Here is a 44604-nt window from a genome sequence, read left to right on the forward strand (position 1 = left end):
ACCGAGCAGGGCCGCCGGCGGTAACCGAAGTCCATCGAGGACGATGTCGGAGGCTCGCCGGTCGTCGATGGTCCGGTAGTGGTGCAGTTCGATAGCCGCAGTCGCCGAGCTGAGTTCGACCACGAACAGCGAGATGCCGTCGTCGTCGTCTTGTTCGCCGGACGTCCTTGCCGTGACCAGCACATGACTGGCCAGCGGCGTGCTGGCCGAGACGATCTTGGTGCCCGTCAGCACCCACTGTTCCCCGTCGCGCTCGGCGCGGGTGGTGACGTTGCGCCAGTGCTCACCCGACGTCGCTTCGGTGGCGGCCAGTGTGACGATGGTGTGCCCGGAGACCACCGCCTCCAACAGGTCGGTGGCTCCGGCCCGGCGCAACAGACCCGCCGCGACGACCGCGGTATCGACGTAGGGCTCGACCACCAGAGCATGCCCCAGAGACTCGGCGATCAACATCAACTCGACCGGCCCGCCGCCGATTCCGCCGTGTTCTTCGGGCAGCGTCGCACCGAGAATGCCGAGTTCATCGGCGAACGCGCGCCAGATGTCGGGCTGCCAGCCTGCGCCGGTCTTGGCTGCGGACCGGCTCTTCTCCAGGTCGTAGCGCGTCGCGAGGAATCTGCTGAGCCCGTTGCGCAGCAGTTCCTGTTCGTCGTTGAGTGTGAAGTCCATCTACAGCCCCAATGCAGCCTTGGCCAGAATGTTGCGCTGAATTTCGTTGCTACCGGCATAGATCGAGCCGGCGCGATCATTGAAGTACCGCAGCGGAGCCACGGCCTGCCAGGCCTCACCGCTGACGTAGCCACCGACGGGCGCCTCAAAATCGGCGATGGGTCCACCGGGACACGTCGCATGCGGTTGATACACCCGACCCCGCGGCCCTGCGGCCTCCATCGCCAGCTCGGTGATCGACTGACTCAGCTCGGTGCTGAGCACCTTGAGCATCGATGATTTCGCCCCCGGGTTCCCGCCCGCAGACACCACGGCAAGCACCTGGTATTCGAGGATCTCGAGAACCTCGGTGCGGATCCGGGCATCGGCGAGCTTGCGGGCGAAGGCGGGGTCGTCGAGAAGTCGCCCCCCGCCGGGTCCGGGCTGCCCGCCGGCGACGGTGGCGATCTCCTCGGCCATCACCTGTAGCGCCGGCGCGGCCGCGCCCCCTCCGCGTTCGAACTCCAGCAGGTACTTGGCAACCGTCCAACCGTCGTCGATCTCGCCGATGACATTGGTCTTGGGCACCCGCACCTCGTCGAAGAACACCTGGTTCTGCACTTCTTCGCCCGAGGTCATCACCAGCGGGCGGATCTCGACTCCGGGCGTGGACATGTCGAACAGCACGAACGTGATGCCCCGTTGCTTCTTGTCGCCGCGGGTGGTGCGCACCAAGGCGAACATCCAGTTCGCTTCTCGCGCGTGGGTGGTCCAGATCTTGCTACCGGTGCAGACCAGGTGATCGCCGTCGTCGCGGGCGGCCATCGACAGAGCCGCCAGGTCCGAACCCGCCTCCGGCTCGGAGTAGCCCTGGCAGAAGAACACCTCGCCGGTCAGGATGCGCGGCAGGAAGTAGATCTTCTGCTCGTCGGTACCGAACTTGATGATCGCGTGCGCGACCATCCTGATGCCCATCGGCGACAACGACGGCGCACCTGCCAGCGTCGACTCTCTGCTGAAGACGTAGTGCTGGGTCAGGCTCCAGTCGCATCCGCCGTGGGCCACTGGCCATGCCGGCGCTGCCCAACCCCGGTCATGGAGGATCTGCTGCCACTCCATGCTGGCGTCGTGGTCGGCATACACACTTGTCATCAGCCGACCTGCCCGACGCAACTCAGGCGTGAGCTTCTCGTCGAGAAAGGTGCGAACTTCATCGCGGAACGCGAGGTCGGTCGACGACCAGTCCAGGTCCATCGAGATGCCCCTCTCTGTGGCGTGCAGGAAACAGAGTAAACCTAGTTAGTTAGGTGGCCACACACCGGGCAAGGCCGGCCACTCGACGGGCACACGATCGGAGTTCCGGCGCGCAGATTCGTTCGCTCGTCATGAGTAGTCCGGATATCGCGCAGAATGGATAGATGAGCGCACCGGGCTGGAACTCGACGAGCGGCCTTTCAGAAGTGAGCGGCGTAGGCGATCGTCCTTTAGCCATAGTCGTTCATGGCAAATTTTCGGCAATACATAAACCGGTGACGCCCAGCGATTCTGTCACGAGCATTCTGCGAGATCCACGGCCGACTAGGGGCATTATGAGACCAGGTCGTGAATCTCGGCAATGGCAAATACGGGACACATAACTATGGTGTGGGATCAGCAGTGGCACGACGAGGTGGATGTCGTATGCGCCGATGCCGGTATGGCGGGGTTGGCCTGTGCGATCTCTGCGGTTGACGGTGGCGCCGAGGTGCTCGTCGCGGGTTCGCCGGACCCCAGAGCGACCGGCGCCGCGGGTGACCGCCCGAAATGGTTCAGCCTCGACGGCGACGATGGCGACACCCTGGCCTACCTCGCCGACCTGACGGAAGGGCTGGACCCCGCGAGAATCCCCGAGTCGGCGCATGCTCTACCGATCAGGCTCACCGCGGAACCACCCGCGCAGGCGGGGCGCCGAATTCCTGCGTTCGTCGGTTCGCGGCTGCGGGATTGGACCGCTCGCTGCATCGCCTCACCATCGGGTTACCTGTACACCCGCGTCTCCGAATGGACCACGACCTCGATGGAGTCCGAAGACGGTGACGTCGTCGAGGTCGCCGAGATCGGTTCGATGACCCCCGACCCGGGTGACGTGGTGGGCTCGGTGCACGACTGGCTCGACGAAGAAGCGCACGTCCGCGGTGTGAGGGTGCACCCGGTGACCCGATTGGACCGCCTGGTCTTCGAGCAGGGTGCGGTGATCGGCGCAGTCTTCGCAACGCCCGATGGCCACTTCGCCGTTCGTGCACGCCACGGCATCCTGCTCAGCAGGGCCGGATCACCCACCGGTCGCGCTCCATTGCTGCCCAGGGGAGGTGGGGCGGAAGTGCAGATCGCGTTGGTGAGCAAGGCGGCCAGTCGGTTCGGCCGCGTCGAGTTGTTGACGTCGGACCCAGTCGTCGCCCACGCTGCCGCAGCGTCCGCAGGGGAGTCGTCGGAGGCGCTCGAACCTGCCTGACGCCCCGGGGCTACGTGCGCGGCGAGGACGCCGAGAAGTGCAGCGGGATCCGCCCCTTGGCCAACAGTGATTCCATCGCCGCCGCGGCAATGGGTCGAGACAGCAGGAAGCCCTGCGCCCGGTGACAGCCGTGGCGGAGCAACGTGAGCGCGGCTGCTTCGGTTTCCACGCCCTCGGCGACCAGTTCCAGACCGAACGCTTCGGCGAGCGCGATGATGGCCCGCACGATCGCGAGGTCACCCGGATCCGAGCCGAGGTCCTGCACGAATCCCTTGTCGATCTTGAGGGTGTCGACCGGCAGTGACTTCAGATGGGACAGCGCACTGTAGCCGGTCCCGAAGTCGTCGATGGCTACCAGAACACCGGCTTCTTTCAACCCCGCCAGGGTGATTCGGGTGGTCTCGATGTCCTGGACGACGACGCTCTCGGTGATCTCCAGGCAGACCGACCACCGGTCGAGCTCGAACTCGGTGAGTATGCCCGCGACGGATTCCACAAACCCGTCGGTGACCAATTGGACCGGGGAGACGTTGATCCGCAGCACGGTGTTCGTGCCGACGCCGCGTGCCCGCCAACCGGCGAATTCGGCGCACGCCGTCCGCATCACCCAGCGCCCCAATTCACCGGCGAGGTTTATCGATTCGGCGACGCCGATGAACGCATCGGGGGAGAGCAGGCCCCGGGTCGGGTGTTGCCAGCGGACCAGGGCCTCGGCGGCCAGGATCTCGCCGGTCCGCATGTCGACTTCGGGGAGGTAGTGCAAGAGCAGTGCGCCGTTTTCGATGACACTCTGCAGGTGCAGTTCGATGTCGTTGCGGAACTCGCTCTCCATCGACATGTCGTCGGTGAACACCGCGACCTTGTTGCCGCCCGAACCCTTTGCGGTCAGCACCGCCTGGTCGGCTCGGCGCAGGAGATCCGAGGTGGTGTCCCTACCCGGAATGCCCAGTGCGACGCCGATACTCACCGTCCGGGTGAGCATCTCACCGTCGATGGAGACGCGTTCGCGCAGCGACGACTGAAGTCGATACGCGAGTGCCTCGGCGGTGTCGGCATCCATCGGGTTCGACGGCACCACGACGAATTCGTCGCCGCCGAGTCGGGCGATCAGGTTGGGACCCTCGGCGCCCCTGCGAAGGCGTTCGGCGAGCACCCGGATGAACCAGTCGCCGGCGGTGTGGCCGAGGTAGTCGTTGATCGCCTTGAGTCGGTCGAGGTCGAAGAACAGCGCCGAGACCGGGCCAGGCCGGCCTTCGGCCAACCGCTCATCGAGGTGCGCCAACAAGGCCCGTCTGTTGTTCAGTCCGGTGAGGTCGTCATGGTCTGCCAGGAAACGCAGTTGCGCCTCGGCCTGGACTCGCGCCTGCACCTGGGCGAACAGCGACGCGATGGCCTCGAGAGCGTTGAGTTCTTCCGGACTCCACTCCCGGTCGCCGAACTTGACGAAACCGAGAACGCCGGTGGTGTCCTCGCCGGATACCAGCGGCGCGGCTGCCATCGACGTGGCGGGCACGGCGCGGCCTTCCTCGATTCGGCGCTGATAGTCGTCGGTGGCGGGTTCGGGACGGAACACCATCGGCTTCTTGCCGTATTCGGACTCGGCGAACACCGGGTCCGCATCGGCGAAATAGACCAGCCCGAGAGGATCGGGATCGGGAACATCCGTCCGGACCGGCCATTCGGCGACCAGTCGGGACGCCCGAATCGAATGGTCGTTGTACCGCAGGAAACTGACGTCGACGCCGAGGTAGGACGTGAGGTCGGCCATCACCTGCTGGCTGACCTCGACCGACGTGGCCGCATTCGCTGCCATCAAGCGGGTGGCCACCGAAGTGACCACCAGGTCGAGGCTGCGGAGCGGGGGGTTGTCAGGCATCGTGCAGTCAGAATACGGCGGGTGCAGCGTGGTTGAGGTCCCGCTGTGCAGTCTGGTCGGAGACGGCGACCCTGCTGTCGCCGTGCGTCGTCACGGCATCGCGACGACGTCGGCCGTGCCGGCCGAGACCTGGTCCATGCCGAGGATCTCGTTGAAGATCTTGGAGACCTGGGTAGGTTCGGCGTGCTGGATGAATGTTCTGCGGTCCCACCACATCATCTTGGTCCGGTACCGCGGGTCGGGGTACGGCGTTGCCGGGATCGACGCCACCACGCCACCCGAGGAACGCCACTTGTCGAGCACATGCGGTGCCGAAGTGGCCATGCAGAATTGCAGATCCATCGCCGCCATCCCGTGGAATCCGCTACGCGCCAGTGCTCGCGTGACCCCCTTGTTGCGGGCTGGATCATCGGTCACGAAGGCGGATTTCATCTCGAGAATGCCGAAAGGCGCACGATCGTCGATCATTTTGCGCACCGCCGACAGGCCCGGTTGGCCTTCCCATTCGACGACTGCATGCGAATCGTCGGCGCCGGTCAAGGGTCCCTTGGCCCGGACGCCGCCGATGACCCGATCAGCCGAGTCGAGAGCTACCCAGAACAGGGCAGTGTCGTGCCCATCGCAGATCTCGGCGATGTCGAGCGCGCTCTCCACGCCGTGTTTGCGGTAGCTGCGCTCCGCTCCGCTCAGATACTCCCGCCACAGGACGGGGTCGAGTCCCGGTTGCGACATGACCAAGGTGCATTCTGCGTCGTCATCCCACCAACTGTGGCGCCGGGCAAGCCGGAAATCGAACTCATGGATGGATTCGAGTGAGGAGATTGTCATTGTCATTCCCATCGTTGGGCAGCGGGCGAGACAACGTCGTACCGCTCGGCTGCCGACTATCCCTAACCGGCTTAGGTGTAAAAGCGACGAGATCAGTATGTCGCCGCAGGTGGTACTAATTCCAGCTAGCCACCCGACCTTTTCTGTTTTTCGGATTTCTGGTCAGAATCGTCGGACCGATGGCAAACAGGGGCCCTAGTTTGGCGTCCGGAATTGCTCGGACCGATCGGTGTGGTGGCAGAAGAATTGATTACTCGTGAAACCCGGCAGCATGGTGATTAGTCTTTTGACGCCGTGCTCTGGATATTACGACTGCATTGCCTTACTGCGCTCAGTTGCCGTCGGCATTCGCTCTCCGGACGTTCGCTGCCCAGCGGTCTTCGGCAGCGCCCGGCGGCGAGCCGGAGATGGTTCGTTCAGCTGACGGGTTCGCTGCGTGAAGGTGTCGCAACGTCTGAAACACGAAAAATTCGGCAGCGGGTGCCACATTCGAGCTTCGGGTCACGGGATCGGTTGAGGTCGATTCACGGCGATCCGAAGGGGCATGGTGCCGCGAATTACGCCGTGGTGCTGTGGCACTGTGAGGAACGCGCATCATTCCCGGTGTATCGAGAGGCCGTTCTGCGGGCGGTCCGGGTCAAAGGAGACATCAATGAAGAAGTTCAATGGGTTGGCGGAATTCATTGCCGCCGAGGGCGCCGAACTCGGCCCTACCGAGTGGCTTCAGATCACCCAGGATCGGGTCGATTTGTTCGCTGAGGCCACCGATGACCATCAGTGGATCCACGTCGATCCGGAACGGGCCGCCGGCGGGCCATTCGGTGGCACGATCGCCCACGGACTGCTGACACTGTCGCTGCTGCCGCACTTCACCCATCAGCTCTACAGCGTCGACAACGTGGCCATGGCAATTAACTACGGATACAACAAGGTCCGCTTCATCACGCCGGTCCGCGTGGGCACGAAGCTGCGGGCACGCGCTCAGATCGCCTCGGTGACCCAACTCGACGGCGCGGTCCAGGCTGTCCTTAGTACGACCGTGGAGATCGAGGGATCGGACAAGCCCGCCGCCGTGGCCGAGTCGATCGTGCGCTTCATCGGCTGAGCCGCGGCTACCCACCGACCGAATTCACGAGCGTCAGTGACTGTTGACGTACGTCAAAAACCCTCGTAAATTGCGTTTCGGCGTGAGGAGTGACGGTGAATCGAGAAGACCCGCATGTCGCGGTGATCGGGGCCGGCATCAGCGGTCTGACGGCAGGCAAGATGCTCAGGGATTACGGCGTCCGCTACACGACGTTCGAGACGTCCGACCGCATCGGCGGCAATTGGGCGTTCGGCAATCCGAACGGGCACAGCAGCGCCTATCGCTCGCTGCACATCGACACGTCCAAGCATCGGCTGTCCTTCAAGGACTTCCCGATGCCCGAGCACTATCCGTCGTTTCCGCACCACTCCGAGATCAAGGTGTACCTCGACGACTATGCCGAGGCGTTCGGGCTGCTCGAGCACATCGAGTTCGGCAACGGCGTGGTGCACGCAACCCGGGAGGGGCCCGGTGGCTGGCGGATCCTCGACCAGGCCGGCGCCGAGCGTCGATTCGATCTGCTGGTGGTCGCCAACGGGCACCATTGGGACCCTCGCCTGCCCGAGTTCCCGGGATCCTTCGCGGGCGAATCGATCCACTCCCATCACTACGTCGATCCGTCGACGCCTCTGGAACTGAGCGGAAAGCGCATCCTCGTGGTCGGCATCGGCAACAGCGCCGCCGACATCACCGTGGAGTTGTCCTCGCGGGCACTGGGTAATCACGTCACCCTGTCGACACGATCCAGCGCGTGGATCGTGCCCAAGTACATCGCCGGCCGTCCCGGGGACATGTTCTGGCGGACCTCGCCCCACCTTCCGCTGTCGTGGCAGCGCAAGGCGGTCCAGCTGGTCGCACCGATGCTGGGAACCGACCCGACGATGTACGGTCTGCCGCCGGCGAATCACAAACTGTTCGAGGCCCATCCGACCCAGTCCGTCGAACTGCCGCTGCGGCTGGGGTCCGGAGACGTGGCGCCCAAGCCGAACGTGGCCCGTCTGGACGGGGACACCGTCCACTTCGACGACGGCACCAGTGACGACTTCGACGTCATCATCTACGCCACCGGATACAACATCACGTTCCCGTTCTTCGACCCCGAGTTCATGAGCGCCCCGGACAATCAGATCCGGCTCTACAAGCGGATGTTCAAGCCCGGTATCGACGACCTGGCCTTCATCGGCTTCGCCCAGTCGGTGCCGACGCTGTTCCCCTTCGTGGAGTGTCAGTCGCGGCTTCTGGCGGCCTACGCCGTGGGTCGGTACGCACTTCCTCCGGTAGCCGAGATGGAGCGGGTCATCGACGCCGATCAGCAGCTGCACGCCGGGCACTGCACCGACCGCCCCCGGCATACCCAGCAGGTTGACTTCTTTGTGTACGAACACGACATGCGCACCCGCGAGATGCCCGCAGGCATCACACGTGCCCAGCGTGCCCATCTGGTGGTGCGATGACGCCGCACGACGTGTCCTTCGTCAGCGGCGGTGTCACCTGCAGCGGATGGCATTTCGCCGCCGCGTCCGGATCCTCGAGCAGGCCCCTGGTCGTGATGGCGCATGGCTTCGGCGGCACCAAGGACTCCGGTCTGGAACCGTTCGCGCAACGGTTCGGGGCAGCCGGAATCGACGTGCTGGCCTTCGACTATCGGGGCTTCGGTGCCTCGGAAGGCGAACCACGGCAATCGCTTTCGGTACGTCGTCAGATCGACGACTATCACGCCGCTGTCGAGGCGGCCAAGCGACTGGACGGTGTTGATGCCTCTCGGATCGCACTGTGGGGGGCGTCGTTCTCGGGCGGCCACGTGCTCAGGGTGGCCGCCGAGCGCGATGACATCGGAGCGGTGATCGCGCTGACCCCGCTGACGAGCGGGGTCGCCGTGAGCCGCGCGGCGATGAGATCGCGCAGCATCGTCTCGTCGCTGCGCTGGACGCTCTCCGGTGTCAGGAGCCGGGTCGCCGTGGGCAGGGGAGGCGTCCCCACTCTGATGCCACTGGTCGCTCCGGTCGGCGAAGCGGGTGCACTGGCGCTCGACGGCGCCTACGAAAGCTATCTGTCGCTGGCAGGACCGACCTGGCGAAACGAGATCGACTGTTCGATCGGCCTGGAAGTGGTCGGAGTGCGCACCACCGCGGCGGCCAGGAAGTTGCGCTGCCCGCTGTTGGTGCAGATCGCCGACTTCGACCAGTACGTGCCCGCAGCAGCGGTGGCGGCCACCGCGGCGCACGGCAGGGCTCAGGTGCATCACTACCCGTGTGACCACTTCGATGTCTGGCCCGGGCATGACTGGTTCGACAAGACCGCCCAGGACCAGACTGCGTTCCTGGATCGGACCTTCGCGCTCAGTAGTGCGTAGACCCCTGATCGATCGAGATGGCGCTGGCCGTGATGTATTTCGAGTCGTCACACGCCAACCAACTCACGGTGTCGGCGACATCCTCGGGTTCGACCGCCCAGGTCGGCAGGAACGGCGTCATCATGTGGGAAAGCTGCGGGTTGGTCTCCATCGCCTTCGACAGCGCCGTGCCCATCTCGCCGGTGCCCATGTCCGTCATGACGGGTCCCGGGTGGACGCTGTTCACCCGGATGGAGTGCTTGCCGAGTTCAGCGGCGAAGGCACGCGCCATTCCGGTCACCGCGTGTTTGCTTGCCGTGTAGTGGATCATGAAGGGCTGCAACTTGATTCCCGCTGCTGAGCTGATCAGGATGATGGAGCCACCCCGGCCGCCCTCGATGATCTTGTGTGCCCCCGCCATGACGGTGTTCCACGTGCCGGTCACGTTGATGTCCATGACGTCGCGGAAGTCCTCGGGACGGATGTCGTCCCATGCCTGCGGTGCGGACACCCCGGCGTTGGCGACGATGACGTCCAGTCGGCCGAGTTCGGCCACCCCCTGTGTGACCGCGGCGTTGAGCGCCTCGCTGTCGCGGGTATCGACCACCGAAGCAACGATGCGCCGCCCGGCTTTCTCTACCAGTGTCACTGTCTCGGTGAGGTTCTCAGGTGTCGCCGGATCGTAGGGGACGCACTGCGGAAGTGGGCCCGCGATGTCGACGGCGATGATGTCCGCACCTTCTCGGGCCATCCGCACGGCGTGCGCGCGGCCCTGACCGCGGGCCGCTCCGGTGATGAATGCAACTCGGCCGTCGAGCCGACCGGTCATCGGGACGCGCCTTTGACCAGTCCGCCGCCGATGATCAGCCGCTGGATCTCACTGGTGCCCTCGTAGAGTCGGAGCAATCGCACGTCGCGGTAGATCCGCTCTACCGGCACGTCGCGCATGTAGCCGCTGCCGCCGTGTATCTGCACCGCGAGATCGGCGACCTTGCCTGCCATTTCGGTACAGAAGAGTTTCGCTGCCGACGGCGCGATGCGCCGGTCCTCCTCGGTGAGCCACTTCTGCGCGGTGTCGCGGACCAGTGCGCGGCCCGCGAGCACCCCGGTCTGCTGATCGGCGAGCATCGCCTGCACCAATTGGAATTCGCCGATCGGGGTGCCGCCCTGTGTCGCCGAGGCGGCATAGGCCACTGACTCGTCGAGTGCTCGCTGAGCCGTGCCCACCGCCAACGCGGCGATGTGCACACGGCCACGGGCCAGCGACGTCATCGCCGCGCGGTAGCCGATGTCCTCGCTGCCCCCGACCAGTGCGGTGGCGGGAACGCGGACATCGGTGAACGTGACATCCGCTGTCCACGCGCCTTCCTGGCCCATCTTGCTGTCCTTGGGGCCCACCGTCACACCCGGCGCATCGGCGGGCACGAGGAACACGGCGATGCCGGCGCCCTTGTCGTCCGCCGGCCTGCTCCTGGCGAAGGTCACGAAGAGGTCGGCGGTGGGTGCGTTGGTGATGTACTGCTTCTGGCCGTTGATGATCCAGCTGTCGCCGTCGGCCACCGCCTTGGTCCGCAAACCTGAGGGGTTCGAGCCGGCGCCGGGTTCGGTCAGCGCGAACGATGCGACCACGTCGCCGGAGGCGATGCCCTCCAGCCATCTCGACTTCTGTTCGTCGGTGCCATACCCGACCAGCACCTGGCCGGCGATCCCGTTGTTGGTGCCGAACATCGACCGCAGCGCCAACGACGTGTAGCCCAGTTCCAGGGCGAGTTCGACGTCCTGCGCGAGATTCAGGCCCAGACCACCCCACTGCTGGGGGATTGCGTAGCCGAACAGCCCCATCTTCTTGGTCTGCTCGCGCAGATCGTCGGGAACCTGATCGCCGGCGAGGATCTCCTGCTCCCGGGGGACGACGGCGGTGCGGACGAAGTGGCGGGTCTGAGCCAGTATCTCCCGGAAATCGTTGTCGCTGACTTCGGATGTGGTCATCGGCTGAGCTCCTCGGGGCGCTATGCTTTTCGAATATCGTATATCAGATATGAGCACAGTCGGCCTTCCGGGCGGACGTGAGGATTGGTGGACAGGTGTTGTTGCTGACTGGTCGAACGGCTGTGGTCACCGGAGGAGCGCAAGGTCTGGGTTATGCGATCGCGCAGCGGTTCATCGCCGAGGGCGCGCGTGTGGTCCTGGGTGATGTGAACCTGGACGCGACCCGGGCCGCCGCCGAGAAACTCGGAGGTGACGACGTCGCCCGTGCCGTCCGCTGTGACGTCACCCATTCGGACGAGGTCGACGCGCTGGTGGCCGCTGCGGTCGACGGGTTCGGCGCCCTGGACATCATGGTCAACAACGCAGGCATCACCCGCGATGCGACGATGCGCAAGATGACCGAGGAGCAGTTCGATCAGGTGATCGCAGTGCACCTGAAGGGAACCTGGAACGGCCTCAGAGCCGCTGCCGCGGTGATGCGGGAGGCGAAGAGCGGCGCGATCATCAACATGTCCTCGATCTCCGGCAAGGTCGGCATGCTCGGACAGACCAACTACTCGGCCGCCAAGGCAGGCATCGTGGGGATGACCAAAGCTGCCTCCAAGGAGTTGGCCTACCTCGGGGTGAGGGTCAACGCCATCCAGCCCGGTCTCATCCGTTCAGCCATGACAGAGGCCATGCCACAACACATCTGGGATTCCAAGGTGGCGGAGGTCCCCATGGGTCGCGCCGGTGAGCCCGACGAGGTCGCCAACGTGGCGCTGTTCCTGGGCTCCGACCTGTCGTCGTACATGACCGGCACGGTCCTCGAAGTCACCGGTGGGCGGCACCTCTGATGGGCGAAGCCGTCATCTGTGAACCCGTCCGCACGCCGATCGGCCGCTACAACGGCATGTTCAAGGCGCTGACCGCCGTCGATCTCGGTGTTGCCGCGCTGCACGGACTCCTCGAGCGGACCGGCATCGCGGGCGATTCGGTTGAAGATGTGATCGTCGGACACTGCTATCCGAGCATGGAGGCGCCGGCGATCGGGCGGGTGATCGCCCTGGACGCCGGACTGCCGGTGACCGTGCCCGGGATGCAGATCGACCGCCGCTGCGGATCCGGTCTGCAGGCAGTCCTCCAGGCCTGCATGCAAGTGGCAAGTGGCAACAACGATGTCGTCGTCGCCGGTGGTGCCGAATCGATGAGCAACGTGGTGTTCCACTCGACCGACATGCGCTGGGGAGGTGCCCGCGGGGGAGTGAAGGTGCACGATGCTCTGGCGCGCGGCAGGACCACCGCGGGTGGCCGTAACCATCCGGTCCCCGGCGGCATGCTCGAGACTGCCGAGAATCTGCGCAGGCAGTATTCGATACCGCGGGAAGAGCAGGACGAGCTGGCCGTGCTGTCGCACCGCCGGGCAGTTGGCGCCCAGACCGACGGGTTGTTGGCCGAAGTGATCATCCCGGTGACGGTGTCCTCGCGCGGAGGCGATACGGTGATCGACACCGACGAACACCCGCGGGCCGACACCTCGCTGGATTCCCTGGCAAAACTCAAACCCGTTCTGGGCAAGGATGATCCAGGAGCGACAGTGACGGCCGGCAACTCCAGCGGACAGAACGACGCCGCATCGATGTGTGTGGTGACCACACCGGACAAGGCGGCTGCGCTCGGTCTCACCCCACTGGTCCGGCTGGTGTCGTGGGGAGTGGCAGGGGTGGCGCCGGACGTGATGGGTATCGGTCCGGTGCCGGCGACCGAAGTGGCACTGGCCAAGGCCGGCCTCACCCTCGCGGACATGGACTTGATCGAGCTCAATGAGGCCTTCGCGGTCCAGGCGCTGGCCTGCATGCGGGAGTGGGACTTCGGCCCAACCGATTTGGAGCGCACCAATGTGCACGGATCGGGGATCTCGCTCGGCCACCCGGTCGGCGCGACCGGGGGACGGATGCTGGCGACGCTGGCACGCGAACTGCATCGTCGCGGCGGGCGCTACGGCCTGGAGACGATGTGCATCGGCGGCGGGCAGGGCCTGGCCGCAGTATTCGAAAGGGTTGTCGGATGACGAACAGCGAGAAGCGGAGCGGGATCGCGCATGACTAGGCTCGCGCAGACGCTGGGGCTCAGCGAGTTCCAGACGGAGATCGTCTCGACGGTGAGACGGTTCGTCGACAAGGAAGTGATCCCCAACGCCCAGGAGCTCGAACACGCCGACACCTATCCGCAGGCGATCGTCGACGCCATGCGGGAGATGGGCCTGTTCGGTTTGATGATCCCCGAGGAGTACGGCGGGCTCGGGGAGTCGCTGCTCACCTACGCGCTGTGCGTCGAGGAACTCGCGCGCGGCTGGATGAGCGTGTCGGGGGTGATCAACACCCACTTCATCGTGGCCTACATGATCCGCCAGCACGGCACGGATGCGCAGAAGAACTACTACCTGCCGAAGATGGCGACCGGCGAGACCCGCGGCGCCTTCTCGATGTCCGAACCCGAACTCGGCTCCGACGTCGCGGCGATCCGCACCAGGGCCAGGAACAACGGTGACGGCACCTACACCATCGACGGTCAGAAGATGTGGTTGACCAACGGCGGCAGCTCGACCCTGGTGGCCGCGCTCGTCCGCACCGACGAGGGTGCCGACAAACCGCATCGCAACCTGACCGCCTTCCTGATCGAAAAGCCCTCCGGATTCGGTGAAGTGACGCCGGGACTGACCATTCCCGGCAAGCTCGACAAACTCGGCTACAAGGGCATCGACACCACCGAGATGATCTTCGACGGCTACCCGGCCAAAGCCACCGATATCCTCGGGGAGGCGCCCGGGCAGGGCTTCTTCCAGATGATGGACGGCGTGGAGGTCGGACGGGTCAACGTGTCGGCGCGGGCGTGCGGTGTCGGCGTGCGGGCCTTCGAGCTGGCGGTGCGCTACGCGCAGCAGCGCAGCACCTTCGGAAAGCCGATCGCCGAGCACCAGGCCATCGCGTTCCAATTGGCCGAGATGGCCACCAAAGTCGAAGCCGCGCACCTGATGATGGTCAACGCCGCCCGGCTCAAGGACTCCGGAGAGCGCAACGACGTCTCCGCCGGTATGGCGAAGTACTTCGCCAGTGAAGTGTGCGCCGAGGTGACCCAGCAGAGCTTCCGCATCCACGGCGGATACGGCTACTCCAAGGAATACGAGATCGAGCGGCTGATGCGGGATGCCCCGTTCCTGCTGATCGGCGAGGGCACCAGCGAGATCCAGAAGAACATCATCAGCAAGCGCCTGTTGGCCGACTACCGGGTCTGATCCGGTGACCATCCCCGACTTCGCCGCAAGGCCCCAGCTCGCCGAGGACGTGGCGCGCATCGTTCGCGGTCGGATTTTCGACGGAACCTACGCTGCCGGAACGTATGTGCGTCTCGACCAGTTGGCAGCCGGATTGGGGATCAGCGTGACCCCGGTCCGAGAAGCGCTGTTCGAGCTCAAAGCCGAGGGGCTGCTCGAGCAGCAGCCTCGTCGGGGCTTTGTGGTGCGGCCGGTGACCGTGCGCGACATCACCGACGTGTCGGATGTGCAGGCTCACATCGGGGGCGAACTCGCCGCCCGAGCAGCCGCCGGTATCAGTGATTCTCAACTGCAGGAGTTGACGAGGATCCAGGACGACCTCGAGGTCGCGTACGCCGCCGACGACGGCGAGCGGGCCCGGCGCCTCAACCACGATTTCCACCGCGCCATCAACGTCGCCGCGGACTCGCCGAAACTCGCGCAGCTGATGTCGCAGATCACCCGTTATGCCCCCGAATCGGTGTTTCCCACCATCGATGGCTGGCCGGACCAATCCAACGCACATCACCGGCGCCTGCTGAACGCATTGGCGAGCCGGGATGAGTCCCTCGCGCGCTCGGCGATGTCAGAGCACCTTGCCGCCGGGGCGGCGCCGTTGATCGAGCATCTGACCCGCCGGGGTGTGATCGGTTAACGTACCGTAAGACTTACAGTCACCTCTTCTGCAAAGGTGGGCCATGGGCGTCCTCGACGGTGTGCGGGTGCTCGACTTCGGTCGCTTCATCGCCGCACCATGGTGTTCGGCGCTGCTGGCCGACATGGGTGCCGACGTCGTGCGGATCGAGAAGCGCGAAGGCGGTGAGGATCGCTGGGTGCAATCGGTCACCGAGAGCGGCGAGGGCGGAACCTACCTGCAGTGCAACCGCAACAAGCGTTCGCTGACCCTGGATACGACCACCGACGACGGTAAGGCGATCACCCGGAAATTGGTGGCACGGTCGGACATCGTCGTCGCCAACATGCCTGCGGCGGGAATGCGGGCCAACGGTCTGGACTATGAGACCCTGCGCGAAGTGAGGCAGGACATCATCCTGGCCAGCGCGACCGCGTACGGCGAAGGAGGTCCCTACAGCGACCGGATAGGTTTCGACGGTGCCGGTCAGGTGATGTCGGGAGCGGTGTCTCGGCAGGGACTGCCAGAGCAGCCGATCCGAACGGTGGTGCCCTACGCCGACTTCGGTACCGCGCTGACATTGACCATCGGGGTGATGATGGCCCTCTATCACCGTGACCGCACGGGGGAGGGCCAGCATGTCGAGGGGGCGCTGCTGCCCACCGCGATGATGCTGTCGAACGCGTTCCTGATCGAACGCGATCTGCTCGGCACGGACAAGCCGCGGATGGGCAACCAGGGAACGTCGGTGGCGCCATGTGACCTGTACAAGACCTCCGACGGTGGGTGGGTATTGCTGCAGATCGCCGGCAGGCCGATGTTCAAGCGCTGGTGCCGCCTCGTGGAGCGGGCCGAGTGGGTCGACGATCCCCGGTTCGCGGGTGACGATCTGCGTTGGGAGAACGGGGATGTCCTCAACGAGGCCATGGCGCAGTGGTGTGCCGACAAGACCAAAGCCGAGGTTCTCGAGCTGCTCGAGGCGGCGAAGCTGCCCGCGGCACCGATGAATTCGACACAAGAGGTGCTCGACGACCCGCACGTCGCGGCGATGGGCTATCTGCAGCGTGTCCCGTTTCCCGGCGCGCCGCATGACGTGCCGATCATCGAGACCCCGTTCCGGCTGTCGGCCACCCCCGGCGCGATCCGTCGGCGGGCACCGCTGCTCGGCGAGCACACCGATGAGGTATTGAACGAAGTCGGTTACACCGCAGCGGACATCGCAGGGTTGAGGGATCGCCACGTGGTGTGAGCCGGGCGTCGTCTGCAGCGACGGTCATGTCTGGGTGAAGTACGACCGGACCGCCGCCAGATCGGGTTTGCCCGAGGGAGTCCGCGGGATCGCATCGACGACGACGATGTTGCTGGGTATCTCGTAGCGGGCCAGCAGAGTCCGCAGATACTCGGTGAGTTCCTCGCCCCCGGCCGAGGTGTCGGTGCGCAGTTCGACAAGAGCGACAGGCGTTTCCCCGAGACGCGGGTCGGGTTGACCGATCACCGCGGCACCTCGTACCGCGGGATGACTCTCCAGTGCGCTGCGGACGTCATCGGGCAGCACCTTGAAGCCCCCGCGGATGATCGCCTGGTCGGCCCGTCCGAGGATCCACAGGAACCCGTCGGCGTCGAGGCGCGCGATATCGGTGGTGCGTACCCAGTCCCGGGCCGAGTCGAACTGTGCGGGTTTGACTTCCAGCAGGCCGACGGTGTCCGGTCCCAGTGGTACGCCGGCGTCGTCGACGACCCGCAGCGTCGTTCCCGGGTTCGCCCGGCCGACACTGCCGCGCTTCTCTCGCCAGTACTTCTGATGGTCGGGAAGCGTCCAGCCGGCCACGCCGCCGCCGAATTCGGTTGCCGCGTAGGAGGTCAGCACCGGGACGCCGAACTTCTCGGTGAACGCGTCCGCATCGTCGGCCGACAGCGGCGCGGTACCCGAGGTGACGACACGAATGCCGGCCAGGTCTTCGCGAGTGAGGTCGGAATGCAACACCATCCGCAACGCCGTGGGCACCAGCGACACCGCCCGCGGGCGGTGTTCGCGCACGGCATCGGCCCAGCGCTGCAGGTCGAACTTCGGCATCAGGACAAAGGGGCGCGCTTCGGCGATACAGAGCAGTATTCGGAACACGCCTCCTACGTGCACCAGGGGCGAGTTGACGATCGCGACGCCTCGGCGCAGAGCGGTGGGGTCGGGGGAGTCGGCCGGTTCGCGCCCGATGACGCTGCGAGCCAGCATGTCGTAGGTGAGATCGACCCGCTTCGGCGGGCCGGTCGTGCCACTGGTCAGCATCCACACCGCAACACCGGGACGCCCGCAATCTCCGGTTGCGGCACCCTCGGTGACCACCGGTGCGGTCAGCAGATCGCTGATGGCCACCGTGGTCGCCGAGGTGGATGGGGCGAGGGCGGCGAGGTCCGCGGCCAGGCCGATGATCATCGGTAATCTCAGCGCGTCGAGGTCGGCTCTGGTGCGCTCGTCGCCGCGGGCGGGGTTGATGACCACGACGGTGCCGCCGCCGGCCAGCACACCGAGCAGTGTCGCGACGTGCGCAGGTTGATTGCGGAGCATGACCCCGACCCTGGCTGTGCCGACCAGCGCGGTGATGCGCTGCGCCAGCGTGGCGACCTGCGCCCAGGTGACCCAGGACCCCTCGAATTCGATGGCCGCGGCGGCCGGGTCCAGGTTCAGGACAGCGTTGACGCGGCGGGAGAGCGGATGGGGCATCAGCGGATCCGCGGCGGTGTCTTCGGGATATCGAGAGCCGCCAACTCCGCGGTGGCGAGTCGGGTTGCCCAACCGGGTGTAGATGAGGCCCTGGTCCATTGCCGCCCGGTACGGTTTGTCCAGCGATTCCCAGATCGCCTTGACGGTGCCCTGGGTGGCGGTGGGCGGCTTGGCGGCGATGGTCGCGGCGATCTCGTGGGCCCTTTCCCAGAGCTTCTGGTCGGTGACGACTTCGGTGACCAGCCCGATTCGCAGCGCAGTCTCGGCGCACACCCGTTCGTCGTTTCCCATCAGCGCCATCCGCAACGTGTCACCCAGCCCGATGCGGCGCATCAGACCGATCGGCTCCAACGCGGATACCAGACCCGCGCTGACATGAGAGTCGAAGAACGTGGCGTTTTGTGAGCAGATCACCACGTCGGCCTCGTTGACGAAGTACAGCGCACCCGCGGTGCACATTCCCTGCACGGCGCAGACCACCGGTTTCCACAACTTCTGCCATTTCGGGCTGAGTAGCTCGCCGGGGTCCTCGTGGTTCCAGACGATATCCGGCTGGCCGTAGCGGGATTTGATGTCGAGTCCGGCGCTGAAGGCTCGCTCGCCGGCGGCGCGCAGCACCACCGCGTTGATGCCCTCGTCATCTTTGATGATGCGCCAGATCTCTTTCATCTCATGACACATCGTGCGATTGAAGGAATTCAGCGCTTCGGGACGGTTCAGCGTGACCGTGGCGACCCGCGTGTTGTGGTCCAGGTCGAGCAGGATGGTCTCGAATCCGCTCGTCGGCACACTCATCGGCACTGCCAGTTGGGGGTGCGCTTCTCCACGAATGCCAGCGGTCCCTCCAGGGCGTCCTCGGTGCGGACGACGCGTTCGCGGAACGTCTCCGCCAGGATCTCGCCTTCCAGCAGCGGCAGGTCCAGGGTCTTGTGGATGGCCAATCGGGTGCCCCGCACGGCAAGCGGCGCATTGGAATTGACGATGTCGGCGATCTCGTGCGCCCGCGCCAGTAGTGACTCGTGCGGGACAACTTCGGTGATCATGCCTAGTTCGTAGGCGCGCTCGGCGCTCATCCTCTCGTGCTTGCCCATCAATGCCATCCGCAGCGCCACCGACCGCGGCAGGGCGCGCGCCAGGCGCACCATCTCGCGCGCGGCGACCAGACCGATGCTGACATGCGGATCGAAGAACGTGGCTTTGTCCGAGGCGATCACGATGTCGCCGGTGGTGACCCAATCCAGCCCCGCGCCACAACAGATGCCGTTGATCGCGGTCAGCACCGGTTTGGCCATCCGGCGGAACGGGGGTGTGCCTTCCTGGGGCGCCTCCCACTGGTCGTAGGTCGACAGATAGGGGCGCTCGTAGATGACCCTCCCGTCCTCGGGGATCTCCTTGACGTCTGCGCCGGTGCAGAACGCCCGGCCGGTACCGGTGACGATCATCAACCAGATGTTGTCGTCGCCCTCGGCTTCGTCGTAGGCCGCGCGCAGTTCGGTCACCATGTGCGGGGACAGCGCGTTGAGAGCCTCGGGGCGGTTCAACGTGATGGTGGCCTTGTGCGCGTCGACCTCGTAGGTGATGGTGTCGAATGGGCCTGGGTGGGTGCTCACGTACTTCCCTTCGTCATCTGCCCTCGAACTCGGGCGATCGCCGCTCCCGGAAGGCGGCAAGACCCTCCTTGAAATCCGATGTCCTGCAAGAGAGTTCGAGGCTGGCCAGTTCGTGGGCCATCGACTGCTGCATGGTCGCGTGCAGACCGTAGTTGATCGCCTGCTTGGCCAGTCCGATCGACACCGTGGGGCCCGTCGCCAGCCGGGTCAGGAGCTCGTCGGCCGCGGTGTCGACGTCGGCCGGTTCGACGGCGGCGTGGATCAGACCCCACTCGGCGGCGTTGCTACCCGAGACCTTCTCGCCCAGGAGCAGCATGCGTTTGGCCCGCGTCACGCCGGCGAGCCGTGGAAGCAGCCACGTCGCGCCGGAATCGGGGCTGAAGCCGCGGTCGATGAAGGGCTCCCACAGTGTGGCGTCCGCCGCCGCCACGGTGAAGTCGGCGGCCAGTGCGAGGTTGCAGCCGAGGCCGACTGCCCAGCCCCGCACGCTGCACACCACCGGCAGCTGAATCGATGCGACGAGTTCCACGAGGCGGTTCGCGGTGTGTGGGATGCGCCGGGTCAGGTCGCCGGCCCTGGGGCGGCGACCGGCACTGTTGGTGGCAACCCAGTCCGCACCGGCACAGAAATCCCCACCCGCACCGGTCACGAGTACCGCACGCAGCGAGTCGTCGGTCGATGCCCGGGTCAGGACATCGACGAGCTCATCGATCATGCTGTGGCTCAATGAGTTACGACGATCAGGACGGTCCAGGGCGATCCGCAGGATGGCGTCATCGCTGGTGTGCCGGACCGTGCCGACGTCGTCACCCACCCGGTCATCTCCTCATGGAAACCATACGCCGCGGAAGTTGTATGGATAGCCATACAGTTGGTACTACGATTACTATCCTGTACAACTTAGCAAGGAAAGGCCGTCGACGGAACAGTGTCAGCACAGCGCATTCGTCAGCCCCGGGTCGCCGAGCTCGTGGCGTCCCGGTTGCGCGACGACATTCTGACCGGGCGGCTCAAAGAAGGTGATGTGCTGCCGACGCAGGAGAGCCTGTTCGCCGAGTTCGGCGTGAGCCCACCCGCGGTGCGCGAAGCCATCCACATCCTCGAGTCCGACGGCCTGATCTCGGTGCGCCGCGGCAACATGGGCGGCGCGGTCGTGCATCTGCCGTCGGCCGATCGCACCGCGCACATGATCAGCATGGTGTTGCAGACGCGGGCTGCCACACCCGGTGATGTCAGCGAGGCTCTTCTGCACCTGGAACCGATCTGCGCGGGGATGTGCGCCGCCCGCGAAGACCGGATGACCGAGGTGGTGCCGCACCTACAGTCGGCGATCGACGATCAGGTCGACCAGTTCGACACCCCGGCGCGGTATGTGCCCAACGCCCGCAGATTCCACGAGGCGCTGGTGTCCCGATGCGGCAACGAGCCGATGATCCTGCTGATCGGCTCGCTGGAGGTGATCTGGTCGGCACACGAATCGTCGGTGTGGAGCGACGAACGCCACCCCGGCGATCCGATGGAACCGAAGACGATGAGGGCGGCGCTGCGCGACCACCGCAGGCTGCTCGAGGCCATCGCCGACGGCAACGCCGCGCGCGCGGCGCGGCTCGCGCAGGACCATCTGGCCGCCGCACGCCGCAATACCCTCGCCGCGGGCAGCGACAAAACCATTGAGGCCAAGCTCATCTCGAGCCCAGACCGTTGAACACCCGACCGACAGGATCAGATGATGACCGGCACCGCCGATGACCGTGTGCTCTTCGACGTGGATCGCGACAAACGCATCGCGACCATCACGCTGAACAACCCCGCGCAGCGCAACTCCTACGACGCGTCGATGCGTGAGCTCCTCGCGCGCTACCTCGATGACGTCGCCGAGGACGACGACATCACGGTGGTGCTGCTTCGCGGCGCCGACGGCGTGTTCAGCACCGGGGCCGACATGAACAACGCCTACGGCTGGTACGGCTCTCACGATGCTCCCGAGCAGAAGCGCCGCCCGAGCCAGCGGCGCAGGCTCACGGTGGATCGTAAATCGTTCGGCTTCTATCACAACCTGATGGGCTTCCCGAAGATCACCGTGGGGGAGATCAGCGGCTACGCACTCGGCGGCGGTTTCGAGATGGCGCTGATGACCGACATCTCGGTGATCGGACGCTCCACGAAGATCGGGATGCCTGCGACCCGATTTCTCGGCCCCGCACTCGGCAGCCTGCACATGTTCTTCCATCGCCTGGGGCCCGTGCTGGCCCGGCGGATGCTGCTCACTGGCGACATCATCGAAGCCGCCGAGGTCGAGCACCTCGGGGTCTTCACCGACACCTGCGACGCAGATTCGGTGGCCGCGCGGGCGCGGTACTGGGCGGAGAAAGCCGCGAAGATGCCCGCCGACGGGGTCGTGATCGCCAAGGAGGCCTTCCGCCTGGTCGAGCAGAGCCAGGCCTATCAGGGGGAGGAGGTCGCGAGCTACCTCTTCCACGCCTTCGGCACGAACCTGCAGTTCGCGCCCGGTGAATTCAACTTCGTCAAGACCCGCGCACAGCACGGCACCAAGGAGGCGTTCCGGCTGCGCGACGAACATTTTTACGTCGCCGAACCGGAGTGACCCGGCTCACCTGTAACCAGCGCTACAGTATCTGCTACTTTTGTAAAGTTCGCTCACGTGGAAACCGAGGTCGAGAACATGCCAACACCCGTCATCGTCGGTGCTGCCAGGACGGCCATCGGCCGGTCATTCAAGGGCACGCTGGTCAACACGCCGCCCGAAACGCTGATCACCACGGTTCTGCCCGAGGTGGTCCGTCGCGCAGGTGTCGACCCTGCTGATATCGACGACATCATCTTCGCCGAATCTCACTATGGCGGTGGCGACCTGGCGCGCTACGCCGCCGACGCCACGGGGCTTCAGCATGTCCCCGGCCAGTCGGTCAACCGGCACTGTGCCGGCAGCCTGACCGCCATCGGCAACGCGTCGGCGCAGATCGGCTCCGGCATGGAGCGGGTGTTGATCGCCGGCGGGGTGCAGTCGCTGTCGATGACCCCGCTGACGAACTGGCGCATTCCCGGCCCCGAGCTGAAGTTCGAGGAACGCTGGATGCCGCCCACCCACGTGGAGACACCCGACGCGCCGTCGAAGGACATGTCCATCACCGTGGGCTGGAACACCGCCCAGTCCGCGGGCATCAGCCGTGAGGAAATGGACGTCTGGGCGGTGCGGTCGCACCAGCGTGCCGTCGACGCCATCGACGCCGGCAAGTTCGTCGACGAGATCGTTCCGCTCAAGGTGACCCAGTTCGACGGATCGGTCGTGGACTTCAGCGTCGACGAGTCCCCCCGTCGCGACACCACGCTGGAGAAGCTGGCAGGGCTGAAGGTGCTGCACCCCGAGATCGAGGGCTTCTCGATCACAGCGGGCAACGCCAGCGGCACCAACGATGCCGCTGCCGGGGTCGCACTCGTCGAGCGCGACTACGCCGCCGCGAACGGACTCAACGTGATGGCGACCGTGCGGGCCTGGGGCGCCATCGGCGTCGCACCGCGCGACACCGGCCTCGGTGGGGTCAGGGTCATCGCCAAGGTGCTCGACCGGGCCGGACTCAAGCCGTCGGACATCGCGCTGTGGGAGATCAACGAGGCATTTGCCTCCGTGCCGATCGCCGCGTGCAAGGAGTACGGGCTCGACGAGGAGCTGGTCAACTTCTCCGGAAGCGGCTGCAGCCTCGGACATCCGATCGCCGCATCCGGCGCCCGCATGGTCACCACGCTGATCTACGAGTTGCAGCGCCGCGGCGGCGGCATCGGCATGGCGGCGATGTGCGCGGGCGGCGGCCAGGGCGGCGCCGTCATCGTCGAGGTCTGACACGTACACCGCCGGAATTGCGTTCCAGCAGGCGAATTTCGAGTGACGGCGTGCTGGAATGCAATTCCGGCGGCGCTGTCCGTCGGCGCTGGGGGTGGCGCTGGTCAGCGTTTGCGCGCGGCGGCCTTCGCCGGTTTGCGCGCAGGCTTTTTGGTCGCCTCGATGAGCCTGCCGGCATGGTCGAGGATGCACTCGAGCCCGAACTCGAAGTTGCGGTCGTCGGCCGCGCTGAGGTGATGGCCCTGCTGAGTCACGGCCGCCAGCAACGGGGCGCTCTCCGGATCGATCGTCATCGTGTCGTCGATGTCTCCGTGGCCATCTTCGGTGCTCAGGTTCTTCTCGCGAAGTCGCTGCAACACCACCGACCCGCGGACGTGCACCGACATCGCCGAGTAGGTGTCGAAGGCGTCCTCGGGGGACAAGCCCGCCTCGACCAGGCTGCTGATCGCCTTCTCCACTTCCTGCACGCCCATCTTGGCCGCCCGGGGGCTCAGTGCCGACCGGATCAAGATCAGGTCGGCAAGGATCGGGTTGCCCAGAAACGTTTTCCGCATCCCCCGGGCGTGGTTGCGCAGCGTCTCCCGCCAGTCCTTGGCCTCGACGTAGGGCGTGGCGAAGACGTACTGGCGCAGCGCGCGATCGGTCATCGCGTTGAGCAGGTCGTCCTTCTTGCGGAAGTACCAGTAGATGCTGGTGACTCCGACGCCCAAGTGCTTGCCGAGAAGCGGCATGCTCAGATTGTCGATCGACACCTGTTCGGCGAGTTCGAATGCACCGCTGATGATGTCGTCGGGGTTGATGGAACCGCGTTCACGTCGCTGACGTTTCTCCGCGGTCGCCTGCTTGGCCACTCAGGTCACCTCCATCATTCGATATGACGACGTGCAGCCCCGCGGGCGGGGTCGGTCGCCGTCAAGTCATCGCGAGTCAATTTACCGGCAGCCAATAGTCTGAACTGCGCCTTTGCAGTCGTGTCGCGGGTCCGCCGTGACCGTGACCCTACCGTCCGGCGTCCGCTCGGCAGTCCCCACGGTTGTTCCACTCTTTTACTGTAAGTCCTATAGTAAGGTTTTCCAGCAATATCCGGCGACATCGCACGAACGGTGAAGTGCGGCAGGCGAAAGGGGCACAGTGGCAGACGAGGTTCTCACCGAGCGCCAGGGACGGGTTCTGGTCATCACCATCAATCGACCGGAGGCGCGCAACGCGTTCAACCTCGCCGTGGCCCAGGGTCTGGCAGACGCCATGGACGAACTCGACGACACCAATGAGCTCTCGGTGGCGATCGTGACCGGAGCCGGCGGCACCTTCTGCGCGGGCATGGACCTCAAGGCGTTCATGGCCGGTGAGGTTCCGGCCATTCCGGGCCGGGGAATCGGGTTCACCGAACGCCCGCCGCGCAAGCCGGTGATCGCCGCGGTCGAGGGTTATGCGCTGGCCGGCGGCACCGAGATCGTGTTGGCCACCGACCTCGTGGTCGCGGCCAGAAACGCCAAGTTCGGCATTCCCGAGGTCAAGCGCGGGCTGGTGGCTGCCGGTGGCGGACTGCTGCGACTGCCCCACCGCATCCCGTACCAGAAAGCCCTCGAGCTGGCGCTGACCGGCGACAACTTCACCGCCGAGGAGGCTTCGCAGTGGGGCTTCGTCAACGTCGTCACCGAACCGGGAGAGGCGCTGGCCGGTGCGTTGGCTCTCGCTGAGCGCATCACCGCGAACGGCCCGCTGGCCGTGGCGGTCACCAAGCAGATCATCGCGCAGTCGGCAGGCTGGAGCGAGGACGAGATGTGGGACAAGCAGAACGAACTGATCATGCCGGTGTTCTCGTCCAAGGACGCCATGGAGGGTGCGACGGCGTTCGCGGAGAAGCGTGCGCCGAACTGGACGGGAACCTGACTCAGCCGAACGGATTCGGATGGACTTGGGCTTGCGGGACGCCACCGCCGTGGTGGTGGGCGGGGGCCGCGGTATGGGTTTGGCGACCGCACAGTGTCTGGCCGACGACGGCGCGAGGGTGGCGGTGGTCGGGCGCACCCGCGATGTCGTGGACCGCGCTGCAGTGGACCTGGGTGACAGGGGAAGTCCGGACGCCCTGGGCTGCGTCGCCGACATCTCCGACGAGGCTCAGGTCCGGCGGGTCTTCGCTGATCTCGGCGCTCGGTGGGACGGTGAGCTCAACATTCTGGTCAACGCTGTCGGCCCATCGGTCCGCGGCACCTTCGACGAGCTCGGTGACGACGATTGGCGCCGCGCCGTCGACGAGGGCGTGATGGGCATGGTGCACTGCGTTCGTGCCGCGCTGCCGATGATGCGTGAGGCGCAGTGGGGACGCATCGTGAACTTCTCCGCGCACTCGACGCAGCGCCAGAGCGTGATCCTGCCGGCCTACACCGCGGCCAAGTCCATGGTGACGAGCATCTCGAAGAACCTGTCGCTGCTGCTGGCCCGCGACGAGATCCTCGTCAACGTGGTCTCTCCGGGCAGCATCGCTTCGGATGCACTGCTCGGCTGGGCCGACTCGGTCGGCGTCGACGGCGGCGACCCGTACGCGTTGATGTCCGCGATCGACGAACACTTCGGCCACCCGGCCCACCTCCCGCGGGCCGGCTTTCCCGACGAGATCGGTGCCGTCGTCGCATTTCTGGTGTCGCGGCGCAACTCCTACATGACCGGTGCCGACATCAACGTCGACGGCGGAAGCGACTTCACCTGACGGACTCCATCGAGAGGGCTGACACATGGCAACGGCCGAGGATGCGCGCGAGTGGGCACGGACCGCGATCCGCGGGATCGGTGACTCGCTGTACACCCCTTTCGCGGGGGAGGCGGGCGACGATATCGACTGGGACGCGTACCGCAACCTGGTGCGCTACTGCGTCGGGGACCTCGGGCGTGAAATGCTCTGGTGTGTCAGCGGTCTCGCGGAATTCTGGGCGCTGACGATCGACGAGCGCAAGCGATTGCTCGAGGTGGCAATCGAGGAGGCGCGCGCCCTGAACCCCGACGTCGTCATCCAGGCCTGCACTTCGGCGACGGCGGCCAAGGACTGTCTTGAACTCACCAGGCACGCACAGGAGTCCGGTGCCGACATCGTCTACATCCAGACGCCGATGATGGAATGCCACGGCGGCGAGGGCGTGCTGAACTTCTTCCGCTACATCGCCGATCGCACCGACATCGCCCTCGGCATGTTCAACTCCCCGTCGTCGGGCTACGTGCTGACCGCCGAGGAGAGCGCGCGGATCGCCGCCGAGATCCCCGCGGTGTGTGCCACCAAAGAGGGGGCGTTCCGTCCGGCGAACAGCCGGCGATTGCACGAACTCGCCCCGGAAATGCTGATCTGGGAGTGCGACACCACCGTCTACCGGGCGGGCTGGTTGCGCGACGGAATTGTCTGCGCGGCCCAATTGGGCACTGCGGGTTACCTGTTCGAGACACCGCAGCGGCGGCTGTTCACGGAGTACTGGAATCTGGTGTGGGACGGAAAGCTGATCGAGGCGATGGACTACGCGCGCACGACCGGCATGGATCAGTTCGAGCTCGATCGGGGCTCCTGGTACACGTGCTATCCGGGCCGTCCCGACTACTTCACCCATTGGGGCGCAGCGTTCAAGTACGCAGCATCGGTCCTCGGGCTGCCCGTCGGTTCCCACCCCGAATCACGCCCGCCACAGGCGGTTCTGCCCGAGGCCGCCAAGGTCCGGATCCGCCGGGCGTACCAACGTCTCGGCCTGCTCGAAACCTGATCTCCGACAGCTTCAACCGTATTGCGGAAGGCGCTACCGATAGGTGTACAGTATGTGCATACATCCAGTTGGAACCGCTTTTGAGGGAGCCGATGCGGCGATGAGGTCGCAGTGACCGTTTCCGAAACCGAGACCGACCCGAAGAGCCCGGTGCTCTTCGAACTCCGTGGCAGCGGCGTCGCCGTGGTGACCCTCAACCGGCCTGAACGCATGAACGCATGGGGTGGTGGCCTGGCCGCCGCCTTCTACCGATGCATCGACCGCGCCGAGGAGGATCCCGACGTCCGGGTCATCGTGCTCACCGGGAAGGGCCGCGCATTCTGCGCCGGTGCCGACATGGGCGATCTCGACACGATCGGGGGCGCCGACACAGGCGGTGACACCGACGTGACCAAACTCGTGGGCGAACGCCACCCGTATTTCGTCACCCAGTTACGCAAGCCGGTGATCGCTGCGATCAACGGCGCCTGCGCCGGCATCGGCCTCACGCAGGCCCTGATGTGTGACATCCGGTTCGCCGCGGCGGGCGCCAAGTTCACCACCGCGTTCGCGCGCCGGGGCCTCATCGCCGAGTACGGAATCTCGTGGATCCTGCCGCGCATCGTCGGCTGGAGCGCCGCGCAGGACCTGTTGCTGAGCGGGCGCACCTTCTACGCCGACGAAGCCAAGGAACTCGGCCTCGTCAAAGACGTCGTCCCGCCCGAGGAGCTTCTGCCGCGGGTGCTGGCCTACGCGGAGGACATGGCCCGCAACTGCGCGCCGAGTTCACTCGCGGTGATCAAACGGCAGCTCTACGACGACGCTTTGCAAAACGTCCACGACACCAGTGCCGCAGCAGAGAAACTGATGCACGAGTCGATGCGGCGGCCCGATTTCATCGAAGGCATCACCGCGTTCTTCGAGAAGCGACAGCCCAGCTTCCCACCGCTCGAGGAGGAGCACACATGAGCAACCAGCAAGAAGCGCAGCGGATTGCGCATCAGGAGCCGCAGCCGCTGGATTACCGGGCGATCGATGTCGACAACCACTACTACGAGACGATCGACTCGTGCACCCGCCACCTGCCCAAGGAGTTCAAGCGCCGCGGTGTGCAGATGCTCACCGAGGGCAAGCGCACCTTCGCCGTCATGGGGGGCGTGGTCAACCACTTCATCCCGAACCCCACATTCGATCCGATCATCGAGCCGGGCTGCCTTGACCTGCTGTTCCGCGGTGAGATCCCCGAGGGGGTCGATCCGGCATCGCTGATGAAGGTCGACCGGTTGCCGGACCATCCCGAGTACCAGAACCGTGACGCCCGGCTGAAGATCCTGGACAAGCAGAACCTCGAGACGGTGTTCATGCTGCCGACCTTCGCGTGTGGTGTGGAAGAGGCCCTCAAGCACGACATCGAGGCGACCATGGCCACGGTGCACGCGTTCAACCTGTGGTTGGACGAGGACTGGGGCTTCGACCGTCCCGACCACCGGTTCCTGTCGGCGCCCATCATCTCGCTGGCCGATCCGGACACGGCGGTCGAGGAGGTCGAGTTCGTGTTGAGCCGGGGCGCCAAGATCATATGTGTGCGCCCCGCGCCCGTGCCCGGGGTGGTCAAGCCCCGCTCGCTCGGCGATCCGCTGCACGATCCGGTGTGGGCCCGGCTGGCCGAAGCCGGGGTGCCGGTGGTGTTCCATCTGTCCGACAGCGGTTACCTCGCGATCGCGGCCCTGTGGGGCGGCAAGGCGACGTTCGAGGGCTTCGGCAAGAAGGATCCGCTCGACCAGGTGCTGCTCGATGACCGCGCCATCCACGACGCGATGGCCTCGATGGTCGTCCACCAGGTGTTCACCCGGCATCCCAAGCTCAAGGTCGCCAGCATCGAGAATGGTTCGTACTTCGTGCATCGCCTGATCAAGCGGCTGAAGAAATCGGCCAACACCGCGCCGTATCACTACAAGGAAGACCCGGTCGAGCAGCTGCGCAACAATGTGTGGATCGCGCCGTACTACGAGGACGACGTGCAGGTGCTCGCCGACACGATCGGCGTCGACAAGATCCTGTTCGGGTCGGACTGGCCGCACGGGGAGGGGCTGGCCGACCCGATGACGTTCACCGCGGACATCCCGCAGTTTCCTCAGTTCAGCTACGAGGACACCCGAAAGGTGATGCGCGACAACGCACTCACCCTCATCGGTGCTGATGTGACGGCGTCCGTCTGAGATGGCCGAGTGGACCATCGGTGATGTCGTCGACGCCATCGCCGACGTCATCCCGGATCGGACGATGACGGTGTGCGGTGAGCGTCGGACCAGCTACGGGGACATGGCGTTGCGCACCCGGCGGTTCGCGAACTTCCTGGCCGCCAAAGGCTTCGGTGCGCACCGACGGCGCGACGAGTTGGCGAACTGGGAGTGCGGGCAGGATCGGATCGCGCTGATCATGTACAACGACCGCTACCCGGAGGTCGTCGTGGGTGCGCTCAAGGCCCGAACCGTCCCGGTGAACGTCAACCATCACTACTCGCCGCGCGAAGTGGCCGACCTTCTGGCCTACGTCAAACCCCGCGCGGTCGTGTACCACAGGGCGCTGGGTGAGAAGTTCGCCGACGTTCTTCCCCCAGAGGGCTGCGAACTGATGATCGCCGTCGACGACGGCAGCGACGCGGTGGCCCTACCAGGATCGGTGTCGCTGGATGCCGCGGTGGTCATGGGTGATCCGGACAACCGAATCGTCACAACCCCCGACGACCTCATCATGTACTGCACCGGCGGCACCACCGGCCGACCCAAGGGAGTGCTGTGGCGCCAGAGCGACACCTACGTCTCGTCGATGGTGGGCGCCGACCACGAGTCGGTGACCGAGATCCACGACAAGGTGGTCCGGAACGAAGGACCGCCGTGGTTCGCGGTGTCGCCGTTGATGCATGCCGCGGGGCTGTGGACGGTGTTCTCGGGGGCCCTCGCCGGACTTCCGGTGGTGCTGTACGACGATCGCGCGAAGTTCGACCCGCGGGCGGTGTGGCAGACGGCCGAGCGCGAGAAGGTCGGGCTGATGACGATGGTCGGTGACGCCTACGCGTCCCCGCTGATCGAGGAACTCGATGCCAACAGCTACGAGTTGTCGTCGATCTATGCAATCGGAACCGGCGGTGCGGCAACCAATCCCAAGCATGTGAGTGCGTTGTTGGAGAAGCTGCCCCAGGTGACCATCATCAACGGATACGGATCGTCGGAGACCGGGAACATGGGTTTCGGTCACAACCAACGCGGTTCGCACCGTGAGACCTTCGACCTTCGTGAGGGCGGCGCCGTGGCGTCGGCCGACATGACGAGGTTCGCCGAACCCGGCGACCCCGAGGTGGGTTGGGTGGTCCGGAAGGGTCGGATTCCACTGGGCTACCTCGATGATGCCGAGGCCACCCGCGCGACGTTCCCGGTGATCGAAGGACAGCGGGTGGTGGTGTCCGGCGACCGCGCCTCCCTGGAGCCCGACGGGACCCTGCGGTTGTTCGGACGAGACTCGCTGGTGGTGAACACCGGGGGCGAAAAGGTTTTTGTCGAGGAGGTCGAGGGCGTGCTGCGGGCACATCCCGCGGTGGCAGACGCGCTGGTGGTCGGGCGCGACAGCGACCGGTGGGGACAGGAACTGGTGGCCCTGGTGCAGACACACGCCGGGGTCAGCGTCGCGCCCGAGTCGCTGCACACGGCGTGCACCGAGGCGCTGGCGAGGTTCAAGGCGCCCAAGGAGTTCATCTTCGTCGAGAAGGTGCGCCGTCTCGGCAACGGCAAAGCCGACTATCGGTGGGCGAAAAGCCAGGTGGCACCCAGTGATGCCCTGGCAGGTCAGCCATGACGCAGCGCGTGATGGACTGCCTGGTCAACGTCCACTTCGGGGAGACCGCCAAGCAGCCCGAGTTCATGCTCAAGGTGCGTGACGACTATTTCAAGGGACCGCAGTCGCTCTACGAGCAGGTTGAGCTACCCGCGCTGCTCGACGAGATGGACGAACACGGCGTCGCCAAGGCGATCCTGATGGACAACCTGGTCAAGCCGTCGGTCACCGCGCGCAAGTTCGCCGAGGAACGCCCCGATCGGTTCTCTCTCGCGATCGGCGGCATCAACCTGCTCCGTCCGGTGCCTGCGCTGCGTGAACTGGCCGCCGTCCATGCCGACCTGCCCATCACGTATGCCGCTGTCGGGCCGAGCTTCTGGGGGGACGGCATGTATCCGCCCAGCGATGCGGTGTACTACCCGCTGTACGCCAAGTGTGCCGAGCTGGCCCTGCCGCTGTGTGTCAACACCGGCCTTCCCGGCCCACCCATCCCCGGTGAAGCGCAGAACCCGATCCACCTCGACCGGGTATGCGTGCGTTTCCCGGAGTTGAAGCTCTGCATGATCCACGGTGCCGACCCATGGTGGGATGTGGCGATCCGGCTGTTGATCAAATACGCGAACCTGCGCATCATGACCTCGGCGTGGTCGCCCAAGCGACTGCCGGAGAGCCTGCTGCACTACATGCGCACCCGTGGAAAGACCAAGGTGATCTTCGCCTCGGACTGGCCGGTGCTGCGGCAGAGCCGGGTCGTACCCGAGGCTCTGGCGCTGGATCTGCCGACCGATGTCCTCGACAACTACCTCTACAACAACGCGAACAGTTTCTTCTTCGGGCAGGAAGGCGATTGACAATGGACCGCTACGAATTGCGCAGGCTGGACTACAGCCTGTCCGAAGATCATCAATCCCTACAGGCTGCTTACAAGGACTTCTTCAGCACCCGCTGTACCATCGAAACCGTCCGTGCCGCAGAGGAATCCGGATTCGACAAGAGCCTCTGGGAACGTCTGTGCGTCATGGGCGCAACGACGATGGCACTGCCCGAATCGGTCGGCGGCGACGGAGCAACGCTGGTCGATCTGACGTTGGTCGCCGAAGAGATCGGCCGTTCGCTGGCGCCGGTGCCGTGGATCGACCATGTCTGCGCTGGCCGTCTGCTTGCCCGACTCGGCACCGTCGATCCCGACGTGGTCAACGGGACACAACTGGTGGGCCTGGACGCCCAGCAGGACAGCGTGTCCGGGGTCAGGCTGATCCCGACCGGATCGATCGCCGACCACATCGTGGTCCGTGACGGTGACGAGGTTGTGCAGTTGACCTTTGCCTCGCGGCCGGCGCGCGTCGACAACATCGGCAAGCTGCCGATGGCGTGGGTGGACCCCGCCGCCGCCGACAGCCGGACCGTCCTGGCCAGTGGCGTCGCCGCACTCGCCGAATACCAACGCGCTCTCGATGAATGGCGGTTGCTGACCGGGGCTGCGTTGGTCGGTCTCGTCGAGGAAACGATGACCATTGCGGCCGAGTTCGCCAAGTCGCGGTACACCCTCGGCGTCCCGATCTCCACCCTGCAGGGCATCTCACATCCGCTCGCCAACATCGCCATCACCGTGCAGGGGGGCCGCAACCTCGCCCGACGCGCAGCCTGGTTCCTCGACAGTGAGCCCGACGAGCGGGCCGAGTTGGCGCCGTCGGTCTTCGTGTTCATGGCCGAAGAGGCGGCCAAGGCCGCAACCATGGCCGTCCATGTGCAGGGTGGGCTCGGAGTGTCGGCGGAGGCGGCCGCGACCGCCTATCTGGTCCGGGCCAGGGGATGGGCGATCGCCGGCGGTGACCCGGGAGCAACTGCACGACGCATCGCCGAGATCGTCGCCGAGCGCGAAGGACGGAACTGAATCATGGATTTCTCACGAGTGGAACTCGACGATGACGACCAGAAATTCCTCGACCAGACACGGGAATTCCTGCACGAGATCGTCACCGAGGATGTGCTGCGGCGCGACCGCGAGACGGGCGACAACTTCGACGAGGGTGTGCACCTGGCGATCGGCGCCGCGGGATACTGGGAGCGAGAGTGGAAGGCCGACTCCGAGCGCGCCTTCACCAGAGTGCAGCGCCGCATCTGGGAGCTCGAGAAGCGTCGCGCCCACGTGCCGTGGGTGACCGCAGGCACCACCGCGATGATCGCACGGTCGGTGGAGAAGTTCGGTTCTCAGGAGCTCAGGGACGAGGTGATGCCGCGGGTGTACACCGGACACGTGCGGATGTGCCTCGGATACACCGAACCCGAGGGCGGGTCTGACGTGGCGACCTGCAAGACGCGGGCGGTCCGCGAGGCCGACGGATCGAGCTGGATCATCAACGGGTCGAAGATGTTCACCACCGGGGCCCACAACTGCCAGTACGTCTTCCTCATCACCAACACCGACCCGTCGGCGCCGAAACACAAGAGCCTCACCATGTTCCTGGTGCCGCTGGACACTCCCGGCATCGAGATCCAGGGCATCCGCACCGTGGACGGCGACCGCACCAACATCGTGTACTACAGCGACGTCCGGGTCGACGACAGATACCGTCTCGGTGAGGTCAACGGTGGGTGGACGGTGGTGCGGGAACCGCTCAATGTCGAGCACGGTGCGGTGGACGCATCGACCGACGGCCTGCAGGACGTGTCGATCATGATGCATCAGGCCAATTTCATGGCCGCCGCGGTCGACAAGGCCGCGGCGAAATCGACAGTCGCAGACCCCAACGGCCGCAGGCTGATCGACGACGGCTCGGTGGCCTACCGGCTGGGGCGCAGCGTGGCCAGGACGGAGGCGTCGCTGTCGGCGCCCAGCATCTTCGGTCGGGTGGCTCTCGCGCAGACGATGCGCGACATCTCACCGGACCTGATGGACATCCTCGGTGCGGCGTCGGCGCTGCCGATCGGTACCGACGGGGCCGCCGACGACGGCGCAGCCGAGTACGTCTACCGGTTCGCGCCGCTGGTCGGCATCTACGGCGGCACCCTGGAGGTGTTCCGCAACATGATCGCGCAGTACGCACTGGGCCTCGGCAAGCCGAACTATTCGGCGGCCAACGTTTCTTAGCGAATCCGGGGCGCCGAGCGACGTAGAAGGTCCGTCAGCGCGCCGAACTCGCTCAGGTCGTCAGGACGGTGGCGCTTGCCGTCCCCGGCGCGCCGTAGAGCTGTGCGAACCCCACTTTCAGCTCGCCCGGGATCTGCCGGTCACCGGCTTCTCCGCGTAGTTGGCGGACGATCTCGTGGAGCTGCCGCAGCCCGGACGCGCCGATCGGCTCGCCGTTGGCTAGCAGGCCGCCGTCGGTGTTGATCGGCATCGATCCACCGATCTCGGTGGCGCCGTCGGCGATCAGCTTCTCCTGATCGCCGTCGGCGCAGAAGCCCGCTTCAGCCATGTGGATGATCTCTGCGCCGGCGTCGGTGTCCTGCAACTGGATCACATCGACGTCCGCGGGCTCGATGCCTGCCTTCTCGAAGGCCGCGCGGGCGGCGTACACGGTGGGCGCAACGCCTTCCTCGACGGGCGCGAAGGTGGTATTGACCTCGTAGGCGCCGTACTTGCGGGTGCGCACTTCAACCGCGCGGACGAAGACCGGCTTGTTGGTGTAGCGGTGTGCGAGGCCGGCCCGGCACATCACGACCGCGGCCGCGCCCTCGTCGGGGGAGCAGAACATGTACTGCGTCAGAGGGTAATTCAGCATGGGGGAGTCGAGGATGGTGTCCTCGTCCATCGGCTTGCGCCGGAAGGCGTTGGGGTTCAGGGCGCCATTGCGGAGATTCTTGTTGACGACCTTCGCCAGGGTCCGGTGGCTGATGCCGTGTTCGTGCAGGTAGCGGTTGGCCTTCATGCCGAAGAACTGCGTGGTGAGGTACTGGCCGTTCTCGGCGTACCAGCTCGGCATACCGACCAGCCCGGGATCTTCGGTGAAGGCTCCGCGGGGGTGCTTGTCCAGGCCGACCGCGATCCCGATGTCGTAGTCACCCAACCGGATTCCGTCGGCGCATGCCTTGGTGGCGCTCGCGGCGGTGGCGCACGCATTGAACACGTTGGTGAAGGGAATTCCCGACAGGCCGACCATGCCGACGATGGCGTCCGGGTTGGCCACGGTCCAGCTACCACCGACGCCGAACTGGATGTCGTTCCATGTCACGCCTGCGTCGTCGACCGCGGCGGTGATGGCGTCCACACCCATCTCCATCGCCGATTTACCATCGAATCTTCCGAACGGGTGCAATCCCACGCCGATGATGGCGACATCGTGCATCTGAGGTACCTCCGAACGATCCGGCCTGCGGGAAATGAGCCAACGGTAAATATTACGGTAAAGCCTCTCAGTTGGGAACGCCCGGGGTGGTCCGGCGGCGCACCAGTTGCGCCTGCTGGATGGCTTCGACGGGACCGATCTCGTCAAAGAGCGTTCCCCGGGAGACGCCGACTCCGTCTCGGCCGTAATGGTTCTCGGAGCGAACGCCGATCCACTCTCCCTCGGGCAGCCGGTGAATGTGTACGGCGAGGTCGGTGTTGAGAAATGTCCACTCGGCCGGATTCAACCGGCTCCCCATCCCGTTGGCGATGTCGGCGACCGCGAATATCTGCTGGCAGGCCGTCATGGGTTCGCCGGCGACCAGGTCGACCAACGGCCTGGCCCAGCACTCCGCCTGCACGCTGTTGAGGATGTCGTTGAGCCACCGCCAATCCAGGCTGTGGATATAGGTCTGCTCAGCGCTGTCATCGAATTGCCGGCGTCGTCCCTCGGCCACCGGTGGCAGGGGCTCGTGCGGGGTGACGGGCAAGCCGTCCACCTCACTTCGCTGGAACCGCCAGGCGCTGGCTCTGGCGACAGGCCGTGGGGTCCCACCCGGCCCCGGCGCGATCATCTCGGCGCCGACCAACTCGATCAACGTCCCCGGTCGTTCCACCCTCGATCGGACCCACAGTTGGTCAGCGACCGGAACCGGTCCCAGCAGGTCCACGACAACGCGACTGATGCGGGAATCGTCACGCGGCGCGCACCGTTCGAGAGCGCGGACCAACAGCGCCGACACCGGCGCCGCGTTCTGCATCGTGGCACCCCAGGTGCTGACCACATGGCCGGATGCCGCGAACTTCTCCCCGAGAGGATCGTCGGGATCGACGAGTTCGTAGTAGGCGTCGGTCACGTCCCGTTCCTGTCATGTGCGCGGCGGTCGCGGGCCGCAGGATATGGTCGCACTTATCGAAGGTACAACCGGATGCCTTACAGGACGTCACCGGGGATCGATCATCTCCCGTAACCGTTCGGCCGGATACACCGACGCACGCGCCGACCGAACCCGATCGGACAGCACGCGGTCCGACGTCGCCACCCGGATCTCTTCAGGGTGCGGATCGCAGGAGACAATCCTGACGATCTCGTCGTCGGCTGAGTTCGGGGCCGCGGTCGGTGGGTGCGCCACCGTGATGACCGACGACTCGATCGGCGGCGACGGGGGCCGCTCGAATACCACGGTCACCTCGACGCCGTCGCGCAGCGCCCACCGTTCCAGACAGTCGACCAAATTCGTCATCGCGCGATGCCGGTTGCGCCACCAGCCATCGGGGCGGGAGCCGATCACGTTCATTCCATCGACAATCCACCGCACCCGGATCAGACTATCCGGATAGCGCCTCTGGAAAGGGGATCCGATATGGCTGGAAGCGTCGAACACAAGACCGGTGTCGAACACAAGGTGACGTTCTGCCGGATCTGCGAGCCGCTCTGCGGCATGATCGCCACCGTCGAGGACGGCACGCTGGTCGCACTACGTCCCGACAAGGACCATCCGCTGTCGTCCGGTTTCGCCTGTCAGAAGGGCATCGCGTTCACCGAGGTGGTGAACGACCCCGATCGCGTCACGGTCCCGCTGCGCCGGACGGGCGACGGGTTCGAGCCGGTGTCCTGGGACGAGGCGCTCGCAGACATCACAACCCGACTCTCCACGACCCTGCGCGACCACGGAGCGAGCTCTGTCGGTTGGTATTTCGGAAATCCCGGGGCTTTCAGTTATGCCCATGTGCTGTCGGCGCTCGGGTTCATCAAGGGACTGGGCCGGCGCACCCACTTCTTCACGGCCTCGTCGCAGGACACCAACAGCCGGCTGATGGCGAGCCAACTTCTCTACGGGACCCCGATCTCGGTACCGATACCGGACTTGACCCGTACGGAACTCCTCGTCGTGATGGGCGCCAACCCCGTCGTCTCGCACGGAAGTTTCCTGACAGCGCCGCGGATCAAAGACCGGATGCACGACATCGTCAAGGGTGGCGGCCGGGTCGTGGTGATCGACCCGCGCCGATCCGAGACCGCGGCCCAGTTCGAGTGGTGCGGGATCGTCCCGGACACCGATTCTCATCTGCTGCTGTCACTTCTGCAGGTGATGTTCGCCGAGGGTCTGGCCGACGTCGGGCAGATCGCCGCTCACGCCGACGGACTCGATTGGCTTCGGACACAGGCAGCACCGTTCACGCCCGAGTTCACGCAGGCCTTCACCGGGATCGATGCGGACGTGGTGCGCGCGCTGGCTCGTGACCTCGCGGCAACACCACGCGCGGCGATCTACGGCCGGCTGGGAACCTGCGCGGGACGGTACGGGACGCTGACCTCCTACCTGATCGACGTCGTCAACCTGGTCGCGGGAAACCTCGACAAGCCGGGCGGATCGGTCTTCGGCAGCCTGGGCATACCGGGGCAGCGGTTGGTCAACATCATGATGGGGGCTTTCCTGCGCCGCGGCTATCGCCGGAAGCGATCCCGGATCGGCGGGTTCCGCGCGCTGATCGGCTCAGAGCCGGCCGCACTGATGGCCAAGGAAATACTCACCCCGGGTCAGCGGCAGATCAGAGCGTTGTTCATCAGCGCAGGCAATCCGGTGCTGTCGGTCCCCAACGGCAGTGAACTGGAAGATGCATTGGAATCCATCGATCTTTCGGTGGCACTGGACTTCTACCTGACCGAGACGACATCGCGCTGTGACTACATCCTGCCGGTGACGACGATGTACGAGCGCGACGACTTTCCGTTGACGTTCCAGGCTTTCCAGGCCACACCGTTCCGCCAGGCCACCGAGGCGGTAGTCAAGCCGGTCGGCCAGGCCCGCCAGGAGTGGGAGATCATCGGGGAGTTGATGCGACGTCTGCGCGGCCACTCGCCGGTGTTCCGCGCGCTCGCCGCGTCGGGAAGGCTGCTGAAGCGGTTCGGAGTCGAGGCCGGCCCGCGCGTGGTGGCCGACGGGATCATCAGGCTCACCGGCGGCGGCAACCGGTTCGGTCTGCGGCCGGAAGGCTTGACGTTCGGGCGACTCACCGACCGCCATCCGCACGGGAAGGTGCTCGCACCACATCTGGCGACCGGCGTGCTCAAGCAGGCCATCAGCTACCCGCGCGGCCGAATCCAACTAATGCACAACGACATCGCCGCCGAGATCACCATGCTGTCGCGCGGTGCGCATCCCGACGAGTTCCCTCTGCGGATGATCGGTATGCGCGAAGCCCGCTCGGAGAACTCGTGGATGCACAACTCGCCGCTGCTGATGCGGGGGGATCGTCGCCAGTACGGGATGATCAACATCGACGACGCCGCGGCACTGCACATCGACGACGGCCAAGAGGTGCAGGTGAGCTCGCCGTACGGCCAGATCAGCGTGCCGGTCACGGTGACCAAGGACATCATGCCCGGGGTGATCGCGGTGCCGCACGGGTGGGGACACAAGGGCACGGGCGGCTGGCGTCTGGCGAATCGAGCCGGCGGCGCCAACGTGAACCAGTTGACCTCCAGTGACCCCGACGACGTCGAATCGATGTCGGGCATGGCGTGGTTGACCGGCGTCCCGGTTCGCGTCGACGCACTGTAACCACCCCGCCGGAATTGCATTCCAGCAGAATAAGTTCGAGTGGACATCTGCTGGAATGCAATTCCGGCGAGGCGAGGCGAGGAGAGGCGAGGCGATGGCGGGCTAGGCGATCGCGCCGCTGTCCTTGAGCGCCTCGATGCGGTCCCAGTCCAGCCCGAGCTCCATGAGCACGGTCTCGGTGTGCTCGGACGCCTGCGGCGCGCGGGTGGTCTCCAGCGGTTCGTGATTGAACTGCACCGGCCCGCGGACCACCTTGAAGGGCCGCCCGCCGTCGCTCGCCTCCACCTCGGCGATCATGTCGTTGGCGATGGCCTGTTCGTCGGTTCCGAGATCGACCAGGCTCTGGAACGGCGCCCACTGTCCCTTCATGGTCTTGAGGTGCTCCCGCCAGTAGTCGAAGGGCTTGCTGCGGATCGATTCGGCGATGAGTTCTGCTGCCGCGGAGGCGTTCTCGATGCGGGGGAGCACCTCGGAGAACCTGGGGTCATCGGCCATCTCCGGTAGTCCGAGATGCTCGAACGCATCGCGGATGTACCCGGTCGGGCTGACGATGCACAGATTGATGGTGCCGCCGTCGGAGGTCAGGTAGTTGCCCAGGAACGGGTTGACCGTGGGACCCACCGAATCGGGCATCAACGACCGCATCGTCTCACCGGATTCCATTCCCTGCGTCACGCTGGCGCCGGCGGCCCACCATGCTGTGCTCAACAAGGACACGTCGATCTCCGCGGTCTCGCCGGTGCGCTCGCGGTGAAACAGCGCCGCGGCGATCCCGCCGGCGATGTTCATTCCGCCGATCGAGTCACCGAATGCCGGAATGCCCTGCGACAGAGCGCCTCCGATTCCTTCCGGGGTGAGCGCGTGACCCACCCCGCTGCGGGTCCAGAACGCCGTCCCGTCGAAGCCGCCGACGGTGCGCTCAGGGCCCTTGTCGCCGTAGGCGCTGCCGCGCGCATAGATGATGTCGGGGTTCACCGCGCGGATGTGCTCGACGTCGAACTTGTTCTTCTGCCGTGCCTGAGGCATGTAGTTGGTGAGGAAGACGTCGGCGGTCTCGGCGATCTCGTAGAGGACCTGCTGGCCGTCGGGGGTCGACACATCGATACCGACACTGCGCTTGCCGCGGTTCGGGTGCTCGATGAGGGGGTGCCGGTTGGGGTCCATCTGGAACCCGCCCATGTTGATGAATCCTCGCTGGGTGTCGCCGCGTATGGGGTGCTCGATCTTGATCACATCGGCGCCCCAGTCGGCGAGGATCGCACCCGCTGCCGGTACGAACGTGAACTGAGCTACCTCGAGGACGCGGACGCCCTCCATGACCTTGATCAAGTGCATCCCCTTCTGACGACGATGTCGAACGGCTTGGTGGGAGTCGAGTTTAGCCGAATTCAGATACTGTAATGTTTACCGTTGATCGTCCGAGAACTTTTCCGCCCACGGAGGTGCTGGTGAGCGACGCCGCAGCGGATTCCGCAGAGACCAGCGTCGAGTTGGGAGGGCGCGTCGGTCCGCGCGCCGAGCGCAGAATGCTGATCGCCGGCGAGCTCGTCGAGGCGGCCTCCGGCGCGGAGTACGACAACTTCGGCCCGGCCACCGGGGCGCTGCTGGGCACCACCGCCGCTGCGGGCCCCGACGACATGGACCGGGCGCTCGCCGCGGCGCGGAGTGCATTCGACACGACCGACTGGTCGACGAATCGACCGCTGCGCAAGCGCTGCCTCGAGCAACTGCAGGCCGCGTTGGAGGCCGAGCAGGAGGAGTTGCGCGACGAACTCGTCGCCGAGGTGGGCTGCCCGGTGATCACGACGCAGTCGGCCCAACTGGATTGGCCGCTGGTCGAGTCGCTGCGCTATCCGGCGCACCTGATCGATGCGTTCGAGTGGGAACGGCTGCTCGACGGCGGCGGACTGTTCGGGGACCGCAACATCCGCACCGTCGTCAAGGAGCCGGTGGGCGTCGTCGCCGCCGTGACACCGTCGAACTTCCCGATCGAGGTGATCCTCAACAAGCTCGGCCCGGCGCTGGCGGCCGGAAACACCGTCGTCCTCAAACCCGACCCCCACACCCCGTGGAACGCGACCAGGCTCGGCAGGCTCGTCGCGGAGCGAACCGACATCCCGCGCGGGGTCGTCAATGTGGTCACCACGCCCTCCAACGAGGTAGCCGGCATGCTGGGCACCGACCCGCGCGTCGACCTGATGTCGTTCACTGGATCCACCGCGGTCGGCCGGCTGCTGATGCGCCAGGGCGCCGACACGATGAAGCGGATGTTCCTCGAACTCGGCGGCAAGTCCGCGGCGATCGTGCTCGATGACGCCAACCCCGCGGTGATCGTGCCGACGGCGGTGGGTGTCTGTGTACACGCCGGGCAGGCGTGTGCGGCCACCAGCAGGATGCTGATCCATCGCTCTCTTTACGACCGGGCGGTCGCTGACATCACCGACGCGTACCGGGGTGTGCCGGTAGGGGATCCGGTTGATCCCGGCACCTTCGTCGGTCCGGTGATCAGCGCCGCGCAGAAGGAACGGGTGCTGGCAGCGATCGACGAAGCGCGGGCCTGCGGTGCAGAGATCACCGTGGGCGGCGGGCCGGTCGAAGGGCTGCCCGGACACTTGGCAGGCGGGCACTTCGTCGCGCCGACAGTGATCGTCGGCGTCGACAACAGCGCCCTGATCGCCCAGCGGGAAGTGTTCGGACCCGTGCTGGTGTTGATCCCGTTCGACGACGACGACGAGGCAGTGCGCGTCGCCAACGACAGTGTCTTCGGGCTCGCGGGTGCGGTGATGTCCCGATCGGCGGAACGCGGGATGTCGATCGCGCGGCGCGTTCGCACCGGCTCCTTCGGCGTCAACGGCGGGATGTTCTACGGCGCCGACGCGCCGTTCGGCGGCTACAAGAGCAGCGGCCTGGGCCGGCAGTGCGGCATCGAGGGGTTCGGACAGTATCTCGAGACGAAGACCATCGCCCGCCGCGAGCGTCGGCAGAGCTGACCCCGCCGGTGTGAAGCCATGGCTGTGGTCTGCCCCGATACTGCAGCCAGGAACGCTATTCCGCGGCGGCGGGGGTGAAGGTCACCGGGATCGATGTGGGGGACCGGAACGGCTGGCCGTGGATGTGCGGGTCCGAGTCGGTGATCAGCTCGATGTTCGAGAGCCGGGAGAGTAGGCATTCGACGGCCACCCGGGTCTCCATCCGCGCCAGGTGCAGGCCCATGCAGGTGTGTTCACCGGCTGCAAAAGACAGATGCGGCATCCTCTTCCGGAAGATGTCGAACTCCTCGGAACGCTCCCAGCGGTGCGCGTCGCGGTTCGCCGAACCGATGCACACGTCGATGACCGAACCTGCGGGTATCTCCACGCCATCAACCTCGGAGTCCTCGGTCGCGTAACGCTGCACGGTGGTCAGCGGCGTCTCGTAGCGCAGCCCCTCCTCGATCGCCGCGCCGATCAGCTCGTGATCGGCTGCCACCGCATCGAACTGCTCGCGGTGAGACAGCAACAGGTACAAGAGATTGCCCGACGATCGGTAAGTGGTTTCGAGCCCGGCAGGCAGCAGCAGGCGCAGAAACGAGAAGATCGCTTCATCGGTCAGGCGCTCGCCGTCGATCTCGGCCGACACCAGATCACCGATGATGTCCTCGGTCGGCGCCGACCGCCGCTTGTCGATCTGCTCGAGGAAATACTCTTTCAGCGCCGCGGAGGCTTCGAACGCGCGCTTGTACTTGACGGTGTAGCTGATCAGTTCCACCGCACGCTTGCGAAACCAGGGCAGGTCTTCCTCCGGCAGTCCGAGCAGCCTGGCGATGACGCGGGTGGGGAACTCGAAGGTGAAGTCGCGCACCAGATCCGCTTCGCCCGCCTCGATGAACTCATCGATCAGACCGTTGACGACCGGCCGCACGATCTCGGGTTCCCATCGTGACAGTGACCGGGTCTTGAACGCCGCCGAGACCAGATTGCGGTGCTCCCAGTGCGGCTTTCCCTCCATCGCGAGAATCGTCGGGCCGATGAACAGGCCGATGGTGGAATCGTAGATCTTCGAGTTGAACACCTTGCCGTCGCGGAACACCCGGTTCACCGCGTCGAAGGACACCGCGGCGTAAAGATTCTCGGGTCTCAACGAGTCGGGTGTCTTCGACCAGTCCATGACGGAGCCGCGGAACACGCCACCCCCGTCGCGGCGACGCGCGAACATCGGATAGGGGTCGCGCAGATCGATGGGCTCATCCATCGCCACGTCCTGTACCGGGGTTTCCACGGTTCGTCTCCAGTCGGTTGTCTGCAACAGCAGATACTGTAATACTTACAGTAACTGCCTGTACAGTCGGCGGCCGTCAATCGGAGGAATCGCCCATGGTCGTGTCCCCGGACGAAGCCCTCGAGCGTCAGCGGCGGGCGTTCGTCGCCGACGGTCCGCCCGACGTCGTGTTGCGGCGCAACCGGATCGACCGCCTGCTGGCACTGGTACTCGACGGTGCCGACGACTTCGCTGAGGCGATGGCAGCCGATTTCGGCACCCGTCCGAGCGCCGCAACGCTGTTCACCGAGGTATTGGGCATGATCGCGGTCATCGAGCACACCAGATCCCATGTGCCGCAGTGGATGCGCTCGGCCCGACTGATGCGGGCGGCGCGGATGTTCGGGATGAGGGCGGAAGTCGAGCCGTCCCCGCTCGGGGTCGTCGGCATCATCGGGCCGTGGAACTTCCCCCTCAACCTGGTGGTGCTGCCCGCGTCGGCGGCATTCGCGGCAGGCAATCGCGTGATGATCAAGATGTCGGAGGTCACGCCGCGTACCGCCGAGTTGATGCGGACCCGTGCCGCGGACTACTTCGACCCGACCGAACTGCACGTCGTCACCGGCGACGCGTCCGTGTCGGCCGAGTTCGCTGCGCTGCCCTTCGACCACCTCTTCTTCACCGGGTCGCCGGCGGTCGGTGCGCTGGTCCAGCGGGCCGCGGCCGCCAACCTCGTGCCCGTCACGTTGGAGCTCGGCGGGAAGAATCCGGTGGTGGTCTCACGCAGTGCCGACATCACCCGCTCGGCCGGCCGGATCACGCAGGGCCGCATGATCAATGGCGGTCAGGTCTGTGTGTGTCCTGATTACGTGTTCGTACCGGCCGAGCGGGTGGAGGATTTTGTCGGCGTCGCGCGCGACACGCTGCAGGCGATGTTCCCGTCCATCGTCGCCAACGCGGACTACTGCTCGTCAGTGAACGAGGCGAACTTCGACCGGGTCGTCGGTCTCATCGAGGACGCCAGGGCCAAGGGCGCCCTGGTCGAGTCCGTGGCACCGCCGGGGGAGATGCTGCCGGATCGCCAGACCCGCAAGATCGCCCCGGCGATCGTCCGCGACGTCGACGACAGCATGCTCATCGCGACTGAAGAGACGTTCGGCCCGGTGCTGACCGTGCGTCCGTATCGGCATCTCGCCGAGGTCGTCGACTACGTCAACGCCCGCCCGGCGCCGCTGGTCTCGTACTGGTTCGGGCCGGACGACGACGACTTCAGATCATTTGTGCAGCGCACCCGCAGCGGCGGGGTGGCGCGGAATGACTTTGCCGCACAGATGATCCCCTCCGCGGCACCCTTCGGCGGGGTGGGTCGCAGCGGGATGGGCGCCTACCACGGCAAGGCGGGCTTTGATGCGTTCAGCCACTACCGCACCGTCGTGGGCAGCGATCTGCCGTTCACCATCACCGGCCGCGCGGCACCGCCGTTCTCCCGGTCGATGCGCGCGACCACGGCGCTGGCGTTGGCGATGGCGCGCCGCCGCACAAGCCGCCGGCTCAGGG

39 protein-coding genes and 1 pseudogene are annotated in these 44604 nt (G+C 65.8%); 24 read left to right on the top strand and 16 right to left on the bottom strand.

All coding sequences use genetic code 11. The features are described 5' to 3' along the window. Together WA965_RS12175 and WA965_RS12180 are read right to left on the bottom strand one after the other, a co-directional pair. Positions 1-669, bottom strand: a 669-nt coding sequence (locus tag WA965_RS12175; protein ID WP_526447566.1) for an acyl-CoA dehydrogenase family protein, incomplete at its 3' end; no start/stop codon positions are given. Further along, entirely contained in the window at positions 670-1902 is a 1233-nt protein-coding gene (locus WA965_RS12180; protein ID WP_526298575.1) for an acyl-CoA dehydrogenase family protein, read from the bottom strand. 385 nt (positions 1903-2287) lie between these two features. On the opposite strand from WA965_RS12180, the gene WA965_RS12185 reads away from it, so the two are divergent. Continuing rightward, positions 2288-3139, top strand: a complete 852-nt coding sequence (locus tag WA965_RS12185; RefSeq protein ID WP_526298577.1) for a hypothetical protein — start codon at positions 2288-2290, stop codon at positions 3137-3139. A 10-nt stretch (positions 3140-3149) separates the two neighbouring features. Here the strand turns inward: WA965_RS12185 and WA965_RS12190 are convergent, their stop codons facing one another. Together WA965_RS12190 and WA965_RS12195 are read right to left on the bottom strand one after the other, a co-directional pair. Then, positions 3150-5015, bottom strand: a complete 1866-nt coding sequence (locus WA965_RS12190) for a putative bifunctional diguanylate cyclase/phosphodiesterase (RefSeq protein WP_526298579.1) — start codon at positions 5013-5015, stop codon at positions 3150-3152. 90 nt (positions 5016-5105) lie between these two features. Further along, complete coding sequence (locus WA965_RS12195; protein WP_526298581.1) at positions 5106-5843, bottom strand: hypothetical protein; 738 nt, start codon at positions 5841-5843, stop codon at positions 5106-5108. Between the two features lie 652 nt (positions 5844-6495). On the opposite strand from WA965_RS12195, the gene WA965_RS12200 reads away from it, so the two are divergent. The 3 genes from WA965_RS12200 to WA965_RS12210 all read left to right on the top strand — a co-directional run bounded on the left by WA965_RS12200 (position 6496) and on the right by WA965_RS12210 (position 9283). Continuing rightward, entirely contained in the window at positions 6496-6948 is a 453-nt protein-coding gene (locus tag WA965_RS12200) for a MaoC family dehydratase (RefSeq protein ID WP_526298583.1), read from the top strand. A 95-nt stretch (positions 6949-7043) separates the two neighbouring features. Next, positions 7044-8384, top strand: coding sequence for a flavin-containing monooxygenase (locus tag WA965_RS12205; protein WP_526298585.1), 1341 nt, complete (start codon positions 7044-7046; stop codon positions 8382-8384). After that, complete coding sequence (locus tag WA965_RS12210; protein WP_526298587.1) at positions 8381-9283, top strand: alpha/beta hydrolase; 903 nt, start codon at positions 8381-8383, stop codon at positions 9281-9283. Before WA965_RS12205 ends, WA965_RS12210 begins: the two co-directional genes overlap by 4 nt. Here WA965_RS12210 and WA965_RS12215 read toward each other — a convergent pair. Together WA965_RS12215 and WA965_RS12220 are read right to left on the bottom strand one after the other, a co-directional pair. Beyond that, positions 9270-10091 carry a mycofactocin-coupled SDR family oxidoreductase gene (locus WA965_RS12215; protein WP_526298589.1) on the bottom strand — a complete coding sequence of 274 codons (822 nt, stop codon included), beginning with the start codon at positions 10089-10091 and terminating at the stop codon, positions 9270-9272. The two genes, WA965_RS12210 and WA965_RS12215, sit on opposite strands and share 14 nt — an antisense overlap. Further along, positions 10088-11251, bottom strand: a complete 1164-nt coding sequence (locus WA965_RS12220) for an acyl-CoA dehydrogenase family protein (protein WP_526298591.1) — start codon at positions 11249-11251, stop codon at positions 10088-10090. The genes WA965_RS12215 and WA965_RS12220 overlap by 4 nt, the downstream gene beginning before the upstream one ends. Before the next feature lie 95 nt (positions 11252-11346). Between WA965_RS12220 and fabG the strand changes: the two genes are divergently transcribed. The 5 genes from fabG to WA965_RS12245 are packed head-to-tail and all read left to right on the top strand — an operon-like array spanning position 11347 to position 16426. Further along, positions 11347-12087: a 3-oxoacyl-ACP reductase FabG gene (gene fabG, locus WA965_RS12225; protein WP_526298593.1), complete on the top strand. Its 741-nt coding sequence runs from the start codon at positions 11347-11349 to the stop codon at positions 12085-12087. Then, positions 12087-13301: a thiolase family protein gene (locus tag WA965_RS12230; protein ID WP_526298595.1), complete on the top strand. Its 1215-nt coding sequence runs from the start codon at positions 12087-12089 to the stop codon at positions 13299-13301. Before fabG ends, WA965_RS12230 begins: the two co-directional genes overlap by 1 nt. A 30-nt stretch (positions 13302-13331) precedes the next feature. Continuing rightward, positions 13332-14525 (top strand): acyl-CoA dehydrogenase family protein, encoded by a 1194-nt coding sequence (locus WA965_RS12235; protein WP_526298597.1) that lies wholly within the window; start codon positions 13332-13334, stop codon positions 14523-14525. A 4-nt stretch (positions 14526-14529) separates the two neighbouring features. Beyond that, positions 14530-15198 (top strand): GntR family transcriptional regulator, encoded by a 669-nt coding sequence (locus tag WA965_RS12240; RefSeq protein ID WP_526298599.1) that lies wholly within the window; start codon positions 14530-14532, stop codon positions 15196-15198. Between the two features lie 43 nt (positions 15199-15241). Beyond that, positions 15242-16426 (top strand): CaiB/BaiF CoA transferase family protein, encoded by a 1185-nt coding sequence (locus WA965_RS12245; RefSeq protein ID WP_526298601.1) that lies wholly within the window; start codon positions 15242-15244, stop codon positions 16424-16426. A gap of 24 nt (positions 16427-16450) precedes the next feature. On the opposite strand, the gene WA965_RS12250 is transcribed toward WA965_RS12245, so the two are convergent. The 4 genes and pseudogenes from WA965_RS12250 to WA965_RS12265 all read right to left on the bottom strand — a co-directional run bounded on the left by WA965_RS12250 (position 16451) and on the right by WA965_RS12265 (position 20320). Further along, entirely contained in the window at positions 16451-17896 is a 1446-nt protein-coding gene (locus WA965_RS12250) for a class I adenylate-forming enzyme family protein (protein WP_526298603.1), read from the bottom strand. Next, a pseudogene (locus WA965_RS12255) lies at positions 17896-18691 on the bottom strand (enoyl-CoA hydratase/isomerase family protein). The gene WA965_RS12250 and the pseudogene WA965_RS12255 overlap by 1 nt, the downstream one beginning before the upstream one ends. Continuing rightward, positions 18688-19506, bottom strand: coding sequence for an enoyl-CoA hydratase/isomerase family protein (locus WA965_RS12260; RefSeq protein ID WP_526298605.1), 819 nt, complete (start codon positions 19504-19506; stop codon positions 18688-18690). The pseudogene WA965_RS12255 and the gene WA965_RS12260 overlap by 4 nt, the downstream one beginning before the upstream one ends. 13 nt (positions 19507-19519) lie before the next feature. After that, the gene (locus tag WA965_RS12265) at positions 19520-20320 is read right to left on the bottom strand and encodes an enoyl-CoA hydratase/isomerase family protein (RefSeq protein WP_526298607.1); all 801 of its coding nucleotides are present in this window, start codon (positions 20318-20320) and stop codon (positions 19520-19522) included. Between the two features lie 114 nt (positions 20321-20434). Between WA965_RS12265 and WA965_RS12270 the strand changes: the two genes are divergently transcribed. From WA965_RS12270 to WA965_RS12280, 3 genes are all read left to right on the top strand, one after another. After that, positions 20435-21211 (top strand): FadR/GntR family transcriptional regulator, encoded by a 777-nt coding sequence (locus WA965_RS12270; RefSeq protein WP_526298609.1) that lies wholly within the window; start codon positions 20435-20437, stop codon positions 21209-21211. A 24-nt stretch (positions 21212-21235) separates the two neighbouring features. Beyond that, on the top strand, positions 21236-22111 hold the full coding sequence (locus WA965_RS12275) for an enoyl-CoA hydratase/isomerase family protein (RefSeq protein ID WP_526298610.1): 876 nt from the start codon (positions 21236-21238) through the stop codon (positions 22109-22111). Positions 22112-22189: 78 nt separating this feature from the next. Beyond that, complete coding sequence (locus tag WA965_RS12280) at positions 22190-23365, top strand: thiolase family protein (RefSeq protein WP_526298612.1); 1176 nt, start codon at positions 22190-22192, stop codon at positions 23363-23365. 104 nt (positions 23366-23469) lie between these two features. On the opposite strand, the gene WA965_RS12285 is transcribed toward WA965_RS12280, so the two are convergent. After that, complete coding sequence (locus tag WA965_RS12285; RefSeq protein WP_526298614.1) at positions 23470-24216, bottom strand: TetR/AcrR family transcriptional regulator; 747 nt, start codon at positions 24214-24216, stop codon at positions 23470-23472. Positions 24217-24496: 280 nt separating this feature from the next. Here WA965_RS12285 and WA965_RS12290 point away from each other — a divergent pair, with 280 nt between their 5' ends. The 9 genes from WA965_RS12290 to WA965_RS12330 all read left to right on the top strand — a co-directional run bounded on the left by WA965_RS12290 (position 24497) and on the right by WA965_RS12330 (position 34009). After that, entirely contained in the window at positions 24497-25258 is a 762-nt protein-coding gene (locus WA965_RS12290; protein ID WP_178362039.1) for a crotonase/enoyl-CoA hydratase family protein, read from the top strand. Between the two features lie 19 nt (positions 25259-25277). Next, the gene (locus WA965_RS12295) at positions 25278-26075 is read left to right on the top strand and encodes an SDR family NAD(P)-dependent oxidoreductase (RefSeq protein WP_526298618.1); all 798 of its coding nucleotides are present in this window, start codon (positions 25278-25280) and stop codon (positions 26073-26075) included. Positions 26076-26100: 25 nt separating this feature from the next. Beyond that, the gene (locus WA965_RS12300; protein WP_526298620.1) at positions 26101-27108 is read left to right on the top strand and encodes a dihydrodipicolinate synthase family protein; all 1008 of its coding nucleotides are present in this window, start codon (positions 26101-26103) and stop codon (positions 27106-27108) included. Positions 27109-27219: 111 nt separating this feature from the next. Continuing rightward, entirely contained in the window at positions 27220-28056 is an 837-nt protein-coding gene (locus WA965_RS12305; RefSeq protein ID WP_526298622.1) for an enoyl-CoA hydratase, read from the top strand. After that, positions 28053-29306 (top strand): amidohydrolase family protein, encoded by a 1254-nt coding sequence (locus WA965_RS12310; protein ID WP_526298624.1) that lies wholly within the window; start codon positions 28053-28055, stop codon positions 29304-29306. Before WA965_RS12305 ends, WA965_RS12310 begins: the two co-directional genes overlap by 4 nt. Before the next feature lies 1 nt (position 29307). Further along, complete coding sequence (locus WA965_RS12315) at positions 29308-30939, top strand: AMP-binding protein (RefSeq protein WP_526298626.1); 1632 nt, start codon at positions 29308-29310, stop codon at positions 30937-30939. After that, complete coding sequence (locus WA965_RS12320; protein WP_526298628.1) at positions 30936-31769, top strand: amidohydrolase family protein; 834 nt, start codon at positions 30936-30938, stop codon at positions 31767-31769. The genes WA965_RS12315 and WA965_RS12320 overlap by 4 nt, the downstream gene beginning before the upstream one ends. Before the next feature lie 2 nt (positions 31770-31771). Further along, the gene (locus WA965_RS12325) at positions 31772-32812 is read left to right on the top strand and encodes an acyl-CoA dehydrogenase family protein (protein WP_526298630.1); all 1041 of its coding nucleotides are present in this window, start codon (positions 31772-31774) and stop codon (positions 32810-32812) included. Positions 32813-32815: 3 nt separating this feature from the next. Then, entirely contained in the window at positions 32816-34009 is a 1194-nt protein-coding gene (locus WA965_RS12330) for an acyl-CoA dehydrogenase family protein (RefSeq protein WP_526298632.1), read from the top strand. A gap of 52 nt (positions 34010-34061) precedes the next feature. Here WA965_RS12330 and WA965_RS12335 read toward each other — a convergent pair whose 3' ends face one another. From WA965_RS12335 to WA965_RS12345, 3 genes are all read right to left on the bottom strand, one after another. Then, positions 34062-35207 (bottom strand): thiolase family protein, encoded by a 1146-nt coding sequence (locus tag WA965_RS12335; RefSeq protein ID WP_526298634.1) that lies wholly within the window; start codon positions 35205-35207, stop codon positions 34062-34064. Between the two features lie 67 nt (positions 35208-35274). Beyond that, the gene (locus tag WA965_RS12340) at positions 35275-36102 is read right to left on the bottom strand and encodes an acyl-CoA thioesterase domain-containing protein (protein WP_526298636.1); all 828 of its coding nucleotides are present in this window, start codon (positions 36100-36102) and stop codon (positions 35275-35277) included. 87 nt (positions 36103-36189) lie between these two features. Then, the gene (locus tag WA965_RS12345; protein WP_526298638.1) at positions 36190-36564 is read right to left on the bottom strand and encodes an NYN domain-containing protein; all 375 of its coding nucleotides are present in this window, start codon (positions 36562-36564) and stop codon (positions 36190-36192) included. A gap of 45 nt (positions 36565-36609) precedes the next feature. Between WA965_RS12345 and WA965_RS12350 the strand changes: the two genes are divergently transcribed. After that, on the top strand, positions 36610-38811 hold the full coding sequence (locus WA965_RS12350) for a molybdopterin-containing oxidoreductase family protein (protein ID WP_526298640.1): 2202 nt from the start codon (positions 36610-36612) through the stop codon (positions 38809-38811). A gap of 102 nt (positions 38812-38913) precedes the next feature. Here the strand turns inward: WA965_RS12350 and WA965_RS12355 are convergent, their stop codons facing one another. Continuing rightward, entirely contained in the window at positions 38914-40128 is a 1215-nt protein-coding gene (locus tag WA965_RS12355) for a CaiB/BaiF CoA transferase family protein (RefSeq protein ID WP_526298672.1), read from the bottom strand. Between the two features lie 209 nt (positions 40129-40337). Here WA965_RS12355 and WA965_RS12360 point away from each other — a divergent pair, with 209 nt between their 5' ends. Beyond that, on the top strand, positions 40338-41801 hold the full coding sequence (locus WA965_RS12360) for an aldehyde dehydrogenase family protein (protein ID WP_526298674.1): 1464 nt from the start codon (positions 40338-40340) through the stop codon (positions 41799-41801). Between the two features lie 55 nt (positions 41802-41856). Here WA965_RS12360 and WA965_RS12365 read toward each other — a convergent pair whose 3' ends face one another. Then, positions 41857-43041: a cytochrome P450 gene (locus WA965_RS12365; protein WP_526298642.1), complete on the bottom strand. Its 1185-nt coding sequence runs from the start codon at positions 43039-43041 to the stop codon at positions 41857-41859. Between the two features lie 122 nt (positions 43042-43163). On the opposite strand from WA965_RS12365, the gene WA965_RS12370 reads away from it, so the two are divergent. Continuing rightward, a partial coding sequence (locus WA965_RS12370; protein WP_526447569.1) for a coniferyl aldehyde dehydrogenase occupies positions 43164-44604 on the top strand: 1441 nt, incomplete at its 3' end.

The organism is Mycobacterium sp. (genome assembly GCF_049683935.1).
Lineage (GTDB): Bacteria > Actinomycetota > Actinomycetes > Mycobacteriales > Mycobacteriaceae > Mycobacterium.

What these genes read in the sequence shown, in the direction of transcription:
- WA965_RS12180 (WP_526298575.1), bottom strand. Translation starts at nt 1,902, where the DNA reads ATGGACCTGGACTGGTCGTCGACCGACCTCGCGTTCCGCGATGAAGTT.
- WA965_RS12185 (WP_526298577.1), top strand. Translation starts at nt 2,288, where the DNA reads ATGGTGTGGGATCAGCAGTGGCACGACGAGGTGGATGTCGTATGCGCC.
- WA965_RS12190 (WP_526298579.1), bottom strand. Translation starts at nt 5,015, where the DNA reads ATGCCTGACAACCCCCCGCTCCGCAGCCTCGACCTGGTGGTCACTTCG.
- WA965_RS12195 (WP_526298581.1), bottom strand. Translation starts at nt 5,843, where the DNA reads ATGACAATCTCCTCACTCGAATCCATCCATGAGTTCGATTTCCGGCTT.
- WA965_RS12200 (WP_526298583.1), top strand. Translation starts at nt 6,496, where the DNA reads ATGAAGAAGTTCAATGGGTTGGCGGAATTCATTGCCGCCGAGGGCGCC.
- WA965_RS12210 (WP_526298587.1), top strand. Translation starts at nt 8,381, where the DNA reads ATGACGCCGCACGACGTGTCCTTCGTCAGCGGCGGTGTCACCTGCAGC.
- WA965_RS12215 (WP_526298589.1), bottom strand. Translation starts at nt 10,091, where the DNA reads ATGACCGGTCGGCTCGACGGCCGAGTTGCATTCATCACCGGAGCGGCC.
- WA965_RS12220 (WP_526298591.1), bottom strand. Translation starts at nt 11,251, where the DNA reads ATGACCACATCCGAAGTCAGCGACAACGATTTCCGGGAGATACTGGCT.
- WA965_RS12230 (WP_526298595.1), top strand. Translation starts at nt 12,087, where the DNA reads ATGGGCGAAGCCGTCATCTGTGAACCCGTCCGCACGCCGATCGGCCGC.
- WA965_RS12235 (WP_526298597.1), top strand. Translation starts at nt 13,332, where the DNA reads ATGACTAGGCTCGCGCAGACGCTGGGGCTCAGCGAGTTCCAGACGGAG.
- WA965_RS12245 (WP_526298601.1), top strand. Translation starts at nt 15,242, where the DNA reads ATGGGCGTCCTCGACGGTGTGCGGGTGCTCGACTTCGGTCGCTTCATC.
- WA965_RS12250 (WP_526298603.1), bottom strand. Translation starts at nt 17,896, where the DNA reads ATGCCCCATCCGCTCTCCCGCCGCGTCAACGCTGTCCTGAACCTGGAC.
- WA965_RS12275 (WP_526298610.1), top strand. Translation starts at nt 21,236, where the DNA reads ATGACCGGCACCGCCGATGACCGTGTGCTCTTCGACGTGGATCGCGAC.
- WA965_RS12280 (WP_526298612.1), top strand. Translation starts at nt 22,190, where the DNA reads ATGCCAACACCCGTCATCGTCGGTGCTGCCAGGACGGCCATCGGCCGG.
- WA965_RS12295 (WP_526298618.1), top strand. Translation starts at nt 25,278, where the DNA reads ATGGACTTGGGCTTGCGGGACGCCACCGCCGTGGTGGTGGGCGGGGGC.
- WA965_RS12300 (WP_526298620.1), top strand. Translation starts at nt 26,101, where the DNA reads ATGGCAACGGCCGAGGATGCGCGCGAGTGGGCACGGACCGCGATCCGC.
- WA965_RS12310 (WP_526298624.1), top strand. Translation starts at nt 28,053, where the DNA reads ATGAGCAACCAGCAAGAAGCGCAGCGGATTGCGCATCAGGAGCCGCAG.
- WA965_RS12315 (WP_526298626.1), top strand. Translation starts at nt 29,308, where the DNA reads ATGGCCGAGTGGACCATCGGTGATGTCGTCGACGCCATCGCCGACGTC.
- WA965_RS12320 (WP_526298628.1), top strand. Translation starts at nt 30,936, where the DNA reads ATGACGCAGCGCGTGATGGACTGCCTGGTCAACGTCCACTTCGGGGAG.
- WA965_RS12325 (WP_526298630.1), top strand. Translation starts at nt 31,772, where the DNA reads ATGGACCGCTACGAATTGCGCAGGCTGGACTACAGCCTGTCCGAAGAT.
- WA965_RS12330 (WP_526298632.1), top strand. Translation starts at nt 32,816, where the DNA reads ATGGATTTCTCACGAGTGGAACTCGACGATGACGACCAGAAATTCCTC.
- WA965_RS12335 (WP_526298634.1), bottom strand. Translation starts at nt 35,207, where the DNA reads ATGCACGATGTCGCCATCATCGGCGTGGGATTGCACCCGTTCGGAAGA.
- WA965_RS12350 (WP_526298640.1), top strand. Translation starts at nt 36,610, where the DNA reads ATGGCTGGAAGCGTCGAACACAAGACCGGTGTCGAACACAAGGTGACG.
- WA965_RS12355 (WP_526298672.1), bottom strand. Translation starts at nt 40,128, where the DNA reads ATGGAGGGCGTCCGCGTCCTCGAGGTAGCTCAGTTCACGTTCGTACCG.
- WA965_RS12360 (WP_526298674.1), top strand. Translation starts at nt 40,338, where the DNA reads ATGCTGATCGCCGGCGAGCTCGTCGAGGCGGCCTCCGGCGCGGAGTAC.
- WA965_RS12365 (WP_526298642.1), bottom strand. Translation starts at nt 43,041, where the DNA reads ATGGATGAGCCCATCGATCTGCGCGACCCCTATCCGATGTTCGCGCGT.